Source organism: Photobacterium sp. WH77, from assembly GCF_022014395.1.
GTDB classification, from domain to species: Bacteria; Pseudomonadota; Gammaproteobacteria; order Enterobacterales; family Vibrionaceae; genus Photobacterium; species Photobacterium arenosum.
The window spans coordinates 1-57,671 of the sequence record NZ_JAKLTE010000018.1; the positions used below are offsets into that span (position 1 = coordinate 1).

Annotated in this window: 57 protein-coding genes, 1 pseudogene and 1 riboswitch (1 of these 59 running past the window's edge); of the genes and pseudogenes, 22 read left to right on the forward strand and 36 right to left on the reverse strand. The window is 48.3% G+C overall.

The window, feature by feature from the left end; translation table 11 throughout:
* Positions 1 to 113 precede the first annotated feature (113 nt).
* The 5 genes from L6J37_RS16220 to L6J37_RS16240 form a co-directional block, all read right to left on the reverse strand.
* A complete protein-coding gene (locus L6J37_RS16220; protein WP_237795896.1) occupies positions 114 to 434 on the reverse strand; it encodes a hypothetical protein in 321 nt (106 codons plus the stop codon).
* Between the two features lie 61 nt (positions 435 to 495).
* Positions 496 to 1,185: a helix-turn-helix transcriptional regulator gene (locus tag L6J37_RS16225; RefSeq protein WP_237795898.1), complete on the reverse strand. Its 690-nt coding sequence runs from the start codon at positions 1,183 to 1,185 to the stop codon at positions 496 to 498.
* A gap of 89 nt (positions 1,186 to 1,274) precedes the next feature.
* Positions 1,275 to 2,597 carry a hypothetical protein gene (locus tag L6J37_RS16230; protein ID WP_237795900.1) on the reverse strand — a complete coding sequence of 441 codons (1,323 nt, stop codon included), beginning with the start codon at positions 2,595 to 2,597 and terminating at the stop codon, positions 1,275 to 1,277.
* A gap of 962 nt (positions 2,598 to 3,559) precedes the next feature.
* Positions 3,560 to 3,841 carry a peptidylprolyl isomerase PpiC gene (ppiC, locus tag L6J37_RS16235; RefSeq protein ID WP_027251162.1) on the reverse strand — a complete coding sequence of 94 codons (282 nt, stop codon included), beginning with the start codon at positions 3,839 to 3,841 and terminating at the stop codon, positions 3,560 to 3,562.
* 104 nt (positions 3,842 to 3,945) lie between these two features.
* A complete protein-coding gene (locus L6J37_RS16240; protein ID WP_027251161.1) occupies positions 3,946 to 4,182 on the reverse strand; it encodes a hypothetical protein in 237 nt (78 codons plus the stop codon).
* Positions 4,183 to 4,370: 188 nt separating this feature from the next.
* Between L6J37_RS16240 and L6J37_RS16245 the strand changes: the two genes are divergently transcribed.
* The gene (locus tag L6J37_RS16245) at positions 4,371 to 6,017 is read left to right on the forward strand and encodes an ABC-ATPase domain-containing protein (RefSeq protein WP_237795901.1); all 1,647 of its coding nucleotides are present in this window, start codon (positions 4,371 to 4,373) and stop codon (positions 6,015 to 6,017) included.
* Positions 6,018 to 6,285: 268 nt separating this feature from the next.
* Positions 6,286 to 6,741, forward strand: a complete 456-nt coding sequence (locus tag L6J37_RS16250; RefSeq protein ID WP_192013839.1) for a hypothetical protein — start codon at positions 6,286 to 6,288, stop codon at positions 6,739 to 6,741.
* A 142-nt stretch (positions 6,742 to 6,883) separates the two neighbouring features.
* Here L6J37_RS16250 and gabT read toward each other — a convergent pair whose 3' ends face one another.
* The 8 genes from gabT to L6J37_RS16290 are packed head-to-tail and all read right to left on the reverse strand — an operon-like array spanning position 6,884 to position 15,767.
* Positions 6,884 to 8,155 carry a 4-aminobutyrate--2-oxoglutarate transaminase gene (gabT, locus tag L6J37_RS16255; protein ID WP_237795903.1) on the reverse strand — a complete coding sequence of 424 codons (1,272 nt, stop codon included), beginning with the start codon at positions 8,153 to 8,155 and terminating at the stop codon, positions 6,884 to 6,886.
* A 12-nt stretch (positions 8,156 to 8,167) separates the two neighbouring features.
* Positions 8,168 to 9,601 (reverse strand): NAD-dependent succinate-semialdehyde dehydrogenase, encoded by a 1,434-nt coding sequence (locus tag L6J37_RS16260; protein WP_237795904.1) that lies wholly within the window; start codon positions 9,599 to 9,601, stop codon positions 8,168 to 8,170.
* 29 nt (positions 9,602 to 9,630) lie between these two features.
* Positions 9,631 to 10,734 (reverse strand): agmatine deiminase, encoded by a 1,104-nt coding sequence (aguA, locus tag L6J37_RS16265; protein WP_237795905.1) that lies wholly within the window; start codon positions 10,732 to 10,734, stop codon positions 9,631 to 9,633.
* Positions 10,735 to 10,764: 30 nt separating this feature from the next.
* Entirely contained in the window at positions 10,765 to 11,634 is an 870-nt protein-coding gene (gene aguB, locus L6J37_RS16270) for an N-carbamoylputrescine amidase (protein WP_192013847.1), read from the reverse strand.
* 22 nt (positions 11,635 to 11,656) lie between these two features.
* Positions 11,657 to 12,934: an NAD(P)/FAD-dependent oxidoreductase gene (locus tag L6J37_RS16275; protein WP_192013849.1), complete on the reverse strand. Its 1,278-nt coding sequence runs from the start codon at positions 12,932 to 12,934 to the stop codon at positions 11,657 to 11,659.
* Positions 12,935 to 12,946: 12 nt separating this feature from the next.
* Positions 12,947 to 14,434, reverse strand: coding sequence for an aldehyde dehydrogenase (locus tag L6J37_RS16280; protein ID WP_218385451.1), 1,488 nt, complete (start codon positions 14,432 to 14,434; stop codon positions 12,947 to 12,949).
* Positions 14,435 to 14,458: 24 nt separating this feature from the next.
* On the reverse strand, positions 14,459 to 15,013 hold the full coding sequence (gene puuR / locus L6J37_RS16285; protein ID WP_027251152.1) for an HTH-type transcriptional regulator PuuR: 555 nt from the start codon (positions 15,011 to 15,013) through the stop codon (positions 14,459 to 14,461).
* Positions 15,003 to 15,767: a gamma-glutamyl-gamma-aminobutyrate hydrolase family protein gene (locus tag L6J37_RS16290; RefSeq protein ID WP_192013853.1), complete on the reverse strand. Its 765-nt coding sequence runs from the start codon at positions 15,765 to 15,767 to the stop codon at positions 15,003 to 15,005. Before L6J37_RS16290 ends, puuR begins: the two co-directional genes overlap by 11 nt.
* A gap of 201 nt (positions 15,768 to 15,968) precedes the next feature.
* On the opposite strand from L6J37_RS16290, the gene L6J37_RS16295 reads away from it, so the two are divergent.
* Both L6J37_RS16295 and L6J37_RS16300 read left to right on the forward strand, forming a co-directional pair.
* On the forward strand, positions 15,969 to 17,315 hold the full coding sequence (locus L6J37_RS16295; RefSeq protein WP_237795906.1) for a glutamine synthetase family protein: 1,347 nt from the start codon (positions 15,969 to 15,971) through the stop codon (positions 17,313 to 17,315).
* Positions 17,316 to 17,341: 26 nt separating this feature from the next.
* Complete coding sequence (locus L6J37_RS16300; RefSeq protein WP_192013856.1) at positions 17,342 to 18,817, forward strand: Na+/H+ antiporter NhaC family protein; 1,476 nt, start codon at positions 17,342 to 17,344, stop codon at positions 18,815 to 18,817.
* A gap of 110 nt (positions 18,818 to 18,927) precedes the next feature.
* Here L6J37_RS16300 and L6J37_RS16305 read toward each other — a convergent pair whose 3' ends face one another.
* Together L6J37_RS16305 and L6J37_RS16310 are read right to left on the reverse strand one after the other, a co-directional pair.
* A complete protein-coding gene (locus tag L6J37_RS16305; RefSeq protein ID WP_237795907.1) occupies positions 18,928 to 22,104 on the reverse strand; it encodes an efflux RND transporter permease subunit in 3,177 nt (1,058 codons plus the stop codon).
* Between the two features lie 2 nt (positions 22,105 to 22,106).
* Complete coding sequence (locus L6J37_RS16310; RefSeq protein WP_237795908.1) at positions 22,107 to 23,228, reverse strand: efflux RND transporter periplasmic adaptor subunit; 1,122 nt, start codon at positions 23,226 to 23,228, stop codon at positions 22,107 to 22,109.
* 545 nt (positions 23,229 to 23,773) lie between these two features.
* On the opposite strand from L6J37_RS16310, the gene L6J37_RS16315 reads away from it, so the two are divergent.
* The 4 genes from L6J37_RS16315 (at position 23,774) to L6J37_RS16330 (ending at position 27,227) form a co-directional block, all read left to right on the forward strand.
* Positions 23,774 to 24,454 carry a DUF4336 domain-containing protein gene (locus L6J37_RS16315; RefSeq protein WP_237795915.1) on the forward strand — a complete coding sequence of 227 codons (681 nt, stop codon included), beginning with the start codon at positions 23,774 to 23,776 and terminating at the stop codon, positions 24,452 to 24,454.
* 164 nt (positions 24,455 to 24,618) lie between these two features.
* Positions 24,619 to 25,671: a M14 family zinc carboxypeptidase gene (locus L6J37_RS16320; protein ID WP_237795916.1), complete on the forward strand. Its 1,053-nt coding sequence runs from the start codon at positions 24,619 to 24,621 to the stop codon at positions 25,669 to 25,671.
* Positions 25,668 to 26,456, forward strand: a complete 789-nt coding sequence (locus L6J37_RS16325) for an alpha/beta fold hydrolase (RefSeq protein WP_237795917.1) — start codon at positions 25,668 to 25,670, stop codon at positions 26,454 to 26,456. Before L6J37_RS16320 ends, L6J37_RS16325 begins: the two co-directional genes overlap by 4 nt.
* Positions 26,457 to 26,672: 216 nt before the next feature.
* On the forward strand, positions 26,673 to 27,227 hold the full coding sequence (locus L6J37_RS16330) for a hypothetical protein (RefSeq protein WP_237795918.1): 555 nt from the start codon (positions 26,673 to 26,675) through the stop codon (positions 27,225 to 27,227).
* A 67-nt stretch (positions 27,228 to 27,294) separates the two neighbouring features.
* On the opposite strand, the gene L6J37_RS16335 is transcribed toward L6J37_RS16330, so the two are convergent.
* The 6 genes from L6J37_RS16335 to L6J37_RS16360 all read right to left on the reverse strand — a co-directional run bounded on the left by L6J37_RS16335 (position 27,295) and on the right by L6J37_RS16360 (position 32,476).
* Positions 27,295 to 27,963 carry a CAP domain-containing protein gene (locus L6J37_RS16335; protein ID WP_237795919.1) on the reverse strand — a complete coding sequence of 223 codons (669 nt, stop codon included), beginning with the start codon at positions 27,961 to 27,963 and terminating at the stop codon, positions 27,295 to 27,297.
* 416 nt (positions 27,964 to 28,379) lie between these two features.
* Entirely contained in the window at positions 28,380 to 29,465 is a 1,086-nt protein-coding gene (gene modC / locus L6J37_RS16340; protein ID WP_192013870.1) for a molybdenum ABC transporter ATP-binding protein ModC, read from the reverse strand.
* Positions 29,465 to 30,163, reverse strand: coding sequence for a molybdate ABC transporter permease subunit (gene modB, locus L6J37_RS16345; protein ID WP_237795920.1), 699 nt, complete (start codon positions 30,161 to 30,163; stop codon positions 29,465 to 29,467). The genes modC and modB overlap by 1 nt, the downstream gene beginning before the upstream one ends.
* Positions 30,164 to 30,195: 32 nt before the next feature.
* Positions 30,196 to 30,957, reverse strand: a complete 762-nt coding sequence (modA, locus tag L6J37_RS16350; protein ID WP_237795922.1) for a molybdate ABC transporter substrate-binding protein — start codon at positions 30,955 to 30,957, stop codon at positions 30,196 to 30,198.
* Positions 30,958 to 31,087: 130 nt separating this feature from the next.
* The gene (locus L6J37_RS16355; RefSeq protein ID WP_192013876.1) at positions 31,088 to 31,303 is read right to left on the reverse strand and encodes an alternative ribosome-rescue factor A; all 216 of its coding nucleotides are present in this window, start codon (positions 31,301 to 31,303) and stop codon (positions 31,088 to 31,090) included.
* A gap of 120 nt (positions 31,304 to 31,423) precedes the next feature.
* Positions 31,424 to 32,476: a serine hydrolase domain-containing protein gene (locus L6J37_RS16360; protein WP_237795923.1), complete on the reverse strand. Its 1,053-nt coding sequence runs from the start codon at positions 32,474 to 32,476 to the stop codon at positions 31,424 to 31,426.
* A gap of 542 nt (positions 32,477 to 33,018) precedes the next feature.
* Between L6J37_RS16360 and L6J37_RS16365 the strand changes: the two genes are divergently transcribed.
* Entirely contained in the window at positions 33,019 to 33,687 is a 669-nt protein-coding gene (locus tag L6J37_RS16365; RefSeq protein ID WP_237795924.1) for a MaoC family dehydratase, read from the forward strand.
* Positions 33,688 to 34,003: 316 nt separating this feature from the next.
* A complete protein-coding gene (locus tag L6J37_RS16370; RefSeq protein WP_237795925.1) occupies positions 34,004 to 34,480 on the forward strand; it encodes a hypothetical protein in 477 nt (158 codons plus the stop codon).
* A gap of 46 nt (positions 34,481 to 34,526) precedes the next feature.
* Here the strand turns inward: L6J37_RS16370 and L6J37_RS16375 are convergent, their stop codons facing one another.
* From L6J37_RS16375 to L6J37_RS16405, 7 genes are all read right to left on the reverse strand, one after another.
* The gene (locus tag L6J37_RS16375) at positions 34,527 to 34,874 is read right to left on the reverse strand and encodes a hypothetical protein (RefSeq protein ID WP_192013883.1); all 348 of its coding nucleotides are present in this window, start codon (positions 34,872 to 34,874) and stop codon (positions 34,527 to 34,529) included.
* Between the two features lie 169 nt (positions 34,875 to 35,043).
* Positions 35,044 to 36,204, reverse strand: coding sequence for a tetratricopeptide repeat protein (locus L6J37_RS16380; protein ID WP_237795926.1), 1,161 nt, complete (start codon positions 36,202 to 36,204; stop codon positions 35,044 to 35,046).
* Positions 36,204 to 36,824: an energy transducer TonB gene (locus L6J37_RS16385; RefSeq protein ID WP_218385476.1), complete on the reverse strand. Its 621-nt coding sequence runs from the start codon at positions 36,822 to 36,824 to the stop codon at positions 36,204 to 36,206. The genes L6J37_RS16380 and L6J37_RS16385 overlap by 1 nt, the downstream gene beginning before the upstream one ends.
* Complete coding sequence (locus L6J37_RS16390) at positions 36,824 to 37,228, reverse strand: ExbD/TolR family protein (RefSeq protein ID WP_027251132.1); 405 nt, start codon at positions 37,226 to 37,228, stop codon at positions 36,824 to 36,826. The genes L6J37_RS16385 and L6J37_RS16390 overlap by 1 nt, the downstream gene beginning before the upstream one ends.
* Positions 37,225 to 37,773 (reverse strand): MotA/TolQ/ExbB proton channel family protein, encoded by a 549-nt coding sequence (locus L6J37_RS16395; RefSeq protein WP_192013889.1) that lies wholly within the window; start codon positions 37,771 to 37,773, stop codon positions 37,225 to 37,227. The genes L6J37_RS16390 and L6J37_RS16395 overlap by 4 nt, the downstream gene beginning before the upstream one ends.
* Positions 37,773 to 39,107 carry a MotA/TolQ/ExbB proton channel family protein gene (locus L6J37_RS16400; protein ID WP_192013891.1) on the reverse strand — a complete coding sequence of 445 codons (1,335 nt, stop codon included), beginning with the start codon at positions 39,105 to 39,107 and terminating at the stop codon, positions 37,773 to 37,775. Before L6J37_RS16400 ends, L6J37_RS16395 begins: the two co-directional genes overlap by 1 nt.
* A 1-nt stretch (position 39,108) precedes the next feature.
* The gene (locus tag L6J37_RS16405) at positions 39,109 to 39,873 is read right to left on the reverse strand and encodes a DUF3450 domain-containing protein (protein ID WP_192013893.1); all 765 of its coding nucleotides are present in this window, start codon (positions 39,871 to 39,873) and stop codon (positions 39,109 to 39,111) included.
* Between the two features lie 250 nt (positions 39,874 to 40,123).
* Between L6J37_RS16405 and L6J37_RS16410 the strand changes: the two genes are divergently transcribed.
* Complete coding sequence (locus L6J37_RS16410; RefSeq protein WP_225444991.1) at positions 40,124 to 40,585, forward strand: hypothetical protein; 462 nt, start codon at positions 40,124 to 40,126, stop codon at positions 40,583 to 40,585.
* A 230-nt stretch (positions 40,586 to 40,815) separates the two neighbouring features.
* Positions 40,816 to 41,457, forward strand: a complete 642-nt coding sequence (locus L6J37_RS16415) for a hypothetical protein (RefSeq protein ID WP_237795927.1) — start codon at positions 40,816 to 40,818, stop codon at positions 41,455 to 41,457.
* 306 nt (positions 41,458 to 41,763) lie between these two features.
* Here L6J37_RS16415 and L6J37_RS16420 read toward each other — a convergent pair whose 3' ends face one another.
* Positions 41,764 to 42,252, reverse strand: a complete 489-nt coding sequence (locus L6J37_RS16420; protein ID WP_192013897.1) for a hypothetical protein — start codon at positions 42,250 to 42,252, stop codon at positions 41,764 to 41,766.
* Positions 42,253 to 42,865: 613 nt separating this feature from the next.
* On the opposite strand from L6J37_RS16420, the gene L6J37_RS16425 reads away from it, so the two are divergent.
* Positions 42,866 to 45,454 (forward strand): family 20 glycosylhydrolase, encoded by a 2,589-nt coding sequence (locus tag L6J37_RS16425; RefSeq protein ID WP_192013899.1) that lies wholly within the window; start codon positions 42,866 to 42,868, stop codon positions 45,452 to 45,454.
* Between the two features lie 73 nt (positions 45,455 to 45,527).
* Here the strand turns inward: L6J37_RS16425 and L6J37_RS16430 are convergent, their stop codons facing one another.
* Positions 45,528 to 45,878 (reverse strand): VOC family protein, encoded by a 351-nt coding sequence (locus L6J37_RS16430; RefSeq protein ID WP_192013901.1) that lies wholly within the window; start codon positions 45,876 to 45,878, stop codon positions 45,528 to 45,530.
* Positions 45,879 to 46,071: 193 nt separating this feature from the next.
* Positions 46,072 to 46,169: riboswitch (TPP riboswitch) on the forward strand.
* 100 nt (positions 46,170 to 46,269) lie between these two features.
* Here L6J37_RS16430 and thiD point away from each other — a divergent pair.
* The 7 genes and pseudogenes from thiD to L6J37_RS16465 all read left to right on the forward strand — a co-directional run bounded on the left by thiD (position 46,270) and on the right by L6J37_RS16465 (position 52,628).
* Entirely contained in the window at positions 46,270 to 47,151 is an 882-nt protein-coding gene (thiD, locus tag L6J37_RS16435; RefSeq protein WP_218385487.1) for a bifunctional hydroxymethylpyrimidine kinase/phosphomethylpyrimidine kinase, read from the forward strand.
* Positions 47,151 to 47,942: an ABC transporter ATP-binding protein gene (locus L6J37_RS16440; RefSeq protein WP_192014530.1), complete on the forward strand. Its 792-nt coding sequence runs from the start codon at positions 47,151 to 47,153 to the stop codon at positions 47,940 to 47,942. Before thiD ends, L6J37_RS16440 begins: the two co-directional genes overlap by 1 nt.
* Before the next feature lie 61 nt (positions 47,943 to 48,003).
* Positions 48,004 to 48,750: pseudogene (locus L6J37_RS16445) on the forward strand (ABC transporter permease); the annotation flags it as partial.
* A 27-nt stretch (positions 48,751 to 48,777) separates the two neighbouring features.
* Complete coding sequence (locus L6J37_RS16450) at positions 48,778 to 49,719, forward strand: ABC transporter substrate-binding protein (protein WP_192013907.1); 942 nt, start codon at positions 48,778 to 48,780, stop codon at positions 49,717 to 49,719.
* Between the two features lie 42 nt (positions 49,720 to 49,761).
* Positions 49,762 to 50,424 carry a thiaminase II gene (gene tenA / locus L6J37_RS16455; protein WP_218385491.1) on the forward strand — a complete coding sequence of 221 codons (663 nt, stop codon included), beginning with the start codon at positions 49,762 to 49,764 and terminating at the stop codon, positions 50,422 to 50,424.
* Positions 50,425 to 50,601: 177 nt separating this feature from the next.
* Entirely contained in the window at positions 50,602 to 51,264 is a 663-nt protein-coding gene (locus L6J37_RS16460) for a potassium channel family protein (RefSeq protein WP_192013911.1), read from the forward strand.
* Complete coding sequence (locus L6J37_RS16465) at positions 51,261 to 52,628, forward strand: TrkH family potassium uptake protein (RefSeq protein ID WP_192013913.1); 1,368 nt, start codon at positions 51,261 to 51,263, stop codon at positions 52,626 to 52,628. Before L6J37_RS16460 ends, L6J37_RS16465 begins: the two co-directional genes overlap by 4 nt.
* Here L6J37_RS16465 and L6J37_RS16470 read toward each other — a convergent pair.
* On the reverse strand, positions 52,625 to 53,227 hold the full coding sequence (locus L6J37_RS16470; protein ID WP_237795929.1) for a TetR/AcrR family transcriptional regulator: 603 nt from the start codon (positions 53,225 to 53,227) through the stop codon (positions 52,625 to 52,627). The two genes, L6J37_RS16465 and L6J37_RS16470, sit on opposite strands and share 4 nt — an antisense overlap.
* 104 nt (positions 53,228 to 53,331) lie before the next feature.
* Here L6J37_RS16470 and L6J37_RS16475 point away from each other — a divergent pair, with 104 nt between their 5' ends.
* On the forward strand, positions 53,332 to 53,946 hold the full coding sequence (locus L6J37_RS16475) for a glutathione S-transferase family protein (protein WP_237795930.1): 615 nt from the start codon (positions 53,332 to 53,334) through the stop codon (positions 53,944 to 53,946).
* 150 nt (positions 53,947 to 54,096) lie between these two features.
* Here the strand turns inward: L6J37_RS16475 and L6J37_RS16480 are convergent, their stop codons facing one another.
* From L6J37_RS16480 to L6J37_RS16500, 5 genes are all read right to left on the reverse strand, one after another.
* A complete protein-coding gene (locus tag L6J37_RS16480; protein WP_218385499.1) occupies positions 54,097 to 54,642 on the reverse strand; it encodes a YaeQ family protein in 546 nt (181 codons plus the stop codon).
* 35 nt (positions 54,643 to 54,677) lie between these two features.
* Positions 54,678 to 55,142 (reverse strand): hypothetical protein, encoded by a 465-nt coding sequence (locus tag L6J37_RS16485; RefSeq protein ID WP_192013923.1) that lies wholly within the window; start codon positions 55,140 to 55,142, stop codon positions 54,678 to 54,680.
* Between the two features lie 51 nt (positions 55,143 to 55,193).
* Positions 55,194 to 55,508, reverse strand: a complete 315-nt coding sequence (locus tag L6J37_RS16490) for a GIY-YIG nuclease family protein (protein ID WP_218385502.1) — start codon at positions 55,506 to 55,508, stop codon at positions 55,194 to 55,196.
* Positions 55,501 to 56,178, reverse strand: coding sequence for a YceH family protein (locus L6J37_RS16495; RefSeq protein ID WP_237795932.1), 678 nt, complete (start codon positions 56,176 to 56,178; stop codon positions 55,501 to 55,503). The genes L6J37_RS16490 and L6J37_RS16495 overlap by 8 nt, the downstream gene beginning before the upstream one ends.
* A 150-nt stretch (positions 56,179 to 56,328) precedes the next feature.
* Positions 56,329 to 57,276 carry a GGDEF domain-containing response regulator gene (locus L6J37_RS16500; RefSeq protein WP_192013927.1) on the reverse strand — a complete coding sequence of 316 codons (948 nt, stop codon included), beginning with the start codon at positions 57,274 to 57,276 and terminating at the stop codon, positions 56,329 to 56,331.
* Between the two features lie 266 nt (positions 57,277 to 57,542).
* Here L6J37_RS16500 and L6J37_RS16505 point away from each other — a divergent pair, with 266 nt between their 5' ends.
* On the forward strand, positions 57,543 to 57,671 hold the 5' portion of the coding sequence (locus L6J37_RS16505; RefSeq protein WP_192013929.1) for a DUF3069 domain-containing protein. The gene runs 324 nt beyond the window's last position; only the first 129 of its 453 coding nucleotides appear in the window; it begins with the start codon at positions 57,543 to 57,545; the stop codon falls past the right edge of the window.

Here is a 57,671-nt window from a genome sequence, read left to right on the forward strand (position 1 = left end):
TCTAAAATATGGGGTTAGGGCTAAAGATCCTGTCTATGAGTAAGCCCTAACGCTAGGCTCACAGGAGACAAAAGCGAGGCTTTTGGCTTCCTGTGCAGCCTTTTGTTAGGCTGTTAGTTGATTCTCCTCCAGAACGTCATGTTCACAGATTCTTCGTCGATAAGCTCTAAGTATTCCAACGCCACTTTGTTATTCAACCACTGCTGGCAATACTCCTCGGCTTTTTCCTGAGAACTTGCGATCGCCACATCGGCATAAATGCCATCTGTGCCACGCACCAGAAAATGAAGAACTAGTTCCTCTTGCTGACTTAGAAACTCTATCTCGACTTGCTTAGACAGCTCTACTAATGTGGCTTCTGTCACACCCTCTTTCAGTTTGAAGGTCGCGAACTCCATACCGCCAATGCTGTCAATGTTACTATTTTTTATCATGTCAATGCCTCAGTTATTGGTTGAACACCAACTCTAAGACTTCACTACTGACAGCATTGTGTCAGTCGGCTTTTGCGCTTTTAAATTCAATATATGCCGGCAAAGAAACTCCCTCGGGCAAAGCACCTTCATGGTCACAAAGTTCTAATCTGCATATGCGGTCCACCCGAAAGTCTCTATAGTTGCCGCGTAGCTCACACCAACCGCCTAACGTCCATCTACCCCCCCAATAGAACAGCCCTAAAGGAAATATTGTTCTCGACGTCGCAACCTCTGAAAGAGAGTTATAGCCGATAGTGAGCCAACGCTTTGTCGCTATAGCTGAATGAACCGTTCCCCACACGTGATACGCCTCAGATCCACGATGGTTAGCGGGCACTCTAACCACTCTATCTTCACTGGAAATCAGCTTTGATTCATTCGGCAATACTGCTTCGATCTTTGATAATAGAGAATGTGCTGAAGTAGCAAAATCCTTTCCAGTCAAAGACGCAGTGAAACTCACCCCAGCAATCAGTGCTTCCAGCTCACACGGCGACAATTGTAATGGCGGCAACTCGAATCCTTCTGACAGCCGGTATCCAACACCTGGCTCACCATAAATTGGTATTCCAGACAACGACAAATCATCAATATAGCGATAGATCGTTCTTTCAGACACCATTAACTTTTCAGCCAACTGCTTAGCTGTAATTGGCTGGTGCCTGCGCAGAATATTGGTTAACTGAAAAAGCCGGTCTGATTTTCGCACACTCTATCCTTGCTTGTTCGGTGGCCTAACGCTCCACTCACCGGAATTTTGGGAGCGAAGCGAGTAAAATTTCCGAGTGCAGTGGCTTGTTAAATGCTTGATATCACGAGTTTGAGATCAAAACCATTGAACTTATGATTTGGCCAATGCTCTACAACCAAGGCAATTGTCTTACCCTCAACTTTTTCAAAATATGAATTACAACCTGAAATAGCACTTTTCATACCATCGGATAAAGGTAGGTTCAAGCTAGAGGCACTCAAAACTTCTGCCATAGTCTCTAATTTTTCACATGCCTGATGGGTTCTGGAAGCATCATTCACGTTCACTTTAAGCTTCAGTACTTTTGCAACGTCTTCAGAACCTTCAACATAATAAGCGATATTATCTGGGATAATACCATCGCTAAATTCTTTCATTGGGGATGATGCAAGCCATTCTTCTTCGAAAGATTTATTATAGAATCCTGTGCTCAACCCTTCGTTTACTAGAAACTCTTTAGCTTTGTAAGGGCTCCAACCTTGCTCTTTTGGCACTTCCTTTGGATTCTTCTCAGAATTTCTCACTTTAAATATATATTTAAAGGTATCAATCAGATCAGAGTGTGACTCTATGTTTGCTTTGGCGACTTGAAATGACCATCGCTCAAGCAGACTGAGCCGAACATTAAACAATATAAATGCATAGAGTTTAGCTGCATATCTATGGAACCGGCTTTGTATTGAAAACCTTAGACGAACAAAGACCTGCTCATATGTTGAATAAACCAACATAAAGAAAACGAATGGTAAGTAACAGAGAGTCAGCAATGGTGGAACAAAGAAGTCGTACGCAGTTTTTTCTTTCCCAAATTCACCAAAATTAGTTATTAACATGTACAAAGTATAAACGATTAAGACTACCCCGAAAGAAGATAGGCAATATTCTAGGAACACCTTTACCTGATTATGTTTTCTGTCGGTTTCAGCAATAGCAAGCATAGCTCCCAATAATGTTAAAACTGGAACTAGCAGAACCTCGACCCAAAGAGTGAAAGTATATACACCAACGACAAATTGAAGAATCGCTAGTAGTTTCAAGTTATCTAAAACTGAATGCTTGAAAAAATGCTTATCTTTTTTGATTTTTTCAAGCTTAAATAGCGAGATAAAACCAACAGAAACGCACCAAAAAACAGTATTTTTTAGCTGTTCAAAATCCCATAGCCCAAAATCAGAAAGCCAGTAAATGACAATTGCCATATAAGCAATCATTAAACAAAGGACGGACATTATTTGTCGAACAAACAAAGCTGCCATGACTCCTTTGAAGGCGTTTCTGACCTCTGCCATTTTCGAAGAAGAAAAAATGTAAATCGAAATTGCCAGAAGCCATAACGCAATTGAAATTTCTCTATTATTTAGAATATCCACGAGCTTCCCTGGGCATTTAACATTTTATTCAACGACACCATGTCGTATAACTCTGTCATATAACTCTGTCATATAACTCTCTCAATCAGAAATAACTTAAGACATTGATTATATTAAACTAAATTTTCTTAGCCAGATAAATCTATCAGTAAGATACACGACACCATGTCGCATATCCTACTCAATCCACTTCTGCTAACAAACTGATATTTCATACTTTTCTTGTATTTTATGACTTACCGCAAAAATCAGCGACATATACGCTTGTGAGAAAAGCGACATCGTTCACTTATCCAGTACCAAGAAACCATACTATCGCACTCGCTCTATGGATTCCCGCCTGCGCGGGAATGACAGTAAGGTATTGAATTATATTTAATTTTAATAGATTTTGGCGTGTACTATAAAAGTAGAAATGAAAAGTTCGAGGCTTGCCTCTCCCCCAGGGAAAAATTCAGGACGAATTTTTAGGTTGTCGGCGCCGGGAGCGACTACAACCGACCCGGACCACACCAAAGAACAACAAGGCATTTCTGGGTACTCTTTTTGCCTTAAAAGAGTACTTGGCGCGCATCAAACAATGTCAAATGAGACACAGAACCAAATGCGCGACATACCAGCTAAACTTCAGAAATTGCACTCGCCACATGGATTCCCGCCTACGCGGGAATGACGATAAGATATTGAATTATATTTAATTTAAATAGATTTTGGCGTGTGCTATAAAGCAGAAATGAGAAGACCTAGGCTTACCTCTCCCACAGGGAAAAATTCAGGACGAATTTTTAGGTTGTCGGTGCCGGGAGCGCCTACAACCGACCCGGACCACACCAAAGAACAAAAAGGCATTTCTGGGTACTCTTTTTGCCTTAAAAGAGTACCTGGCGCGCTGAGTGGGATATTAAGGGATACTTCAGACTCAAGCGCGACAAACAAACTCCCTCAAAAGAAGTCATAAAAACTCAAGTACGATACAACACCTTAATCACATGATACCCAAACTTGGTCTTCACCGGGCCAATCGGTTCCAGCACTTTGCCGGTGAATACGGCTTTATCGAAAGCCGGCACCATCATACCTTTGCGAAATTCGCCCAGATCGCCACCGCGCTTGCCGGATGGACAGGTTGAATATTTCTTTGCCAGGGTCTGAAATTTTGCGCCTTTTTTCAGCTGCTGCAAAATATCGTCAGCTTGTTCTTTATGCTTCACCAGAATGTGCAGTGCCGCTGCGGTAGAGGCCATAATACCCGCCTTTATTGTCAGAATCTTGATGGGCGGCAAGTGTGCGACAAATCACATCAACTGGCAAGTTTTCGCTTAATTCTGCGCTCTCAGCAGCACCACGATTATGGCCAGAAAATCAGGTTCACCATTCTGAGCACAATAGCCAATATCACGGCAGCCACACCTGAACGGTAAAACTTGAATTCGATAGCTGTCATGCTGACGCGCTTGTAGAACATCGTCATTACCCCGCCCCAGTTGCGGGTGCGGCGACCGTATTGCACCATACTGGTCAAGATCAGGATCACGCCGCTGAGCAGTAATAGCCATTCGGCCGACTTTGATGCCATTTCCAACATACTGACTCCTTGAATAGCGTGGAAAGTGTCTTTTCTCATCACAGTGACGAAAACCCGGTACGCTAACAATTAGACTAAGGTTTGAATGCCTGATAAGCGAGAGCTGGATCACCGAATAACATGCACATAACTGTGCTTTGGTGTACACTCCTGCCCCCAATGTTTATTGCCAGTGATATCGAGTGACCATGGACTTACTAGAAGCCAGACTCAAAAAAATTGACCGTCGTAATTATCGCAGCTATTCCAGCCTGCGGGGTCAGTATAACTTTGTTGATTACGATTTCTTTATCGATATCCCTCAGTCGGATCCTTTCGCGCCTGCGACACGCGTTCGCGCCCGGCGCCAGTGGTCACTCACGGATCTGGCCTGGCTGAAAAACCAGTCGGCAGACTATCAGCGCGCAGCGCGTGATTTTATCGCCCGTCAGTTTGCGGAACTGGCCAGAGAAGTGAACGAGATTCAGATTGACCGTCCGGGTCAGGCCGTTTTGGACCGCACTGCTGTCGTTTTCGACGACGATGCCATTGAACTGCGTTTTCGTGTCGATCTCCCTGCTGACGGCCGTACCATCATTGCCAAGAAAGCGCTCAACCTGCTGACCTTCACGCTGCCGAAAATCATTCGTCGCGCGACGATTGCACGTGAACTGCCGATGGACGATCTGCGCCGCCATTGTGAAACCGTTGAAGATCAGGTGGCACTGCGTTCACAGCTCAAAGAAAAAAACCTGATTGCCTTCGTGGCCGATCACAGTGTGTTACCACGCCTTGCCGGTAACAGCGAGCAGCCAATGCCTGACGCTGTGCCATTCATCAGCCCGGACAGCCTGGCTGTTGAATTAGACTCACCTCACGCGGGTAAACTGCGCGGTATGGGTATCCCTACCGGCATTACCATGATTGTCGGTGGTGGTTTTCACGGCAAATCGACCCTGCTGAATGCGGTCGAGAATGCTGTGTATGATCATGTCCCGGGTGATGGCCGCGAATATGTGGTTGCCGATGAAACTGCCAGCAAAATTCGTGCAGAAGATGGCCGCTGTGTCCACAGCGTCGATTTGTCGCCTTACATCAATAATCTGCCTATGGGTAAAGACACCACCTGCTTTAGCACACAAAATGCCTCAGGCTCGACGTCGCAGGCAGCCTGGTTGCAAGAGTCGCTGGAAGCCGGTGCCCAAACCCTGTTGATCGATGAAGATACCTCAGCGTCGAACTTTATGATCCGTGACGAGCGCATGCAGGCACTGATTGCGAAAGAAGATGAACCTATCACCCCATTGGTCGATCGTATTGCTTTGCTGCGCAATCACCTGAACGTCTCTGTCATGCTGGTGATGGGCGGTTCCGGTGACTATCTGGATGTTGCTGATACAGTGATTCAGATGCACAACTATGAAGCTGTTGATGTCACCGCTAAAGCAAAAACTGTCGTGCAGTCGCATCCAACTCAGCGCCAGCCGGAAGGCAGCGATACCATTGAGCAACCGCGTGTTCGCCAGCTGAACCGCTCCGGGCTTCAGGCACAACTGGAAGAAGGTAAATTCCGTATCCAGGTCAAAAACAAACAAAGTCTGCGTTTTGGTCGTGAGTTCGTGGATCTGCAGGCCTTAGAGCAAATTGCCGATGCCAGCCAGCTTCATACTATTGGTTGGTTATGGTGTCAGCTGGCGCAGCTCAAAGGCTGGGAAAAGCAACCCGTCACCGCCTTCCAGAAAATGCTGCAGGATGAATGGTTCCGCACCATGCCAAACTATGGTGATTTAGCCAAACCTCGTGTTGTCGATGTCATGGCCGTCTTGAACCGGATGCGCAAATCCGAGTTTAAATAAATCACGCTTGTTCAACCGCAACACACTGTTTTCATCAGGCATACTCAGGTATGCCTGTTTTTTTATTCAACGCTGACAACCCTTTCAGTCCATTCTGGTGAGCTGTTCTTGCTCCCCTTTTTATTCAATGATTCTGAGAAAGTTTTCTGTGAGCCTATAAAAGGCGGCTTTTAGGAGAAAGCATATTCTTACCCTGTGCGTGTTCATAGCACTGAACCAATAAGTCAGAATGAACCGCTTTCCATTCAATTATCAGGAAGGGTAAATCATGAATAACCAAAATTTAGCTTATATGATTCTCAATGATTCAGCACGAATCACAGAAGCCATTACAACCGGTGCTGCCTGGGAAATATGGATGCAAGTCGAACTGATTCTTCTTTTCCGTCAGGCAGGGATACAAGCCACTCGTGAAGTGCCTTATCCGCCGCCGAATGGAAACTGGCGCTTAGATGCACTGGCTCAGGATAATGATGGGAGGTATGCGATTGAACTTAAAGTTGAAAGTGCAACGAACGCAGGTGCCGTCCTCCTTGCCTCGGCTCAGCAGGACATGAATAAAATCGTACATTATCCGGCGCCGAACCCCGGCTCAAGATGGGTTGTCGCGATCGGATATAGCGCGACGGCAAGACATGCCCTTCAGGACTATGCTAATGACCCGGCTCACCACTCGATTTATCACGAACAAAACGCCATTGGTGTATTGGTGACCGCAGTCTAACGTATTCAGCCATGTGTCTGAATCATCAAAAATAAACAATGGAATACGACAGATTCAATTTAAAAAATAAAGGGCATCACATCGTATGCCCTTTTATTTTTTGTGCAGCTGGCATCCATGAAACCAGTACTGAACCTCGTTTTTAAACCAAGGCTGCCAGTGCTTTTTTCACTTTCTCGATGCCTTCGGCAAGGATCTCATCTTCAATCGTCAGGGCAGGCAGGAAACGGATAACGTTCCCTTTCACACCACAAGACAACAGAATAACACCTTCTTCCCGCGCCTGAGCCACCAGCAATTTGGTCAGATCCGCCATGGGTGCCCCAGTTTGAGGATCGACAAACTCGACGGCGATCATCGCGCCCAGATTTCGTACCTCACCAATCACAGGGAAATCAGATTGCAGCGAGCGGAAATGGCTGGTCATCACCTCACCGATTTTCAGGGCTTTCTCGCACAGCTGCTCTTCATCAATGATCTTGAGCACTTCCAGACCTGCGGCACAACCCAGAGGCGAACCGGCATAAGTCCCGCCCAAACCACCGGGGCCAGCAGCGTCCATGATATTGGCTTTACCCACCAGGGCTGAGATTGGGAAACCACCGGCAATCCCTTTCGCCATGGTCATCATGTCCGGTTCAATACCCAAGTACTCAGTAGCGAACATTTTGCCGGTACGGGCAAAACCGGTTTGAATTTCATCGGCAATCAGCAGGATACCGTGTTTGTCACACAGTTCACGCAGCGCCTGAGCAAACGCAGGCGGCGCCTGATAAAAGCCCCCTTCACCCTGAACCGGCTCAAAAATAATGGCGGCAACACGTGACGGTTCAATGTCACAGGCGAACAGATCGTCAATCGCCTGCAGACTGTCTTCAATACTGATGCCGTGGAACGCATTCGGATAAGGGGCATGATAGATTTCGCCCGGGAAGGGACCGAAACCCGCTTTGTAAGGTGCCACTTTACCGGTCAGCCCCATGGTCATATTGGTCCGGCCGTGGAATCCGCCTTTAAACGCAATCACGCCACTGCGTTTGGTGTGCGCACGGGCAACTTTGATGGCGTTTTCGACCGCTTCTGCACCTGTGGTCAGAAAGACGGCTTTTTTCGCTGTGTTACCAGGGGCGCGTGCTGTCAGTTGTTCCGCCAGTTCCACGAAGGACGTATACGGCGTCACCATGGCACAGGTATGGGAAAAATTATCCAGCTGCGCTTTCACCGCTTCGACAATACGCGGGTGCAAATGGCCTGTGTTGTTCACCGCGATACCCGAACCAAAATCAATATAGCGATTACCTTCGATATCCCAGATTTCGGCATTCTTTGCAGTTTCTACATACAGCGGATTCAGGTTGCCCATTCCCTGTGCGATAACTTGTTGCTTACGTGCTTGCCATACTTGATTGCTCATCACTTCCCTTCCTTATGCTTGAATGCCGCCAAAACAGAGGTATTTAATGTCCATGTATTCGTCGATGCCTTGCTTGGCACCTTCACGTCCGATACCGGATTGTTTCACCCCGCCAAACGGGGCCACTTCGGTTGAAATCATGCCTTCATTGATCCCCACCATGCCGTATTCCAGTGCTTCTGCCACTTTCCAGATCCGGTTGATGTTCTGGCTGTAGAAGTAAGAAGCGAGGCCATAAATGGTGTCGTTTGCCATGTTGATCAGCTCGTCATCAGTGCTGAACCGGATGACAGGTGCAATCGGGCCAAAGATTTCCTCCTGCACGATATCCATGTCGTGCGTGACATCCGCCAGAATCGTCGGCTGGACAAACAGGCCGTCAAGCTGCTGTCCACCCGTCACCAGTCTTGCGCCCTGAGCAACGGTGTGATCCGTTAAGTGCATGATCTTCTCTTTGGCCGACGCATCAATCACAGGGCCGATAGTCACGCCTTCGTCCAGCCCGTTGCCCACTTTCAGCTTTTCAACTTCCGCTTTGAATTTGGCAACGAAGGCATCGTAAACACCGTCTTGCACGTAGAAGCGGTTGGCACACACGCAGGTTTGGCCGGCATTACGGAATTTAGAGGCCAGCGCGCCTTTCACTGTCAGATCGATATCGGCATCATCAAACACGATGAATGGCGCGTTGCCGCCCAGCTCCATCGAAGTCCGCTTAATGCTGTCGGCGCATTGCGCCATCAGCAGCCGTCCTACACCGGTAGAACCGGTAAAAGACAACTTACGGATCAGCGAACTGCCGGTGAACACCTTGCCCACCATGCTGGACGAGGCATTCACGACCAATTGAAGCGCGTCGCGCGGGATACCGGCCTGATAACCTAATTCAGCCACCGCGTAGGCTGACAAAGGCGTCTGATTGGCGGGTTTGCAGATAAAGGTACAGCCCGCCGCCAGTGCAGGCGCAGCTTTACGGGTGATCATCGCAATCGGGAAGTTCCAGGGAGTGATGGCACAGGCCACACCGATGGGCTGCTTGATCGTCACGATACGTTTATCTGTCGTCGGGCCAGGAATGGAATCGCCATAGGTGCGTTTCGCTTCTTCCGAGAACCACTCAATAAAGCTGGCACCGTAGGCCACTTCGCCTTTGGCTTCGGCCAGCGGCTTGCCCTGTTCCAGGGTCATCAGACGGCCGAGATCGTCCTGGTTTTGCATAATCAGATCAAACCAGCGACGCAGGATCACCGCACGCTCTTTGGCGCTGGTTTTCGCCCAGGCTTTTTGCGCGGTATTGGCGCGTTCAATGGCAGAAGCAATTTCCGCTTCATTCTGAGTCGGAATATGACACAACACTTCACCGTCAGCCGGATTGGTCACAGCCAGAGAGGTGTCGGATGGCTCGCACACAAAGGCGAGCAAAGTGCGGTTCTTAATTTGCTGCATAATAAAACCTTTTCATTTGACCAGACCTGTCAGCCCTGTTTGCAGGCAAGTGCGTCAGGGATCTGCTGAGTAATACAATGGATATTGCCGCCGCCAAGCAGCACTTCCCGGGTCGGTATACCGATAATCTGATAGTCCGGCAGCGCCGCTTGCAGAATATCCATGGCTTGCTGATCACTGGCTGAGTCCAGCAAGGGTAAAAACACGTTTTTGTTACACATCAGGAAGTTGGCATATGAGCCGCCCAAACGTTCGCCCGCTTCGCGTTTCATTCCACCTGATGGCTCAATACCGGCCGCTTCCTCTTGTGTTAAATATAGCGGACCCGGGATCGGCAGCTTGTGCACCCTGATACGCCGGCCTTTCGCATCGGTGCTGTTCTTCAGCACATCCAGTGCCCGGCGGGAAATCGCATACTGCGGATCGTCAGGATCATCACACCAGCTTAAGACCACTTCACCTGGCGCAATCACGTGCAGCAGGTTATCGACATGACCATTGGTCTCGTCGTTAAACAAACCATCCTGCAGCCAGATCACCTTGCTGACTGACAGGTAATCGGCCAGATACGCTTCGATCTCTGCTTTGCTGAGATGCGGATTACGCCCGGCAGACAGCAGGCATTCTTCCGTGGTATACAGGGTGCCTTCACCGTCAGTGTGAATCGCTCCCCCTTCCAGTACAAAAGGTGCGCGATAGTAATCCAGCCCGAGGTGTTCGCAAATTGTCGCCGCCACCTGATCGTCGTCATTCCAGGGGGCATACAAGCCATCAACTTCTCCGCCCCATGCATTGAACTGCCAGCTGATGCCACGACGATCACCGCTATCGTTCACCACGACTGTCGGGCCGATGTCTCTCATCCAGGCGTCATTGAGCGGCATTTCAACGATCTCAATCTCTTCTGGCAACATGAGCGTTGCCGTCAGGTACTGATTGGGGCTGACAGCCACACAGACCTTAATATGTTGGCTGATGGCCGTCGCAACCTGAGTAAAAGCGTGCTGCGCTGGCTTCGCAGTCTCACGCCAGTTATCAGGCCGCTCCGGCCATGCCAGCCAAACCTGTTCCTGCGGAGCAAACTCCGCAGGGAAATAATAGCCGTGCTCTGAAGGGGTGCCCTGTCGTTCCATGGCAGTCTTCCTTTCTATGTTCCGAGTGTATTACTTACCCGTCAGGGAGTTGATGCGTGTGTACAAATCAGGACGTCGGTCACGGAACAGACCCCAGCTGTAACGCGCTTTGGCTGTTGCTTCCAAATCTATAGCAGCATAAATGATGGTTTCTTCATCACGGCCCGCTTCAGCCAGTTTCTTGCCGGTATGATCGGTAATAAACGACGAGCCATAGAAGGTGGTTTCAATGCCATCGTCGGTTTCTACACCGGTGCGGTTGGCGGCGATCACAGGGATCAGGTTGGCAGCAGAATGCCCCTGCATAGTGCGCTGCCAGTGATCGCGTGAGTCCAGCGTTGGATCCTGAGGCTCAGAGCCAATAGCAGTCGGATAGAAAATCGCTTCTGCGCCCGCCAGCGCCAGACAGCGTGCCAGCTCCGGGAACCACTGATCCCAGCAGATCCCAACCCCAAACTTGCCAAACCGGGTTTGCCAGACTTTGAAGCCGGTATCACCAGGGCTGAAGTAGAATTTCTCGCTATAACCCGGACCATCAGGAATGTGTGACTTACGGTAGTTGTCCATCACAGTGCCGTCAGCGTCGATCATCACCAGAGAGTTAAAAAAGCTGTTGCCTGAACGCTCAAAGTAACTCACCGGTATCACAACATTGAATTCACGCGCCAGCTGGCTCATGTGATCAATCAACGGGCTGTTGTCGGTTTCTTCAGCCAGATCGAAATACTTGGCTACCTGTTCTTTACAGAAGTAAGGAGCAGCAAAGAGTTCTTGCAGCACCACAACGTTCGCGCCATTGTCAGCGGCTTCTTTCACCGCCTGGCTGATCTTTTTCAGGTTATTATCGATATCCCACGACATCGAAAGCTGCACTGAAGCAAAAGTCACTGTCTTTGACATTGTTCTCTTCCTTTTCCGATCCTTAGATAGCGAGCTTGTCGCGTAAGTTGTAGTAAGCGGCCCCAAGCGCCGTAAACGGCACCTGGAAATGGCGCCCGCCCGGGAAGGCGTAATGACGCAGAGACGCAAATGCATCAAAACGCTCAGCATGTCCGGTCAGCGCTTCAGCCAGCAGTTTGCCGGCAAGATGCGTACAGGTAATGCCATGGCCGCTGTATCCTTGCAGGTAGTAAATGTTGTCAGCAAAACTGCCAAATTGCGGCATACGTGAATAGGTCAGCAAGAAGTTACCGGTCCAGGCAAAGTCCAGCTTCACGCCTTTTAGCTGAGGGAAGACTTTCTCCATCTTCGGACGGATCAGTTTCTCTACGTTGGCCGGATCACGTGCGCCGTATACCACACCGCCGCCAAACAGCATCCGGTTGTCGCCGGTAATACGGAAGTAATCCAGCAGGTAATTACAGTCTTCTACGCAGTAACGTTGCGGCAGCAGCTCATCGCACAGTGCATCTGACAATTGTTCTGTCGTCACCACCTGTGTGCCGCATGGAATGGCTTTATTGCTGATATTCGGCGCCAGACCACCCAGATAAGCATTGCCGGCCAGTACCATATATTGCGCTTTGACTGAGCCCTGGCTGGTGTGAGCAACAGGTTTGGCGCCTTTTTCAATCCGGGTAACGGCTGACTGTTCAAAAATCTGTCCGCCCATCTGAATAATGGCTTCGGCTTCGCCCAGCGCCAGGTTCAGTGAATGAATATGGCCGCCACGCATGTCCAGCAAACCGCCTTCGTAGACGTCAGTGCCCACCATAGTTTGCAGCTCAGCTTTATCGAGCAGTGTCATCTCTTTATTGCCGTAGCGCTCCCAGTTGGCTTTATGGTGCTTCAGTCCTTCTAACTGCTTGTTGTTCACCGCAGTAAACAGGCCGCCCTGACGATGATCACAGTCAATGTTAAATTCTTCTATCAGGCCGCGAATAATATCGCCACCTTCAAAAATCATGCTGCACAGCGCATCTGAGGTCTTTTTATCGTAACGTTTCTCGATGACATCGACATCGCGGCTGTAGCTGTTGACAATTTGTCCGCCGTTACGGCCCGTCGCGCCAAAGCCCACTTTGGCACTTTCGAGGACCACAACCTTAAAGCCTTTTTTCGCCAGGTGCAGCGCCGATGACAGACCGCTGAAACCCGCACCCACGATACACACATCGCACTCGATGTTATCGGTCAGGGTGCGAAACTCTCGCGTATAGTTCGCCGTAGCGGCGTAGAAAGAACCGGTATGATTAATCACAGTAAACTCCTTTTAGTACGACTCAAGACGAAGCCAAGTGGTTTTCACCTCTGTGAACTTCTCCAGGGCATGCAGTGATTTATCCCGACCATTGCCGCTTTGTTTAAAGCCGCCAAACGGAACTGTCATGTCACCTTCGTTGTAGTTATTAATCCAGACCGAACCCGCCTGAAGCTGACGGGCAACCCGGTGTGCACGGTCCAGATCGGACGTCCATAACGCGGCACCCAGCCCATAGGGGGAATCGTTGGCGATCGCAATCGCTTCTTCTTCTGTGCTGAACGGGATCACGCACAACACAGGACCAAAAATTTCTTCACGGGCAACAGCCATGTCATTACTGACATCACCTAACACCACCGGGGCAACAAAGGCACCTTGCCCTGCGACATCACCGCCGCACAGCACTTTGGCACCGGCCGCTTCCCCTTTGGCGACATAATCCAGCACTTTGGCTTTGTGATCCTGATCGATCAGTGCGCCCATTGACGAAGCAGGATCGAGCGGATCTTTCGGAGTAAAGGTGTGTGATGCCGCGATGACTTTGGCGACAAACGCATCTTTGATGCTTTCATGTACCAGCAAGCGGGTGGCTGCCACGCACACTTCGCCCTGGTTATAGAAACAGCCCGCTGCGGTTTCCGCCGCTGCCTTGTCCAGATTCTTGTAATCCGCGAACACGATATTGGCATTTTTACCGCCCGCTTCGGCCCAGACACGTTTCATATTGGATTCGCCCGAACACACCATCAGTTGACGGGCTACCCGGGTTGAGCCGGTGAAGGTGATGCAATCCACATCATCATGACGGGCGAGCGCATCCCCCACTTCATGCCCGAATCCAGGCAATACCTGAAACACACCGTCCGGGATACCGGCCTGTTTGGCCAGTTTGCCAAGATGGATCGCGGTTAACGGTGACTTTTCAGAGGGTTTGAGAATCACACTGTTTCCGGCCGCCAGCGCTGGTCCTAATTTCCAACACGCGAGCCATAGTGGAAAGTTCCAGGGCACTATGGCCGCAACGACACCAATGGGCTGATGCGTGATATAGGCATGCACATTGACTTCAGTGGGCGCTACTTCGCCATAGGTTTTATCAATCGCTTCGGCGTACCAGCGAATGGCCGCGGCAGCGCCGGGAATATCAGTACTGAAACTGTGACTGATAGGTTTACCGGTATCCAGGGTTTCCAGCAGGGCCAGGGTTTCCCGCTCCTGATCGATCAGGTCGGCAAACGCCAGTAACACAGCTTTTCTCTGTGCCGGACTCTGATCCTGCCAGTCTCCGCGATTAAAGGCACTTCTGGCCATCTCAACAGCAATTGCTGCATCCTTTGCGTCACAGCGGGCAACATCAACAAGATGCTCGTCTGTCGCAGGGTTGATCACAGCAAAGGTGTTACCACTCTGGGCATGCTGGTATTCACCGTGAATGAATGCCCTGGCTTCAATTTCTATCTGCTGTTTTAGTGCTGTCCATTGCTGTTGAGTGTTCATACGCCTTCCTTTTGGGTGTGGACGTCAGAAACTAGCCGGGGTATGTGCGCTGACAATCCGGCAAAGTTTGTCCGTTCTGTTGGTAAACTTGTGAGGAATACTGGTATCAAACAGGTAACTTTCCCCTTCGCCGATAACATAGGTTTTGTCACCCAGCGCCAGTTCTATTTCACCTTCCAGTACCGTTCCGCTTTCCTCACCTTCGTGTTTAATGCTTATCAGTCCTGTGCTTGAATGAGGCTGGTATACCTCAATCAAAAAGCCCATTTGTCTGTCTTTACGGCCGTCGCAGACCAGTTTCATTGAAACTTGTTCGTTGCCCATTTCAATGAGCTGATCAGGCTTAATCACCACCGGACGCTCATCAAATGCCTGATCTTGTGTAAAAAACTCAGACAAGGACATATCGAACACTTTCACTATCTTGTGTAATGAACTGACCGACGGACTCACCTTGCTGTTCTCGATTGATGAGATAGCGCTGTGGGTGATATCGGCTTTTTCTGCCAGTTCACGCTGAGACAATTTGTATTCTTTTCTAAGCTGTGCGATTTTTTTACCAATTGAGTCAGTTTCCATCATGGAGGCTCCTTCGTTTTGAAGCCGATATCATAAACTGATCAAACAAAATTCGTGAAAAATGGTTTTCAGTCGCTTGCCATTCTGGGTGCCACTGCACACCAATAAAGAATGGATGCGCCTGTAAACTAAAGGCTTCAATCAAACCATCCGGTGCAACGGCTTCCACGGTAAGACCTGGTGCTAATTGATTAACACCCTGGCCGTGCAGAGAATTCACTTCAATGTTGTCCAGCGGCGCCAGCCAGTCGGCAAAGATGCCATTGTCAGAAATATTTACCGGATGAGCCGGTGAATACTTGAGGACCATGTCATTAAGCGGGCTTTCCCTGTGATCGTTAAAGCCTTCAACTTCATGCACTTTCGGGTGCAGTGATCCACCAAGCGCAACATTCATTTCCTGAAATCCGCGGCAGATACCGAGAATAGGCACGTTCTCTTTGATACAGGTATCTATCAGTGCAAATGACAGAGCATCACGGCCTTCATCTTTTTTCGGTTCATCATGTTCTGCACCGTAACGGGCAGGCGCAACATTCGAATGGCTGCCGGTCAGCAGCACGCCGTCGACCAATCCAATCAGTTGCTTAATTTCTTCAGCCGTAGAGCCCGACGGGAACAGAACCGGGTTGGCACCAAACTGCTTTATCGCATGGAGATAGAACTCATTAACACTTTGAATGCCATAGCCTTCCAGTGATTTTTTACAGCATACAACGCCAATTACCGGTCCAGCTTTTGTTGAGTTCATCATGGTCTCTCCTGCCATCAGTGTTCGATTTATTGAACAAACCTAGCTTAGAGCAGTAAGGGAAATCAACCTGCAATTTACAATGATGTTACTAAAATTTGATCAACGTTCGATATTTCGAACATTTTGAACACAATTATTGCCATTTGGCGTTCTTCTGTTAAATATAAGTTACAGGATGTATCCACACGAGGTGTTTCGTGAATGAACGGATTTAAAGAAGAAGTTAAAAATTTTAAACAAAAGTGGCCAGAGATCAGGTTCGTTGATTTGCTCTTTACCGACATCAACGCAACCCCGAGAGGCAAACGTATTCCAGTCGAAGCGGTTGAAAAAATAGAGAAAGGCGTTTACTTACCTCTCTCTACTATCTCGCTGAGCATTGAAGGGAATGTGGTTGAAGAAGCGGGACTCGGCGAGGCACTGGGTGAACCAGATCATATCTGTTACCCGGTTCCAGGCACATTGACCACCACCTTTAATCCTGAAGTCGGCCAGGTCATGCTGACCATGATGGATGAGTCAGGCAGCCAGCCGACAGACCTTTGTATCCGCTCTGTTCTGGTGAGCCTGCTTGAGCAGCTTCACCAACGCGAGCAGTTTCCGGTTGTCGCGATTGAGCTTGAGTTTTATCTGCTGGATAAAAACCGCGGGGTTAAGGGCGCTATCCAACCGCCTCTCAATCCCATCCACCATGACAGAGAGTACCGTTCAGATGTGTACAACGTAGAGAATCTTGATGATTATTCCGCGTTTTTACGCGATCTGAATGACGCTGCCGTTGCTCAGGGACTGAATACGTCAGGCGCGCTGTCTGAATCGGCGCCTGGTCAGTTCGAGATCAACTTTAACCACCAGCAAGATGTTGTTAATGCTTGCGATCAGGTCATTCTGGCTAAACGGTTAATTCGCCAGGTTGCTCAGGCCCATGATTTCGATGTCACTTTCATGGCTAAACCCTATGCTGACGAAGCCGGTAACGGCAAACACATGCATCTGAGCGTGGTAGATAAAGACGGCAAGAACCTGTTTTCCGATAAGGAAGGCGAAGCCAGCCCCTTCTATTACCAGACGCTGGCTGCCATGCTGGCCATGATGCCGGATTCCATGGCACTGCTTTGCCCTAACGTGAATTCATACCGCCGCTTCTCGGCTTCTATGTACACGCCCACCCATGCCAACTGGGGAGAAAACCACCGCGGGGTTGCACTCAGAATACCAATGAGTGACAGCCATAACCGCCGTATTGAACATCGTATCGCTGGAGCAGATGTCAACCCGTATGTGCTTGCTTCAGTGCTCTTGGCTGGCTTGCTTGCCAGCGAACGTTTTACTTTTGAGCAATGCCCACCACAACTGGCCGACAATGCGGTAGAGTTACCTCTTCGCATGCCGGACGCACTAATAAAGCTTGCATCAAGCGAGCTAATGTCGATGTACCTACCGCAATCATTTATCTCGCTTTATCTAGCATGCAAGCAACGTGAACTGGCGGACTTTGAAAAAGCCGTCACGCCACTGGAAATTGAGTGGATGCTTCATTCAGCGTAACTGAAAGATAGGAAAGGAATTCTTGTATGACAGTGAAAACACCTGCATTAGATGCGCCGCAGAAGCCAAATGCGAAGAGCATGTCGGTTATTCTGGCAATTGCCGGGATCATCGGGACTTTTGCCATTATTGGTAACACCCATGAATCAGGAACGCCCTATGGCTGGTACAGTTTGTTACCGACCATTTTCGTTCTGGCCGTGGCGTTGTTAACTCACCGAACCGTCGAGGCCCTGTTCAGTGGCGCTATCGTCGGCCTGATTATGATAGATCCTCAGCAGATCGTCGGGAATGTCGTCGATGTGTCGATGACAGTCATGATGGATGAAACCATTGCCTGGCTGATTCTGGTCTGCGGCTTAATGGGCGGATTGATCACCATACTGGAAAAAGGCGGCAGTATCCTGAGTTTTAGTGAAGCTTTGGTCACTAAAGTCAAAAGCAAACGCCAGTCAATGGTACTGACTTTCGTGCTGGGTATTCTGGTCTTCATTGATGACTACCTGAATGCGATTGCGATTTCGTCATCGATGAAGCGCATTACAGACAGCTACAAAATCTCTCGTGAGAAACTGGCTTATCTGGTCGATTCCACCGCCGCACCGGTTTGTATCCTGCTGCCTATTTCCACCTGGGCTATATTCTTCAGCTCGCTGCTGGAAGATAACGACATTGCCGCATCCGGCAAAGGGATCAGTGCCTATATAGATGCGATTCCCTATATGGCATACGGCTGGGTAACACTGCTGGTTGTGTTCCTGGTAGCCACTGGAAAAATCCCTGACCTGGGTGCGATGAAAGCGGCAGAGAAACGTGCACAGAATGGTCAGGTGCAGCCTGACGGTGGCGTTGACATTGCACTAGGTGAAGATGTGAAAGCGCATCCAAACTCAACCATTGGTGTACTGAACTTTGCCCTGCCTATGATAGTGCTGGTTGCCGCAAGCTGGTATTTCGATATTGATTTGCTGGCTGGCGTCTTCGTTGCCATGATTTTCACCATGTTCCTTTACGGCGTACAGCGTCTGATGCCGGTGAACACCATGTTTGAGGCTGTCTATGACGGTATCAAAATCATGATGTTACCTCTGGCAACCGTCATCGCCGGTTTCATGCTGAAAAACGTCAATGATCAGTTGGGTCTGACACAGTATGTTATCGAAACTGTTTCGCCTTACCTGTCGGCACAAATGTTCCCTGCAATCATCTTCCTTGTGATGGCCGCGCTGGTCTTTGCGACCGCCTCATCCTGGGGATTGTTTGCGGTAGCCATGCCGATTGTATTCCCGCTGGGTGCGCACCTGGGTGTACCTGTCTCTATCACTATCGGCGCGCTGTTGTCAGCGTCTGCGGCCGGCAGTCACTCATGCTTCTTCAGTGACTCCACGGTTCTGTCTGCACAAGGCAGTGGCTGTACCGCTATGCAGCACGCCCTGACTCAAATCCCTTATGCACTGATTGGTATTGTTGCAACCGCAGTGTTCTTTCTGGTTATCGCCTGATAACAACGCAACACCTAACTCAAGAAAAACCTAGCCCAAGAAAAACCGCCACCTTGAAAAAGGTGGCGGTTCTTTTTATGGTTCAGCTCGGTACAGAACAAGCCAGATCGTTAACTGACTTTTTCCAGCGATTTCACCTCTTCATCATCAAGCATTGCTTCATCGATCAGATGCGGTGAATGCGTGCTTTTTGCTTTCTGTTTCTTACGCTGCTGACGATGCACGCCCAGCGCCAGCATACAAGGGGTTATCACCAGCGTCAGAACCGTTGCAAAGGCCAGCCCGCCCGCCACGGCTGTGGCAAGTTGTGCCCACATTTGCGTAGACGGGGCGCCAAATTCCACTTTGCGCTGTATCAGATCCACATTCACCATCAGTACCATTGGCATCAAGCCTAAAATGGTGGTGACTGTGGTCATCATTACAGGACGTAAGCGCTGGGCGCCGGTGCGAAGAATCGCCTCAATCGGCTCCATGCCCTGGTTTCTGAGCACGTTATAGGTATCAATCAGAACGATATTGTTATTCACGACTATCCCGGCCAGCGAGATGATACCAATCCCTGACATCACTATGCCAAACGGCTGATTGAACACCAGCATCCCAAGCAGTACACCGACCGTTGAGAACAGAACAGCTGTCAGGATCAGAAAAGCCTGATAGAAAGAATTAAACTGGGTGACCAGAATAATCGCCATCACAGCCATCGCAACCAGGAAGGCTTTACTCAGGAAAGCCGACGCTTTCTCCTGCTCTTCGTTTTCCCCTCGGAGCGTAATCTGGACCCTGGGATCCAGCCCCAGTTCGGGTAAACGCGCCATGACTTCAGGAATGACTTTACTCAGATTATAACCGGGCGCCATGTCAGCCGTTACCGACAGCGCCTGACGTCCATCCACTTTTTTGATGGTATCCAGCTTGTTGGCGGCTTCTAAAGTACTGAAGTTACTGAGCGGAATCTGCCCCTGCGCCGTTTTCAGCCGTAGCTCTTCAAGGCGGGTAATATGCCGGTACTGTTCCGGGAACCGCACACGGATATCCATTTCATCATCAACGTCATCAGCCCGGTATTCGCCGAGCGTTAACCCTGTTGTGACAAACTGGACATTATTTCCGACCAAAGTGGCATCTGCGCCAAACCGCGCGGCATCGGCCCGATCAACTTTTATCTGCCATTCGATACCCGGTTTAGGGCCGGTATCATCAATGTTGGTGAAGGCAGGGTTAGATTCCAGTTCCTTACGGACTTTCGCAACTGAGTCTTTCAGCAGTGCAGGAAAGCGTGAACTGATTTGCAGGTTGACATCTTTATCGCCCGTTGGTGGCCCAGCCTGATCCTGCCGCACTTCAATTTCCAGCCCGGCAAGCCCGGCGGTGCGCAGCTTAATCTCTTCAATCGTTTCCGCCGCCGGACGTCTGTCTTGCCAGTCAATCAGGTTAACCCTAAGCATACCAATTCGGTCATCGCCTCCCGAGCGCGCATACAGGGTTTCTACCTCAGGTAGGTTCAATAGTTGGCGTTCCACCTCTTTGATCAGACGATCTTTCTCTTCAATAGATAAATCGCCCTGAGATCGAACAACGATATTAAACCCTTCCGGCTCCACCTCAGGGAAAAATTCCGTCCCGTTACCGGCTTTGCCGTACAGCAGGATAACCGCCAGCGAAAACAACAACGCGCCGAATAACACCTTCCACGGCCGTTTGACCGCCGCTTTCAGTACCCGGACATAATTGCCGGTGAAACCTGGCAGGTGCTCAATATCTCCCTCTTCAGCTTCAATCAGTTGCTGACGTTTTTCAGCAGAGATGGGCCGCGGCTTACCAAACAAGCCACCTAATGTCGGCACAAAAATCAATGCCATCGCCAAAGAGGCAACTAAGGTCATGATCAGCGTCAATGGCAGGAATTTCATGAACTCGCCCATGATACCCGGCCAGAAGAGTAACGGGCCAAAAGCTGCCAGCGTCGTTGCTGTGGAGGCAATAATCGGCCAGGCCATACGCTTTGAGGCTTTTTTGTAGGCTTCATAGCGCGGCGTGCCTTCACTCATTTCGCGGTCGGCGTATTCAGTGACCACAATGGCACCGTCTACCAGCATACCAACGGCCATGATCAGAGCAAATAGCACTACCATGTTGACCGTATAACCCAGCACGGCCAATGCCAGAATCCCGGTGAGAAACGAGCCTGGAATGGCAATTCCCACCAGCAATGCCGTACGCGCACCAAGAATAGCGATAATCACAATGACCACCAGCAAAATGGCAGACAGCACGTTATTTTGCAGGTCGTTCAACATGGTTTTGACATGTTTTGACTGATCACCGGTGTAATCCACCGCGATGGTTGGCGGCCAGAATTCGCGCTCTTTTTCAATCAGTGCTTTCACACCTTCGACCGTCTGGATGATATTTTCACCAGGCCGCTTTTTGACTTCCAGCGATACCGCAGGCTTACCATTCACGCGCGCATAAGACTCGGCATCCTGAAACGTCCTGCGAACAGTAGCGACATCACCAAAGGTAATCACTTTATCGCCAGACACCTTAACCGGCATTTCCATGACATCTTTAATATTGTCGAAGACAGAAGGCAGCTTGATCGGAAAACGCCCCTGCCCGCTGTCGAGTGTACCTGCCGCTACAAGCCGGTTATTACGGGATATCAGGTTATAAATATCTTGCTGATCCAGGTCGTAGCTTTCCATCAGCAGCGGATCAACCAGAATCTCAATCATGTCTTCCCGATCCCCACCGATATCCACTTCCAGCACTTCCCGCATGCTTTCCAGCTTATCTTTAAGATCACGAGCGATGGTAATCAGTGCTCTTTCTGGCGCAGTGCCCGACAACATAACTGTGATGGCCGGATTTTCAGAGGCCATAGTGACTTCATTAACCGTCGGCTCGTCTGTGCCATCCGGCAATTTCGCCTTTGCCAGACTCACTTTCTCGCGCACATCCGCTAAGGCACTGTTGGTATCGGCCCCGGCCACAAATTCCAGTAACACCGAACCATGCCCTTCACTGGCGGTTGATGTCATTTCTTTCACGCCATCTAAGCCGCGCAATTCCTTCTCCATGGGTCGCAGCAACAAGCGTTCAGCATCTTCCGGTGAAATACCGCTATGGGAAATCGAGACGTAAATAAAGGGAATGGTAATATCCGGTTCCGCTTCTTTAGGAATACTCTGGTAACTCATATACCCGGCAACCAAAAGAAGCAGCAGAATAAGGACAACGGTACGGGTACGATGCAATGCGGCATCTATCATCCCAAGCATTCTCAGTTCTCCATCCTGATAGCTTCAACACGATCACCCGGCCGGACGAAACCCTGACCAACGGTGATCACATCCACCACGCCTGAAAATCCGCCCAGCCAGGTACCGTCACCATCACTTTTCACGACACGCACCGGAGTAAAGACCACATGATCTTCCTCTACTGTTTTAACACCAAGATTCCCGGCCTCATCCAGAGCCAGTACGGCAGGCGTGACTTTAATGGCTTCCGTTTCTTCAATCGGTACCACCAGCTCAGCACTGGTCCCTGCCAGCAAGTGCAGCTCATCATTGTCGAAAGCGACCTCGATACGGAAAGTATTTGTGGTTTCATTTGCCACTTTCGAAAGGTAGCGAACCTTGCCTGTGGCAGCATGGTTTCCTGTCAATCTTGCCTCCGCTTCCTGGCCCAAACGAATATGCTGAATATCCGTTTCGGTGACATCAGCCCGGACAATCAGCGGATTGATATCCGCAATATTGCCGACCGGATCGCCCACCTGAACATAATCGCCTACTTCTACCATTCGCTCATTCAAGATACCGCTCAATGGAGCCCGGATGGTGGTTTTTTCCAGCTTCAGCGTCAAGGTTGCTATGGTCGTTTGCGCATCAACAAGGTCAGCTTCGGTTTGAGCTAACAGAACACGCCCCTGAAAGCCTTTTTCATTCAGTCGCTTCGCACCGTCGTATTCAATCTGCCGCTGTTTGAGCACGGCTTTCGCCCGCTTTAACTGCTCCGGCCAGTCATCCTGAGCCAGACGGGCAATGATTTGTCCTTCCTTCACTAACGAGCCACGCTGCGCAATCACATCAACGACTCGTCCAGCCACTTCGGCTTTGATTGTCGCCTGCCGGCTGGGTTCTGTTTTACCGTATAAGGTCAGACTACGAAATACCGGCTCGGCGGCGAAGGTGGTGATTCTGACTTTAGGTACCGGCGCATTATCCTGAGACTGAACAGGCACACTGTTTTCATTACCCGGCGCCTGCATTGCTGTGCTGTCTTCCTGAGACTGACCACCAGACAGCATCCAGCCAAGAATCAGAACGGTAATACCAATGGCATATATATAAGGCCTGGCCGCCAACCACCGTAACACGGTGTGTAGTCCTCTCATCATATTCTCCTTTTTTATGACGAAACGTCACTAAACGCTACCACTCAAGTCTAATGCAATTTTTCTGGATTCATTTTGTTATTGGCCCATAAAATGAAACTGCAACTGTGAGCTTTAACATTTAAAAGTAACGAATAAATCAAGTTGAATTCTACTTATGTGTCTGTGAGATAAAAAGCAGAGCTTACTTGTTTCAACTGTATTGTTCTGAATATGTTAACCCTGATGAAAAACGGGATTATTAACGTGTCCGTACTTTATAAATTAACCCATTTGCAATATACCCTATTCATAGTCGGTACACGTCTGTAGCAAGTCACATACCAAAAAATATTTATACTATAATTCAATAAGCTACAGAAAACCCAAACTCAGAGCATGGCGAGAACAACCAAAATCTGGCGAATTGTTTACTTTTTTATTCATGCTGTTATGCAATTCGCCACATCAGCTGGGGTTAATTTATCTGTTGTTAACTCTATATATAAGCAGACTTTTCTCTGATACACTCCGCCGAAAATACAGGTGGTGCTTTAAGGAATAAAGCGATGATCGAATGGAGTAAAGATCGAATCTGGTATCAGGATATGCCGTGGAAACGTTATGGCGTGCCTGTTGGCTGCCGCATGACAGTGATACGGCTCAAAAATGATAATCTTCTTGTCCATTCCCCGGTTCAGCTCACTACTGATATTCAGCTCCGGTTAGCTAAACTTGGCCATGTCTCAGCCATAGTGACGCCTAACCTGAATCATCATCTCTTTTTGTCCGAATGGTGGCTCGCCTACTCTCAGGCGACTTTTTTTGCCCCTCCAGGGCTTCAGTTCAAGCGCACAGATCTGGTTTTTGATGATGCACTGGGTGCTGAAACGCCTGCGATGTGGCGAGGACAATTATTGCAGACGCTGTTAAGAGGCAGCGATCATGTTGAAGAAGTGGTGTTTTGCGATCCCGAATCACAAACACTGATCCTTGGCGATGCCATGGCCTGGCTGCGAAACAGCCACAACCCGGCCACCGTGGCCTTAGCCATAGCCAATGGCTGCTATTTTCATCCGGCAATGCCACTCTACTGGCGTCATAGCTTCCACAACAAAACCCGGTTACGCCAGTCTTTACAGGAAATTCTGACCTGGCCATTTGACAGAATCCTGTTTGCCCATGGGCAAGTGATACCCGAGAACGGCAAACATATCTTTTCTCAAGCTTTTCGCTGGGCACTGGCCTAGAAAAATAACGCGCTCAGTTGCAATAAAGCTGTCAGCTTTTCACTCCACTATGAACCATGATAAGTGTATACCTAAACTACTTGATGATGCAGGTAGGCGGCAAGCCAACACCGCTGCAGCTTCAAGTAGGACAGGTATAGTGATGATGAAAACAGGGATTCAATGTGACTATTACCGAGCGTTTGCCTGAACTGATACAACTTGAAGCACTGATTGAAAGCGAAGCGAAAATCAAGAACCGGATTAGCCTGCAAGCCAGTGAGTTAATCCGGTTACCTTTCCATGAGCAGCATCTCCCCATTTATGAGTGCCGTTTAGGCAATCCCGCTCCCGGCCTGCCCTGCCTGTTTCTGGTTGGCGGAGTGCATGGCCTTGAGCGCATTGGGACTCAGGTTTTGCTCTCTCTGCTGACCAGCCTGTGTCAGCGTCTGGCTTGGGATAATAACCTGCAACGCACGCTTGAGAACATGCAGATAGTGGCGATTCCGCTGCTTAATCCGGTAGGTATGGCCATGCAGCGCCGCTCGAACGCCAGACATGTTGATCTGATGCGCAATGCCCCTGTCGAAAGTCAGGAGCGCACAGCATGGCTGGTCGGTGGCCATAGAATCAGCCCCCGTCTGCCGTGGTACCGCGGTCCGGCAGGGCGTCCAATGGAAGCTGAAGCACAGCTGCTGGTTGATCAGGTGCTAAAGCATACCCGGCAAAGCCCGTTTACCATGGCGCTGGATTGCCATTCTGGCTTCGGGCTCAGAGACAGAATCTGGTTCCCTTATGCCAAAAGTACCCGGCAGCCAGTCTCGCGACTCGGCAGTCTGTTTCGGGTGCGGGAAATGTTTTTTCAGGCTTACCCTCATCAAAACTATGTGTTCGAGCCACAGACAAAACACTACACCTGCCACGGCGACTTGTGGGACTTTTTGTATGATGAAGCTGAAGCTCAGGGAAATCCGCTGCTACCTCTCACGCTGGAAATGGGCTCCTGGCTTTGGGTGAGAAAAAACCCGTTGCAACTCTGGCATCCACTGGGCTTATTCCATCCCATTAAAAAGCACAGAGTACAACGGACACTCCGCAAGCATCTCGTTCTGTTAGACTTTCTGATAAATGCAACCGAAGCTTATACCAACTGGTTCAGTCACAACCAAGAGATGGCCGACTGGCACCAGGCAATGTTGCTCTGGTATTCATCAAACCATCAGGATAACTGCTCATGACTCACTGCCAACGACCTATTATCCTTTTGCGAGGATTACTTCGCGAGCAAAGGCACTGGGGCAATTTCACCCAACAGCTAAGGTCGCATTTTCCTTTCCGAAAGGTGATCGCTTTGGATCTCGCCGGTAACGGTCAACGGTTTCTGGAGACATCACCCTCCACCGTCAGTGCCATGGTTGATGACCTCCATCAGCAGTTACATTTTTTGCATGCCCGCGAACTCGACACGGAAAATCAAATAGAAGCAGGTACCTATGATCTGCTGGCGATTTCTATGGGAGGGATGATTGCGCTTGAGTGGGCAAGATTGTACCCGGAGGAAGTGAAGTCGCTGGTACTGCTCAATACCAGTGATGGCAAACAATCCCCCTTTTATAAACGATTACGGTGGCGGCAGTATCCCAATATCATCAGGTTGCTGATGAGCAAACCCAAAGAGCAGGAAAAATTCATTCTTCATATGACCTCAAACATGTACCCCGGAGATCCTGACATACTGAAAACATGGATTCGATGGCGCAAAGAGTGTCCTATCCAAAGGAGTAATCTGTTCCGGCAACTGAACGCCGCAATGACTTTCAGATATAAAGATGTTCCGGATAAACCCGTATTACTGCTTGCTTCGCAACATGACGAGCTGGTCGATGTTTCTTGCAGCCGAACGCTTGCCCACTACTGGCAGTGCCCTATACACATTCACCCCAGTGCCGGCCATGACTTACCACTTGATGACCCCGACTGGGTTTGCCGTTACTCACTGGCATTCTGGCAGAATGCAAAATGAAACCAGATTGAATAAAGCCAGCTTGATTGCGAAGTTTACTCAGCAGCCAGTTTGTTCAGCTCATTGTAAAGCCACACACTTCTTGGTTGTAACAAGAAGAAGTCCGTGACGTCTCAGTGTTGATACGTCACAAAAGAAGCGTTACCGATATTCTCAAAGATGACATTGCATACGTTGAGATTTATGCAGGTGCATAATCATCGTAGGAGAATTTTCATGTCTTACAATCGCAGTATTTTCATCACATCTGTTACCGCTCTGAGCCTGCTATTACTGCAGGGCTGCAGTTCCGGTGACGACGAAACCAGCACACAAGCCCCCACCGCCTCGCCCATCGATAAAACGATGAACATCTATTTACCGGCAAGAACGGATAAAAAACCCAACACTAAAAATCCGGTTTTCCAGTTCACCAATGTGGCCTATTTCCGCGAAAATTTAGAGTATGACAACCCGGCTCAGTTTACGATTTTTGATGATGGCACTTGGGAATATTATGCCGAGCGTATTATCAACAACAAAGTGACAGGCGGCGAAGACAATTCTGGTGGCGCATGGATCCAGACTTTTTATGTGAAATACTACAGTGACTGGGATCAGTATAAAAAAACCTGTGCCGGTTCTATTCTTCATTCCAACAACTATGATTTAGCCACAGCCAAATACAATGTTGAGCTAAGAAATTATAAACAAAGCGGCTTGGATAATGTGCTAAAACAAAAACTTCCTCAGATTCGCTGTATTGATGCTTATCAGCAATGGCATCAATAACATCCTCTGATAGCGCTAAACTTTGCCCGGTAACCCACCAGGCAAAGTTTGGCTTAATCTCTGACGTTTACTTAGGCGAGGCAAACACCTGGGTCCAGTAAATGCCGTAGGTACTGCCTGAGTTGGTATCAGAAGCTGCGCCCATCTGCGTGAAACTGCCGTTCATGATATTTCTGCAATGCCCAGGACTTTCTAACCAGCCTTGCATCACAGCAGATACCGTCTTCTGGCCTGCCGCAATATTCTCACCTACGGTTTTCCAGCTGTAACCCTGTGCTGTTACACGCGAACTTGGCGACGAGCCATCCAACCCGGTATGACTGAAATAGTCATAATTGGCCATATCGCTCGAGTGCAGGAATGCCGTTTGTTCTAAAGTGGCATCCCATGTCAGAGGAGCAACTGCCGGCATCCAGGTTCCGCCACAGTCCTGGCCCTGTGCCCGTGCAGCATTCACCGCTGCCAGCATTTCATCAGCCATAGATTGATTTGAGCTGCCAGAGCCGGTTTGATCTGAGCCGCCTGTATTTGAGCCAGTGCCGGTTCCGTCTGAGCCAGAGCCTGTGCTTCCGCCTGTCGTTTGATCACCACCGCCGGTCGTTGGTCGCTCAGAAGAACCACCATTAGATACTGAAGAGCCGTTATGAGAAGTAGAGCTGTCACCTGAACCGCCGTCTGAACCGCCACACCCGACAAGGGCAAACATAGATAAAATCAATACTGTAAGAATTCGCATGGGTACATCCACTTAATAATAATAAGATCCTGATTTATAACGCAGAGGCCAGAACAATCAGTAGCCAGGGATAAGTCTCTGCAATGTGCAACCTTTACAGCTGCAAAGATAAAATCAGCCAACAACGGGAGAGGAATATACTGACTGCAAACATCTGCTAGCAATAGCTGACGTTTAAAAAATACGCATCCTGACAATCATTTGACACAAAAATTTGCCAGTTTTTGAGCACAAGGCAGAACTTAATCTCAACGAAACAAGCAGATAAACCACCCGTACATTGTTCAAAATTCACACAGAAGGATTAGGTTGTTTTTTGTTCGATCTTAACAAAAATCACACACAGTGACATTGATGCAAGCAAGATATCAACAAGGAGAATGAGAAGAAGGTTAGGACACCAAGGATCTGGCCACTCAGGCCAAATCCTGCTGGCTGAGGCTTACGCCTTTGATTTGCGCATACAGGTTATCGCCGACATGGAGGTGCAGCTCATCTGCCGCCCAGGGCGTGATATTGGCCGTCAGGATTGACGTGCCAACAGCTAAACGGAGTACCACGATATCAGAGTGATATTTATGCTGCTCTATGCCTTCGACGGTCGCGGGCAACACATTCCGTATACTGGTCTGCGCGGGTTTGATTCGGGTGACGGAAATGTCATTCGCGTGAATTCTCACCCTGACCATTTCCCCGACTGGCCGGCGCACTCTGCTGACCCACAACGGCAGGTCTGGCCCGATACAAAGCTGGGTCAACGGATAGGAAGGATGGTGTTCAGTTACTTTTAGCTGCAACACTGAGCTTTGTTCTCTGGCGCTGAGCCAGGGACGCATCACAGAGGAGGCCCACACATCTGTCAGTGCACCATTTCCAATCACTTTCCCCTGATCCAGCACCACCATGTGATCTGCCAGGCGAAGTATCTCATCCAGGCTGTGACTGACATAAAGCACAGGAATACTGACACTTTTAGCTAACGATTCCAGATAAGGCATCAGCTCTTGCTTGCGCGGTAAATCCAGCGAGGCTAAGGGCTCATCCATCAACAACATATCGGGTTTACTCAGTAACGCGCGGCCAATGGCAACACGCTGCTTCTCTCCGCCAGATAAACTGGCAGGATAACGACCTAATAAATGCGATATATCCAGAAGTTGAACGACTTCACTGAACAGTTCCGGGTCTGGTTTGCTGTGGTTTCCGTAAAGCAGATTACCTCTCACCTTATAATGCGGAAACAATCTGGCATCCTGAAAAACATACCCAATACGGCGCTTTTCCGGTGGTAAATCAATGCCCTGCCAAGTATCACAAAGCACATGCTTGCCAAATGCGATGTGGCCTTCATCCGGCTTACTTAACCCACTGACGATATTAATAAAAGAGGTTTTTCCTGCACCAGAACGGCCAAAAATGGCAATGATACCCGATTCGGGTAAGCGCAAGTCGACATCCAGTCGCATTTGTCCAAGTTGCTTGACAAAATTCAGCTCTAACATCAGTTACCCAGCCTGTTTCGCGCTATACGAGCCAGCCACTCTGCGATTACCAGAGACAGCAAAGCAATAATAATGGCAATCACGCACAAGCGGGCAGCTTCCACTTCGGCCCCCGGTGTCTCTATGAATGAAAACATAGCCAGAGGGATAGTTTGCGTTTCGCCCGGTATATTCGAGACAAAGGTGATGGTTGCGCCGAATTCGCCCAACGCCCGGGCGAAGGCAAGTACGGTACCGGTAAGTATACCGGGTAACATAAGCGGTAATGTGATGGTAAAAAAAACTTTAACCGGACTGGCCCCGAGCGTGCGGGCCGCCTGCTCCAGTTTAGGATCAACATTTTCCAGCGCAAGCCGTATTGCTCTTACCATTAACGGAAAAGCCACCACAGCGACAGCCAGAACAGCACCACGCCAGCTAAACCCAAACGTGATGCCAAACCAATCGTACAGATAAGCGCCAATCATACCCTGGCGCCCCATCATGACCAACAGCAAGTAGCCGACCACGACAGGAGGAAGAACCAGCGGCAAATGTACCAGGCCATCTAACAGGGATTTCCCCCAAAACTGCCCTCTTGCCAGCAACCAGGCACAGCCAATTCCTGCCGGAAGACTGACAATCACTGCAGTGAGTGCGACTTTCAAACTCAGCTGCAGTGCGGTGACTTCGTAGTCGGTTAAGGTAAAGGTATCCATGGGAAAATTCAGAATGACACACTTCCCGTTGGTTAATTGACTGAAAAGCCGTAGCGTTCGAACACTTCGGTTGCATCAAACAACTGCAGGTACTCATAAAATCCCTGGGCCGCTTTCGATGGGGCCTGCTGAGTTAAAGCAACCGGATAGGTAATGGGCTGATGGCTTTGCTCAGGGAACTGGGCAACAATTTTGACGTCTTGTGCTACCTGAGCATCTGTCTGGTAAACAATACCAAACTTCGCTTCTTGCCTTTCCACCAGCAAGAGCGCAGCACGAACATTGTTTGCTCTCGCCAGCAAAGGTTCTGCCCGCTGCCAGAGTCCCAGAGACTCCAGGGCTTCTTTGGCATAAATGCCTGCCGGTACATGATTCGGATCGCCAACAACCAGTCGGCTGCCATTTAATGTCTTCGTGATGTCCCACGAGGCATTTAGCGGTACTGAATTCACCGATTCAGATTTATGCGTAACCAAGACTAATCGATTATGTAGTAAATCTTTGCGTGATTCGCTATTGATCACTTTCTGCTCTGCCGCATAATCCATCCATTTTGTATTTGCTGATAAATACAAATCTGCTGGTGCACCTTGAGCTAACTGGCGGGCAAGCGTTGACGACGAGGCAAACGAGAGTACAACCTCATTGCCACTGGCATGCTCATAACTTTCCGCCAATTCATTCAACGCATTGGTGAGCGAAGACGCAGCAAAAACCAGCACTTTTTCCTGTGCAGTAGCCTGAGGCAGGTTAAACAGACACAGAGAAAATAACACGAACCAAAGCTTTTTCATTACCAGACTCCATTCCAATCAATGAGTCAGAGATAGTAAATTGCAAGACTATACCTGACAATTATTTTCCGACCTTTAAGTCAGAAAATAAAAATTACCAAAAAAAGAGCCCTGGGCAATCATGCTTACATTAAGCAGCGATTGGCCAGGACTCTCGCCCGCCGTGTTTTGCTTTGCGCTGAAAACTGCCTTTGCCTTTTCGGGCTTTTTCAACTCTGCTGCGGAAAACTTTACTGGTGACGACGGCTTTAAGGGCATTGTCCATGATTGTTCCGCGACCATGATCAGTTTCAAAACCAGTATTTGTGGCCTGCTCTGTGTGCTGGCAGCACTTTTTCTTTGCCATTATATGCTCCTTGGTTAATCAGTAATTACCGGCAAATTTCAAGCGAAGTGTACGCCTGACAGTTAAAAACACAAGAGATTGCCAAGATAAATTTTAGTCATCAGATTTCAAAAAAGCGCTTTAATTTCCTGACGTTGCTACTTCACCGCCAGAAACACCGGGGTCAATATACTGTTTATACAAATCCAGGAATTCTAATACGACTTCTCTTGCCACGTCTGTTTCGCAATTGGTCAAAAAAACCATACCTGTCTGAGTGATCGGGTTAAAAACCATTTCTGTTCTTATCCCTTTGACCCAGCCACCGTGATGAACAAAGCCGGTAATCCCCTGATAGTCAAATGTTCGCCACCCTAAACCGTAATACACATTACTCAGCTTCGCCCGGTACCGATACTGATTAGCCCTTATCAATGGCTTATGTAACAAAGTGAGGTTGTCTTCACTGAGGACTTCAGGATATTGGCCAAACTGAGCCAGCATCCACTGCGCAAGATCCTGTGCGCTGGCATTGACACCAGCCGCCGCTGGTACGCCATAATAGTAAGGAGCAGGTTTAACTGCCGCATAGCCTGACTTGGTTCTGACATGCGGGACAACCCTGTCATCGGCATTCAGAAAGCGCTCCAGGCCAAAGGTTGCACTGTGCATATGAAGCGGAATAAAAATATGCTCTGTCACAAACTGGCTGTATTCCATGCCAGATGCCAGTGAAATCATGTCAGCACTCAGGTTATAAACAATGTTCTGGTAGCCGTAACATTCACCGGGATCGCAAACAAACTTTACCCGGTTTAATATCGAAAGAATCCGCTGATAACTCACATCATTTTCAAGCAGATCAGAGTACGCCTGAGGCACCAGACCTGTGGTATGCGACAAGACATTTCGCAACGTGACGACTTTACCTAAATCCGGATCGCTGAATTTAACATCTTCAAGATACGGGATAACATGTGTATCCCATTCAATCAAACCACGGTCAACCAGCAGCGCCGTTGCGGCTGAAGCAAAAGTTTTAGAAATGGATGCCAGAGGAAACACAGTGGCAGAATCTATTTTTTTAGCGCCCCCCACCTTCGTGACACCGTAACCACGTAATAAGCGGATCTCACCATTGACGAGTACAGCCAGTGACGCGCCAGGGATTGAGCTTGTCACGGCTTGATTCACAAATTTATCCAGCGCAAAAACAATTTCATCACCAGGGGCTGCACATGCACCCCGAATGCCTAAGATGAAAATACAGCACCACAACCAGGTTCGACAGCACACAACCCCACCTGACACCCTCTCCCCTGCACAAGCAGGTAATAGGGTAGGTATAATCTAAGAAGTTAAAAACAGGTATCAATCGCACACTATTCACTTCTTTTTCCTGCGACAATCTATAATCACAGGTATGACGAAAGGGCTGTTACCATCAGCCAGATTAACTGTCACTGAGCAATCGACACCAGAAGCTGTAGCCATGAAGTTAGCTGTACTCAAGACGTATCTTCACATCGCAACAAGGTGATCAATATCACACTTTGATGGTAAAGTATGATTTGACGCACACTTTACAGTGACGGCATCAATTTGATTTATAATAATGAACACTCATCCGATGAGTTATTTGAGATCAAGGGCACATTTTAATCCTGCTGCTGCTAAGCCAGGATTCAATATGCCGCCTCAATCATACTAAGAAAAAACGATAAAGGTTGGTAAGCATGAAAGTGGTCGACTTTCTCAAACAGAAAAGTGAAATCTTGGCCAAGCACCCATTTGAGCTGAAAGACTGGCTGTCGCCGTCAATTCGTGACTATTGGATTGAATTCCTGAACAAGGCACATGTCACAGGTTGGGCTAAAGCTGAGAATATTGCCTCAAATGGCGAATCTGTACAGAAAACGGCAGCTATCGAGATCCATCCTGAAGCCGCCAAACTAATGGAAGAACTGCTCGCATCGCTGGGTGAAGAGATTCACGTGGGTAACTGGCTGACTGTCGATCAGGATCGTATTAACCGATTTGCCGATGTCACGGATGATCATCAGTGGATCCACACGGATCCGGAACGCGCTGAGCTTGAGTCACCTTTTAAAATAACAATTGCGCACGGATTTCTTACGCTGTCGCTGCTCTCTGTACTGACAGATAGTGTCGATCCCAACAACCAGAAATTTCCTACCGCAAAAATGACCGTTAATTACGGTTTAAATCAGGTACGTTTCCCCTACCCGGTTAAAGAAGGTAGCCGGGTGCGAGCCCGTACAAAAATCCAGTCTGTCACGCCTATAAAACGTGGATTGGAAATTGTGCAGGAAATTTCCGTAGAAATCGAAGGATGCCGCCGCCCTGGCTGCGTAGCAGAATCAGTCGTTCGGCTGTATTTCTGATCGATATCTCTTGCCTTACCGCTCAAACTTTCACTCAGTTTGAGCGGTAAGGCACAAGACCGCCGTTTTGCCTTTCAGTTGCCAACGCCAGACAGTGACAAGGCCGCAATGCGGACAGTAACCCCCTGCTTACATTGACACATGCCTATTTCGTATATTCCCTTAATATCAGGGGCTTTTTGTTGTCCAAGATCCCAACCTTAAACTCTATCAGTTTAATTCACGTGCTATTTCCAGTTTGATGTTCGTCAGTTTGTTTGGCTATTCACGTATGAATGGCATCCCATATTGGGACTGATTTTTAGGGAGAGTCACTATGATTAAATCCAACCCGTTTACTGATACTGACAGAGATCGCGCTGCTATCTGGGATATGCTTGTCACGCGTGACATCAAAGCTTACTGCGAGGCAGACTGGTCACAAGTGGCCGAAGACTTCACTGAAGATGAGTTTTATGCCATCAATGCCAACAAGTCAGATAACCCGGCAGCGTGGACTTTCGCTTTTTCCTCTCTGGCAGACTACCAGGAAGAGTGGCTGCGTCAGGCAAGGCTCGCGCAGGAAACTGTGTACAGCGAACCGTTAGAGCTGGCGGTTCATGCTGCAACCAGCTTGAATGAAATTACCATAGAGAATGGACGAGCGATTGCCCGTAAACAATTTTGCGGCAGCATCCAGCGTGCTGATGGCGGTGCTGATGAACTGCTATGGCAGTCACTCTACTACCTTAAACGCACAGATACAGGCTGGAAAATCTGTGGCTTTACCGGTTACCTGCCGTATTCCGCATAATTTATTCCCCAGCGCTTTAGCTGCCCGCTGCGAAGCGGGTAGCTTCTCAGTTAAATACCGATAATAAAATGCAGGCAAATAAAGGAAATAGTCCCGATAAAAAGAAGGTAAAGCCAAAATGGTAGTTTGCTTTAATGTCTCTTTGCTTACCTGCTTCTATCTCATGATCCGACAACATTGATGCCGCTTTGATAGCAGCTCGATCACCATCAAAAGATTGGCTCTCTTTGCCACCATTCCAGACAATGCCAGCCAGTGCCCATTGAAGTGCGAACATATAAAACAGAACATCACCACTAACACTGAATGGCTGCTCGAAAAATTTATGGCCAACCCATACCGCACCAGCTGCCAGTAAATTACTCAGCAATACGTATTTCAGAAAATTCAGCATCTTCTCATTAAATTATGCGACATAAAAAACGGTTTATTTCGTGCGAGCCCACTTTAATGACTTTGTATTAATATGCAAGTACACACATTTGAGTTGGACTGAATTTCAGATGCTCAGCAACAAAAAACGACGCAATGCGCCGTTTCATCTCTGCGGTCATTGCTTGAACTTAACTTTCCATATCACGCAATTGATTCAGATACTTAATCCAGCTTTGTGAAGCCTTTGACGATTGTAAATTATCTGCTTTCTTCGCATGCACAATCGCCTGTTCAAGGTTTTGTAATTTGTAATAGGCGCGCACTTTAGCCAGCTCAATATCCGCTTGCTTACCTTTGATCTGTAATTTATCCAGTTCATTGAGCGCAAGTTGATAGTGGCCTTCCTGTAATAAAAGCGTCGAAAGCTGCCAGCGATACTGCGCATCTAACTCAACGGCTTTTCGCCACGTTTCTATCGCCTGCTCCCACTCTTTCGCCATTTGCCAGTAGGTTGCCTGAGAAATCAATAAATCAAGATTACTGTCACTGTTATCCAGTGATGCAAAAATGCGAGCAGCTTTCTCAGGAATCCCCTCCTGGGCGTAAAGCTGGCCCAGAGTTTTCAGATCCTGCTGAGATAAGGCGACTCCCTGGCGCTTTGCCAACGCTAACGTTTCAATCGCCTGTTTTCTTCTCTCCAACCGCATTTCAATGCCCGCCAGTTGTCGCCACCACACGACTTTTTGCGGCTCCAGTGTAATAAGGCTATTTAAGGTTGGGAGCGCTGACTTATACTGCTGGAGCTGTAACTGAGCACCCAACTTTAGTGATAAAGGTTGCACTTCTTTTTGTTTATGAACACGCTCATACTGCTGAATAGCTGACAGCACCGAACGCCATTCTTCAAGCTGATAATTGGCCTGGGCGATTCTCAGCCAGAGATCATCGGCTTTTTCAGTTGCGGGAATCGACTTACTGAGTTGATAGTAATAGTTGAGTGCTTTTTGATATTGCGCCTGGGATAACAATATATCGGCCAGCATACGTTGTGTGGATCTCAGATACTCGTCATCAAGCTGCCCGCTTTCAATGGCCTGATCCAACCGCTGAATAGATAAAGCCGGCTTGCCGTCCTGCCAGTAATACACACCCAGCATACGGTTAACAAACGCTTTATCATAGGCACGGGAAATATCCATCTCCCTGAGCAAGACAATGGCTGCACTGACCTTGTCTTCCAATTGAAGCTTCTGTGCCTGCTGCACTTTGCCGGCGGTATACTGAGACAGTTGTGCCGACAGCGCGACAGGCGCAAACAAGATCGCCACTATAAAAGCTAATGTTTTCATCACTTACTCAGATTAAATTCCACTTTTACTTGCTGACCATGCTGGGATAGCGCTTTACCACCTTCAATCTTTGGTTGGTATTTCCAATTCTTTAAAGCACGTATCGCTTCACGGTCAAATACACGATTAGGCTGCGCGTCAACAATCTTGATATCTGTTGGCCTGCCTTGCGGGTCAATCGTAAACGACAGCACCACATACCCTTCAATGCTTCTTTTTAAAGCCCGGGCAGGATATTTGGGCTCAACGCGATAGAGCGGCATGGCCTGCTGATCCCGTCCCACATCTGAAACGGCCGGCAAGCTGATTGCCAGGCCTTTCACGGAAGCATCCATAGCAATTGATGGCATAGTAGGTGAAACCAAAGGCGTCACGGCGCTTGCCTGGGCACTTTTCGGTATGGCCTGCGGTGGCGGCTCAGGTGTTTCCGGTTTCTCAGGTACTGTGCGTTGCCGACGCTGCGCTTCACGCTCCTGCTCAACCATCACCATGTTAAACGCCAGCGATTCTTTTGCTTCCGGCAACTGACGGTTACCGTCATCAACCATCCAGGCCATAAAAGTAAACAAGCCACCCGTAATCAGCAGTGCTAACGGAGCAGCTACTATGAGCCTGAACATCAGCGCTTCTCCGCCGCCAAGGCAATATTTTTGACTCCGGCGCCTTTGGCTGCATCCATGACTTTTACCACAGTACCACTGTAGGCGTGCTCATCAGCCTGAATAACCAGAGAGGCATCAGGCTGATCGAGCAGCAAGGTTTCCAGTGTTGCCTGTACGCGTTCAACATCCACAACACGCTTATCGATATACACATCGTTTGCCGAAGTAATCGCCACAAAGATGCCGGCATCTTTCTGACTGACCACATTGCTGGCTTGGGGACGATTCACTTCAACGCCGGACTCACGAACAAAAGAGCTGGTCACGATGAAAAAAATCAACATGATAAACACGATATCCAACATAGAAGTCAGATCAATCTGGGCTTCTTCCCGAGCGACGGATGGGCGACTTAACCTCATCGTTGACTCCTCATCAATTTTTCTAGTTTTTGCTCTCGCATCTTGCACGCTTTTGCAAGACGGGCATGAATAAACATGCCTGCCAGTGCGGCAACCATACCCGCCATTGTTGGCAATGTAGCGAGCGATATACCCGAAGCCATCAGTTTTGGCTGGCTGCTGCCTTGGTTGGCCATGACATCAAAGACTGAGATCATTCCGGTCACTGTTCCCAGCAGTCCCAGCATCGGACAAATAGCCACCAGGACTTTAATCACATTCAGATTCTGAGATAAGGCAAGATGCGCTTCACTGAGCCAGCCGGATCGTATGGCATGAGCATACCAGGAGGTTTGATCTTCTCTGGCGTACCACATTGCCAGCCACCGCTGCTTTTGCTTGGGATAAGTGAACACCAGATACAGCAGACGCTCAGCGACCAGCAACCAGGAGAACAACACCACAACGGCAAGCCACCACAGTATTTGTCCTCCCTGTTGCATGAACTGCTGCAGGGAGATCCACCAGGTTTCGGCAAATTCGCTACTGAACAGTGTCACATCCATTACGCAGTGCTTCCTGTTTTCTCAGCTTCTGCTGCGACAAGACTGATCCCCTGCTTCTCAAGAATGCTTCGGATCGCATCTGCCTGCGCACTCAGCAGATTATGTGCAAGCAGTAAAGGCATTGCTGATACCAGGCCCAATACGGTTGTCACCAGTGCCATGGATATCCCTCCCGCCATCACTTTAGGATCGCCATTACCAAACTGAGTAATCACCTGGAAGGTTTCAATCATACCGGTGACTGTTCCCAGCAGGCCCAGCATAGGTGCCAGCGCCGCGAGAAGTTTCAGCATGGATAAACCACGTTCCAGCCCCTGCTGTTCATCGACAATGGTTTCCAGTAGTCGCAATTCCAAGGCTTCAACAGAGCGTTTTTGATCGGTGTCGTAAACACTCAGAACACGACCAAGTGGATTGTTGCCCGGGTTTTCTGGTTTCTTCAGCTGGGCATTAATTTGCTGGCGGATCCAGATCAACTTGCAGCCACGGTACAGAGCGATGATGATGCCGATCGCCAACAGTCCAAGAATAATTTTACCCACCACCCCGCCCTGGGAGAGGCGTTCTGTCAGGGAGGGGGCATGCGCCAACTGCTCCAGCATTTTGCCGCGAGACGGGTCAACAACAGCCATTTGCAAACCTGCTTGCTGTAACGACGCTATCTGACTAGCTACCGGGCCATTTTCTGGCTGCTTCAAATACGGTGTCGCCACTTGGCGAATGCCATTCCAGGCCAGATAACCCTGTTCACCAATCAAACCAATGCTGCCAAGACGGTAAGCATCCACAGTGGATTGATACCCTTCTCCATTGATATAAGAGACAGAGACTTTGCGCATTTCCGAGCTGGCCAAGATTTGCTCGTTCATTCCCTGCCACAGCCCGTTCAGCTGCTTAAGCGAAGGCAGTGCCTTAGCGTCAACGATATCGTTTACAACAGCGGTATACTGATGACGATCAGCGCTGGTGACTGACGTTTCCAGCTCCGCTTGCAAGTCTTTGGCCGTCTGGCGAACCACGCCAAACAATTCGCCCAAACTGCCAGACTCAAGCCTTAACTCTTCTTCCAGTTGAGCCAGCGATTTTTCATTTGTACTAAAAGTGCTGCTCAGGTTATCAATCTCTGTATTCAGCGATTCACGCGTTGCCAACAGCGCATCTTTTTGTGCACGTATTTCTGCTTCTGTTTGCTTAAACCCAGCTTCGCGGGTTTGATTGTGGGCTTGCTCGGATTTTTGTTCCTGCCGGGTCTTTTCCACCAGGCCATCAACAGCCAGTACGGAAGTCGACACTGAAAACAGGGTAAGCGCGAGTGCTAACGTTTTAAGTTTCATATCAGTTAGCCTCCAGATTGACAGATACAGGAAGAGAGATCAGACCGGGAGCGATTTGTTTCGACGCCATTGCAAAGGCTTTATCCAACTCAGTACCAGCCTGAGGCTCTAATGATTGCCATTGATGAGCACCGTCATTCCAGGCCCAGTAGCGCTGACCGTCGAGGCTACGCGCCACAAAAGCCACACGCCCGAGATACAGCAGATCGGCTTCAATATTTTCCGTGGTACTCAGGGCCAATTTACCCTGATAGACACCGAGTTTAGTACCGTAGTCCATTTCAATCTGGTAAGCCTCCAAAATACGACGATACTTTTCGGCATCACTGATATCGGCCTGAGCCATCATGAACTCCAGTTTGGCAATCCGTGCCAACCGTTGATCACGTTTGATAGGTTTGTCATCTTCAACCACAGATTTCAGACCATCTATCATCTTATACATCAATGGCACTACACCCTGGCGAGTTTCTTTAATGCCTGAAATCTGTTCACTTAAGCTGCTTTTTTCTGATTCCTGACTATCAACCAAGCGAGCCAGATGATCCCGATAGACAAGGAGGTTTTTCACTTCTTCCTGAAGGGCTTCAATTTCAGCCTTCATTGAAAGCGTTGCATCTGCACTTTTATCAATCTTATTCTGGCTTTGTTCGGCAGACTGATTGATTTTGCTCTCAATATTGCGGGCCGCATCGAGTGTACTGGCCCCCGCATTTATGCTCAGGCCGAGTGCAATCACGGCCAGACTGGATTTCATCATGTTCATCTTGGAGCAGTTACCTTAAGTATCTGTTCAAAAAGCAAGCCATTGAGCCAACTTCCCATAACTAGTCAATTACGCATTAAGCTGAGTGACTGGTCACACATCTTAGTTGAAAACAAATCTCATTTAAACTATAAAATCCGGAAATTTTGCTTCCGCTAAGCCCATAGCAGCACGGATCAGATCAAGCCGAATCATGCATTAAAGACAATCCGAATCGAAGACAGTGACCTGAAGAAACGAGGAAGATATAATGCGCCGGATTATCAGTTATTCGGAAAGTAAAGTGTCCAATCTCTCCATTGAATCGATTCAACAACAACTGTCTGACTTAGGCTTCCGCCCGGAAGGGATCAGAATCGTGACGGTTTCAGCAATGACCTCAGAGTTATTAGAAACTTGCACAACCCAAGAAAACGAATGTTTTTATAACTCTTACATGAATGTCATTTATGGTAAGGGAGAGCGCTACGTGCTTGGATTTCGCTGTGAAGATCCAATCGTTGATCATGCGATCATTCGCTCAGGGGATCTGTATTTCGACCCAACGTTACAGGCAAACGGCAACTTCACTTCCTATCAGTTTGCGATACTCACTGAGTTCACTGTCTTCGACATGATGAACCATGCAAAGTCTAATAAAGACTTTCCGCCAGATGTTGACTATCTCTTCAGTAAAGCAAGCAAGTTCAAAAACGTTATCGCTGCCAAATAGTATAACGGGTTGGCCTGCTCTGGTGCCTTTCCCTCTTCAGTGAATATTCAGTAAAACTTTGAGCTAATGCTCAAAGTTTTATTATTCACCTGACTTTTTAACGTTAATCCATGAGATTTTGTGCGTTGTGTGGCATAAATGTGCTTTGTGGCTCAGTTTATCTGCATCTGCGTATAGGCTAGTTTTTAGATATTTATCAACTGTTAACGATTAATAGGAAGGAATAAAGCATGAAGCCTTTGGTTTACAGTCTGATCGGTTTGTCCCTGGCTGGATGTAGCAAGGGCGTACTGGTATCTATTCCTGAAAACTTACAATCTAGCGAATTGCCGGATACCGGTTTCTTAGTGGGTAGCATTGGCGCATCAACTATCTGGCCGTCTACAGGTGAAAACTTAAAAACAACACTGTATTTTAGTCGAGCCGACACAGAGCAAGATATCACTGTTTCTAACAACAATGATTCCAGTGATTTTCGCAGCCCCACGACGACAAGCTCTTTATTTTCTATCCCCCTGCCGTCAGGAAACTATCTGCTACATACAATTACCTTTATTGGCACTGACGGCCGAAAAACTATCCATACCCAAACCGATAAACGACTGGACTTAACGTTTTCTATCCAGCCAGGTGAAGTCACTTACCTGGGTGAGTTTATTGCCAGCAGTAAAGTGTCCAGAAGTTCACTCTGGAACACTGATTATCCCAACGGAAGGGGTTATCTTACGCATAGCTATGCAATAGAAAGAGACCGTCACTTTTTCTACGAGCGTCACCCTGAACTCTCCGGAAAGCATTTCAACACTGTGACTTTAAAAGTAAGCCATTCTCAACTCTTAAAATTTCAGCCGCAGTCCGGGCCAGAAAGCTAAACCTTACTTGTAACCTCTTTCCTTTTTAAACAATTATTACCTTTAAATACAATAGGTTACTTGCAGCCCTTTACTCATATTCAGGACAAAAAATTACCACAAAAAAACCACATTGAATGCTTGACATTGTCCAAGACGATACAGGTTCTGGGGTCCGGCCATTTCCCACAGAGTTATGCACAGCTTTTGTGGATAACGATTCGAGATTTAAACATCAAGCGTTTACAGTGTGTACTTTCAAAGCAAACTGGTACAAAAAGGCCAGACGTCGTGTCTGGCCTTCGTGTTCATTATCCGCAATTGGGTTTATTCAATTGCTGAGCATTCTGCATCTTCAATGCTCAAATTCGAGTTCAGACCAAATTGATCAAGATACTGCACTGCTGTTGGGTAGAAACCGGCATTGATTGCATCTTCAATACTGCTTAAATCAATTTTATATGTTTTCAGGCCAATCTCTGTAAGCTCAGTGGGAAGGCAACTGGATGTATCGCCTTCTTTAAAGCAAACTCCCGATGTTTCCGGAATTTTTGCGCAGCCTGAATCAGTCACAGATCCAACAGCATTGACCAGATCATCACGAGTGCCAAAAGGTGCATTCGCAGGTAAATCTACATTGAGATCTTGCAGTTCTGCCCATGTGTGGTAACCATCAGGTACACCGGTCAGGTTGGTCGTGCTGGCACTATGAATCGTAAAGACTTCGACCTTGCCCTCTACCAAATTTTCAATTGTTTCTTCATCACAGCCAGCCAGGGCCAGTAATGAGCATAAAAGTACTGCTGCTCTTGTCATTTTATTATCCTTTGTCGTATCAGGTTGTTGCCGGGAGAGTATCTTCTACAGATGAGCGGAAATCCACTTCTAATCGCGAAACTGATAGCTGGCTGCCATTTTTACAAGGCGATTGATTTGTTACCTGAATGGATTTAAATGTTACCTGTAAGTTGTCGCTTTTATTAACCGCATCTTGCTAGTACCATAGTGAAATGGCTGTGTAATACATTTCGCCAAACGTCAGAGTCGTTATATATCTCCGAATATCATGATGATTTTGCCGAAAGTTTGTACCATTTTATGTGCCAGCATGATTACTCTGTTGAATGAATCTCTTATCAGTTTGATACAAGCGAGTAATATTTTATGGCGCGCAATAACCACTCATCACACTGATATTTCAACTGCCAGAAATGCCCTGCCGAAACAGTCAATAGCTCCCGCTCCGCTTGAAATAAAATCTCCATCACGAATGGCTGTTTAATTTATGTACAAAAAGTATGCTTTATTAGGCATTGCTGCCAGTTTTACTATCTTTTTTTGAATTAACCACTATTGATATTTTTATCTGTCAGATCTTATGGTTAGGCTAGAAATTGTTTATTTCGCTCATCAAAAAAAGGAACCTAAGATGATAAAAACGTCAGTATTAGCACTTGCATTGTCAGCTGTATTTGCTGCACCTGCGATGGCTATTCCTGCTGCAGACCTGGACCAGCTTGGCCAGGGATTGGATGTGACTTACACCGTTTTGGATAACACTCAGGATGACTGGGTCACTTTCCGCGCTAAAATCGATTTCACAAACCAGAGCAGTAAAACATTACCAGCGACAGGTTGGTCAATTTACTTCAGCCATATCCGTATGGTTGAAAGTGTCTTAACCGACCAGGTGAAAATCAGCCATGTCAATGGTGATATGTTTAAGATCGAGCCAACCGCAAACTTTGTGCCTCTGGCGCCTGGACAATCGCTTGCCATTGAGTTTGACGCTGCAAACTGGCAGGTAGCAAAAACTGACGTTATGCCGAACTGGTATTTTGTGTCTGAAGATCAGGGACAGAACATCACATCACTGATCACCAGCACCAGTAACCGTGTTAATGGTCTGGTACCCACCAAGCCATCAGAAGAACTCCCATTCGTGGCTGATTTTTCAACGCCACAGCAATGGAAACGTTATGGAAGTGCTGCCATAACCGACTTTTACGATCCTTTTACCGCACAAGACAGATACCAGCGTAATGCTGATCTCAATGTCATCAACAATGCCAGCGGCGTTATTCCTACTCCAGCCGAACTGACGCTTGGCATCGGTGATGTCACACTGGATTCGACCTGGGTTATCGTCTACGGCAATGGATATGAAGATCAGGCCATGTTCCTGGCCAGTCAGTTAGGTGTAACTGCAGTACCCTGGTCGCCCACGACGCAAAAACGTATCAATATGGGCTGGAGCCAGATCAACATCAATGGCGTGCAAAAATGGGAAGAGGCTTACAGCCTTAACGTCGACGCCGCGAACGAGATCATCACCATAGGGGCGGCGGATACAGCAGGTGCATTGTATGCTTCCCAGTCTTTATTGCAGTTAGTCGACGGTAATAAAGTCCCTGAGGTGCAGATTACTGATGCGCCTCGTTTTGCTTACCGTGGTTTTTCCGTTGATGCCGTCCGAAATTTCCGTACTAAAGATGCGATTATCCAGTTGCTCGATCAAATGGCCGCATTCAAACTGAACAAACTCCATCTGCGTCTGGCTGACGACGAAGGCTGGCGCATAGAAATTGCTGGCCTGCCTGAACTGACAGATGTTGGCGCAACACGCTGCCATGATCCGGAAGAGAAAGCCTGTATTTTACCTTTCCTGGGTGCCGGTCCGGATGGTTCACCTGAATCCAACGGCTATTACACTGCCACGGACTATCAGGACATTCTTAGCCATGCCGCAGCCCTGAATATTGAAGTCGTGCCTGAGATCGACATTCCCGGCCATGCACACGCCGCAATCAAGGCGATGGAAGCCCGCTATGATCACTACGCGGCTCAGGGGAACATGGCAGAAGCGAACAAATACCTCCTGACCGACTTTAACGATACCACTCAGTATCTGTCGGTTCAGATGTTCACAGACAACGCCATCAATGTGTGTATGGAATCGTCTTATAACTTTGTTGATGCAGTGGTTAGCGGCCTCGTCAGCCTGCATCAGGGAGTTCAGCCACTCAAAACGTTCCACTTCGGCGGTGACGAGATTGCAGGAGCATGGATTAACTCCCCGGCCTGTCAGGATTTCATTGCCAATAATACTGATGGAGTCAACAGCGTATCGGATCTGAGCCGTTACTTTGTCGAACGTATTTCTGTGATAACTGCCAACTATGGTCTGGATATGGCTGGCTGGGAAGACGGGCTGATGCACGATGGTCAGGTTTACCCTCGCTCACAAATGGCAAACAACCAGCTTTGGGGTAACGCATGGCAGAATATCTGGGAATGGGGTGTCGCGGATCGCGCATATAATCTGGCCAATAACGACTATAAGGTCGTCTATAACCATGCAACACACCTGTACTTTGACCACCCGTATGAGCCCGATCCAAACGAGCGCGGCTACTACTGGGCACCACGTTTTACCGACACTCGTAAAACCTTTGGTTTCATGCCTGACGACGTCTTCGCCAATGCTGACTTCACTCGCGCCGGTGCACCAATCACCAAAGCAGAAGTGGTTGCTTCTGCGGGTGTGAAAAAGCTGCTCAAGCCTGAGAATGTTCTGGGCCTTCAGGGATCGCTCTGGGCCGAAACAGTCCGTACCGAAGACCAGTTTGAAGGAATGATCTTCCCTCGCGTGCTGGGTTTGGCTGAACGCGCATGGCACACTGCGACATGGGAAGCTAATGACAACGCAGGCATTGCACTGGATGAAACCGGACGCAACGCCGATTACAACCATTTCGCCAACCTGCTGGGTCAGAAAGTGCTGCCTAAACTGGAGCAAGCTGGTATCGCGTTTAACCTGCCGGTTCCAGGCGGTGTTATTGAGAATGGTGTACTTCAAGCTAATTCGACTTTCCCGGGTCTGACTATTGAGTACTCTACAGATCAAGGCACGAGCTGGCAGTCGTACGACCATCTCAACCCACCCGCTGTCGCGGCAGGTGTCCAGCTGAGAACCGTTTCAGGTCAGCGAACCAGCCGGGTAACAACGGTTAACTAAGGCCATACAACCGACACACAGAGCTCCTTCGGGAGCTCTGTTTCATTTTAATGCTGACGATCTGGCTCTAATCTTATTCTGACCATACCGCCAGTTCATTACCGCTTGGTTCAGTGAAGTGAAAACGCCTGCCGCCCGGAAAAGAAAAAACAGGTTTCACAATCACCCCACCCGCAGCGATCACAGCCTGTTCGGTGGCTTCTAAATTATCGCTGTAAATAACAATCAGCGCGGCACCTTTCTCAACCTGAGAAGACAATGGCGCGGCATAAAATCCCCCATCCAGCCCCTGTTCTGAAAATGCGGCGTATTCATCACCATAATCCATGAATGACCAGCCAAAAACGCGCTCAAAAAATGCCTTTGTATTGGGTATATGACTGGCTGGAAATTCAACATAGTTGATTTGATGGTGCTTTTTCACTGGCTTTGCTCCTTTATAGCTGATTTCAATATACATAATCTACAACGAAATCTTAGCTGAGTTTGCATCGGTCAACTCGCTTGTCATCAAATTGGTGTAATTCTTTTGCTTTCTGAGAAACAACAAGGTTAGAATGACCAGCGCGAAAAAGTGCTTAAATGTATAGCTTCAGCACATCGCATCAGATTTAGAGATACGTTAGTCGGGGAGCCGTAAGGCTGAGACCACACTGTGGGACCCGTTGAACCTGATCCAGTTAATACTGGCGTAGGGAACTAGCAGAATTGCCTGTCACCTTCTCATCCTGACCAGGATGCTCGCGAAGTGAAATCCGGCGACTGTTCGTCACCCCTGCGTAATCAAGCGAAGATTTTGATAGCAAGGGATGCCGATGAACACGTCCACAATAACCAAACTTTCTCAGTCAGATAATCCTGCACGTACTCCAATTACACTGACCATTGCCGGTTCAGACAGCGGTGGCGGAGCGGGCATTCAGGCAGACATTAAAGCGATTTCAGCAACAGGTGGCTATGCCTGTTCCGTCATTACTGCGCTGACGGCGCAAAATACACTGGGTGTATCCGGCATCTTTCCTGTCAGTCCAGCGTTCGTTGAACAGCAATTGGATGCCGTTTTCAGTGATCTCGACATCCGGGCCGTCAAAATAGGTATGCTGAGCGATGCTGGCATCATTCGGGCAGTCGCAAACAAACTTCGCCAGTACCAGCCTGAATTTATCGTTCTGGATCCTGTCATGGTGGCCACCAGCGGGGATCTTTTACTGGAAGAAGACGCTATCAGCACACTGAAAAATGAACTGATACCTTTAGCCACTCTGATAACCCCCAACCTCCCAGAAGCCGTCACACTCACCCGATCGACAGGCCGGCATATCAACACATCAGCCCTGCAGCATACCGATAAAGAACTGCTTATCGAGCAGCTCAAAACCATCAGCAGCAATGCTGTATTGCTGAAAGGCGGACACTGGGAACAGGACTCATTCAGTACCGATTATTTGATCACAACCAGTGACACCGTCACTATCTCAGCCAAGCGCATCGCGACCCGAAACACCCATGGAACAGGGTGCACTTTATCCGCCGCTATCGCCTCCTACCTCGCACAAGGCTGCCCCCTCTCTGAAGCCGTCCATAAAGGTAAAGAGTACCTAACCCAAGCACTGTGCCATGCCGATCAGCTCAGCATTGGTCAGGGACATGGGCCAGTCCATCACTTCTACGCACTTCATCCGTCAAGGAATAAATGATGAATACAGCGAAGCCCTCACCTGACACTCAGCCTCATTGCCTGGGTGTCAGGGTAAAACAGCTGACATTGTCTTTTTCAGGTCAAACTGCCCCTTTATTCAGTCAGCTGGATTTAACACTTCAGGCCGGAGAATGGCATTGTATTCTTGGGCGGAGTGGCTGCGGTAAAACCACACTACTGCGGCTTCTCGCCGATCTGTTACCTCAAGATGTGGCATGGCAGGGCGAACTCTTCACATCGGATGCCCGGAGTATGAGTGATCGCGTCGCCTATATGGCGCAACAGGATCTGCTGCTGCCCTGGTTAAATGTACTCGATAATGTCTGCTTCAGTTTCAGGCTTAAACAAGGTAAAGCCAGTGAAGCCGTGCAGGAGCGTGCAATCCAGCTTCTCCAGCAGGTCGGGTTAGGTGAAAAGCTGCACGCCCGTCCATCACAACTGTCAGGGGGAATGCGACAACGCGTCGCGCTTGTACGCACCTTAATTCAGGACAAGCCACTGGTTCTAATGGATGAGCCGTTTTCCGCCCTGGACGCCGTGACAAGATATAAACTCCAGGATCTCGCCGCTGAGTTGCTGGCTCAGCGTACTGTGCTGCTTATTACCCATGACCCTCAGGAAGCACTAAGGCTGGGTCATCACCTCTTTTTAATGCAAGGCAAACCGGGCCGGTTAACGCGCTTGTCCGTTCCCGAAGGCACACCGCCGAGAGCAATCAATGCAGAGTTGGCTGTAAAACAACAGGCCATTATCGAGCAACTTTCCGGTCTGGGTGAGCGCTATGTCTAAAGAACTCGCAGAGAAACCTGCTGTAGCAATGATGAATATCCGCCCCTTTTTTCATCATTCCCTGAGCCGTCTGGCAATCAGCTCTGTGTTTCTGATCGGTTTCTGGCAAGGTATTGTCAGCCTGTTTCAGCTTCCCGGCTTTATTCTTCCTGAACCGCTCGCCGTATTTCGCAAATTAATTCAGCGCCATGATGTTCTGCTCAGCCATGCCAGTGTCACTATCAGCGAAATTATCCTGGGGTTAGCTTTCGGGCTTGGCATTGGTCTTGTCTGCGCGCTATTGATGCTTCTTTTTAATCCGGTTAAACGCTGGCTGTTACCTCTGCTGATCGCCAGTCAGGCCATTCCCGTTTTTGCTATCGCCCCTATTCTTATGCTCTGGCTGGGCTATGGCATTGCATCCAAAGTGGTGATGGCGGCCATTATTATTTTCTTTCCGGTTACAACTTGTTGTTACGACGGCTTGCGACACACACCTCAGGGCTACTTAGATCTCGCGAAAACAATGAATGCCACAACATGGCAAATGTTGTGGCATATCAGGCTGCCGGCGGCTCTGCCTGCCCTGGCATCGGGTATACGGGTTGCCGTGGTGGTTGCCCCCATTGGCGCTGTTGTCGGTGAATGGGTTGGCACCAGCGAAGGACTCGGCTACCTGATGCTGCAAGCCAACGCCCGCATGATGATTGATGAAATGTTTGCCGCCTTGCTGATTTTAGCCGGGCTCTCTGTGTCGCTGTATTTTGCGACAGATTACCTGCTTAAACGCGCTATCCCCTGGCTGCCAGAGAATGGCCAGTCACAATAAATTTCGCATTAGATAAGGAAAAAATTAATGACCAACTTACCTGCCCGAAGTGCAATTGCGCTCGCCATTGCCAGTTTTGCCAGCCAGGCTCAGGCAAAAGAAATGACCTTAATGCTGGACTGGTTTGTCAACCCGAATCACGGCCCTATCATTATTGCGCAAAAAAACGGTTTGTTTGAAGAGCAAGGTTTAAACATTAAGATTCAGGAACCCGCAGACCCTTCCATGCCGGCCAAACTGGTCGCAGCAGGAAAAGTGGATTTGGCGATATCTTACCAAACCAGCCTGACGATTGATGTGGCTGCAGGGCTGCCGCTAATCAGAGCGTCAACGTTAATCGCAACGCCGCTGAACACTTTGATGGTACTTGATAATAACAAGATCAATACCATGGCTGATTTGAAAGGGAAAACGATTGGTATCGCCATTGCCGGTAATGAAGAGGCAACCGTCGGCACTATGCTGAAAACAGCAGGCGTCAACTTCACTGACGTTAAAATCGTTAACGTCGGATGGGCACTTTCCTCATCGCTCGCCTCCGGTAAAGTTGACGCTATATGGGGCGGATTACGCAATTTTGAATCTAACCAGCTGGCACTGGAAGGATATAAAGCCAAATCTTTCTTCCCGGAAGAACATGGTGTACCTCCCTACGACGAACTGGTGGTGGTTGCCAATAAAAACCAGTACAACGCAGAAGATCTGAAAAAGTTTAATCTCGCCATAGAGAAAGCCACACAATATCTCATCAACCACCCTGATAAAGCCTGGAAAACTTTCATTTCCTATTCTCCTGACACACTGAATAACGAGTTAAACAAACTGGCCTGGCGCGATACGTTACCTCGCTTTGCTCTCCGCCCTGCTGCCGTGGATCAGGAGCGCTACAACCAGTTCTCCGCGTTTATGTATAAACACAAAATTATCGACAATGCACCGGCAGCAAAAGACTTTGTGCCCGCCTTTTGATTCAGCCTTTACCCGGACTTATTGACAGGGATGGAATAACAGATGAAATATCAAGATTTAATTCAAGCCTGCCAGGATGACTGGCAAGCATACACTCACCACCACTTCGTGGCACAACTGGCACAAGGGTCGTTAGATTCGGCGGCCTATTTACATTATTTGAAACAGGACTTCCTGTTCCTGAAACATTATGCCCGTGCTTATGCCCTTGCCATTTATAAAGCAACGACACTGGAAGAAATGCGCCGTCCTCTGCCCAGTTTACAGGCGCTTATCGGCAGTGAAATGCATCACCATGTGACCTATTGCCAGCAGTGGGGGTTAACTGAGTCTGACATGGAAGCCGAGGCTGAAGATGTAGGAACAGTGGCCTACACACGGTATGTATTAGACACAGGTATGGCCGGTGATCTTACTGATTTATTTACTGCGCTGGCCCCGTGCGCGATCGGCTATGCCATGATTGGCGAAAGGCTGATACAAGATCCAGACACCCGTATTCAGGACAACCCATATGCCAGCTGGATTCAGTTATATGGTGGCGATAGCTTCCAGCAAGATGTGCAAACCAGTATCCGGCACCTGAACAACCTGCTTGAGCCAGTACCACTGTCAAGTCCTCGAGGCCAACAACTCATCAACATTTTCCGAACGGCCACCCGGATGGAAATTGCTTTCTGGCAACAAGGTCTGGACGCCGTCTAACTCAGTTTGTGGAAGGGATTGGTATCGATCCCTTTTTCATGCACTCGTGTGAAGGATATTCGGTTTCACGACAATTTCTCTTTTAAATTCAGATTACAAGACGGCTGGATTCACAGATCTGGCCTATCTTGTATACATGCTTTGTTTCCGTGAACACACTATTTGCAGGGCAGCAGCATGGCAGCAGAAAGTAAGCAAGTCGCAGTCATCGGACTAGGCCGGTTTGGTATGGCGCTTTGCTATGAACTCAATCAGCAAGGTGCTGAAGTTCTGGCTATCGACATTAATGAAGATCTCGTGCGTAAAGCCGCTGATCATGTCACTCAAGCTATCGTCGCCGATTGCTCTAATGAAGATACAGTTTCTGAGCTCAAACTGGATGATTACGATATCGCTATGGTGGCGATTGGAGATAACGTTAACGCCAGTATTCTGACGACTCTGATTTTGAAAGAATCTGGCGTTAAGCTGGTTTGGGTCAAAGCGAAAGACAGGTATCACGCAAAAATTCTGCATAAGATTGGCGCAGACCGTGTCGTTATGCCGGAAACAGAAATGGGGCAACGCATTGCCCGTATAATGCTTGATACCCGTATTTTCCATTACCTCGAACTGGGCAGCGGACTGGCCATTGCCGAAGTTGTGGTGCTAACCACTATGATGGGGCATCCGCTTTCTTCCCACCCCTGCTGCCAGGGACAACACACTCACCTTTTGGCATTAAAACGAGGACCAGAACTTCGCCCTCAGCCTGAGAAAGACACCAGAATGGAAATCGGCGATATTCTGATCATCGCTGGTCCTGAATCAGAACTCAGCGAATTGTTTAAGCGCATATGAAGGGCTTTGCTGGCAAAGGCGGGATATTTCACCTTAAAACACCGCATAAGCAATCACCCTGGTCTGAACCTAGAATAATTATTGTCAGCTTTCTTTCAATCCTGCTGCCTGCCTCGGTATTGCTGACATTACCCCTCTTTTCTCAGACAGGATTAAGTTTTGTCGATGCGCTGTTTACCGCAACGTCAGCCATCAGTGTCACAGGGTTAGGCGTTGTCGATACCGGTACGCATTTCACGCACAGTGGAAAAGTGCTGCTGATGATTCTGATGCAGATCGGGGGACTGGGACAGATGACCTTGTCAGCCGTGTTGCTTTACCTGTTCGGCGCGCGACTCAGTCTCAAACAGCAAGCTGTCACTAAAGGCGCTTTAGGACAAGAAAGCTCGATCAATATTCGTCGTCTGGTCATCCTCATCATACTTTTTACGTTAGTTGCTGAAACGGTAGGAACCCTCATTCTGGCTATCAGATGGGTGCCTGAATTTGGTTGGTCCGAAGGGCTTTTTACTGCTGTATTTCATGCCATTTCTGCGTTTAACAATGCCGGCTTTTCACTGTTTCCTGACAGCATGACAAGGTATCAGAACGATACCCTGCTTCTGATGACTGTCTCTCTGCTGTTTATCTGTGGTGGCCTGGGTTTCACTGTGGTTGCTGACTTGTTCAGGTGGTCAAAAACACGACATCACAAACTGCGTTTGCATTCTAAACTCATGCTGGTTGCGACCCCGACTCTGCTTTTGTCCGGTACAATGTTGTTCTGGCTACTTGAAAAGAATAATCCCGCCACACTGGGTCACTTACCAACCGGTTTGCAGTGGATGAATGCATTCTTCCAGTCAGCAACCGCCAGAACAGCCGGATTTAACTCTGTGGACATCTCGCACTTTTCGCAACCAGCACTTTTGGTCATGATGGCCTTGATGTTGATTGGCGCCGGGTCGACATCAACAGGCGGGGGGATCAAAGTATCCACTTTCGTTGTGGCTATAGTGGCGACAATCACCTTTCTGCGTCAGCAGAACAATGTTGTGCTATTTAAACGAACAATTGCCTGGAGCACAGTACTCAAATGCCTGGCAATTATTGTTGTCAGCGGCTTAATACTCATACTTGCCATGTTTTTACTAATGCTGACTGAGAAGGCTTCCTTTGATCGGGTAATGTTTGAAACAATTTCTGCTTTCTCAACCGCGGGGTTAAGCGCAGGATTAAGCGGATCACTGTCGGAACCGGGAAAGGTCATTATGGTTGTTGTGATGATAACTGGCCGTATCGGTCCGCTTACGCTGGCTTATCTGCTTGCAAGACCGACGACAACACAACTGAAATACCCGGAAGATAACGTCTATGCGGGTTAATGGTATTTGTTACCTGCCTGATTCTGCAATGTCAGCAGACCAAGCAGCACACTGACGCCGTTATCAACCAGCTCATACTGACGGGCTTTCCCCAATACACGGATACCCTGCATTTGCATCACCAGAAAATGGCTGAATTGCTTCGCATCTGTGTTCATGCTCCATTCGCCCTGTTCCTGCGCGTTTTGAATGGCAGTCTGAAACCGCCCGGCTAGTGTGTTAAACAAGACTCCGCCCGTTGCCAGTACAGTCTCATCGCAGTGCGCGCGTTCCAGTAAAGCATTTTGCAGAAAGCAACCGCAAGTCTGCTCGCGCTGCAATGACGCAAATCGCTTCAGATAAGCCACAATATCCTCATACCCTGCATTTTCATGCAGCAGTTTATGAAGTGGAGGAAATGACACTTTCTTCAGGTAATATTCTAATGCTTCACTGAATAAACTCGCTTTATCTGTATAAGTGTTGTAGAGACTGAACCGGTTAATTCCCAGACACTCAACCAGATCCGATACGGATGTATCCGCATAGCCTTTCAGCCAAAAAAGCTCCATGGCCTGAATAAGCTTCTCTTCTCTATCAAAATTTTTGGTCCTAGCCATCTTCTTATCTCTCAGGGTGCTATTTTTGTACTGTCACACTTGACGTAAAGCACTTCAATAACTTAGATTCTATTCTAACTGATCATTCCGTTAAAGGAAAAACCATGAAAATCTATGAACTAGCCCCATCCCCAAGTGCTCGCCGTGTCAGTATTTTCCTTGCGGAAATGGGCATTGACGTTGAACGGATTTCAATTGATATTCGCGGCGGTGAAAACTTATCGGACGCTTTTCAGGCTAAGAGCCAGAATGGACTGATACCTGTTCTTGAACTCGATGACGGCACCACGATTAGCGAGTCTATCGCCATTTGCCGGTACTTCGATGAGACTCATCCCAGCGAACGCTCCTTGTTTGGCAATACCCCGCTGGAAAAAGCGCAAGTGGAAATGTGGCAAAGAATCGTGGAATTGAAGGGCTTGTTTGTTGCCCTGCAAGCTTTCAGAAATATTACCGGCGTCTACAAGGACAGAGAGAGCTGTGTGGAATCATGGGGAGAGGTATCACGTCAGCGGTTAATCGCATTTCTGCCTGTACTGGATAAACGGCTGTCTGAGTCGGCGTTTGTTGCCGGAGAGAGATTTTCCATTGCCGACATTACGGCATTCGTTATGTGTCACTTCATGGAAAAATTACATATTACCGTGGATGGTTCCCTACCGCACATACAGGCCTGGTTGCAGGCAGTGAGCCAGCGGCCTTCTGTGAGCCAGCAATAAGAGACGGTTATCATTGGGCTTTCTGCCGCCAGCACAACTAACGTACAAGTCAGCATCACTTGGAAAGAGTTGAAATCGACGTATGAGAACGTACCTGTTCTTATGCCGAGCAATGAGTGGCGAAGTGCCACTCATTGCTCGTCAGCAGGTTCATTCCCCGCGCTGCCACCACTGCGGTACTATTGTACAGTTGGCTGTTTCACTCGACAGCCAGCAGAGCTCACCTTCGATGGTTAGCTGGAGCTGCATGGTTCGTTCTACCATGCCTTCCAGGCATTCGAGTACGTCATCTTCAATGAAAACCACGGATACATTTTTTAATTGGGCCGCCTTGGATTTCATCGACTGCCACCAGACAGGGGCAGCGTTATCACCATAAGCGTAAATCACAACCTGATCTGCTTTCTGCGAGGCACGGCGAAGCCTTTTTTCATCAGGCAACCCGAGTTCGAGCCAAAGCTCAATGCCGTCATGCAGGTTTTTTACCCATAGATCGGGTTCATCTGTGTCACATAAGCCTTTTGTAAAAACCAACGCCTCATCGGCATGTAAACCCCACGCCACTAAACGCAGCATTAAGCGTTGCAACGTTTCTGAAGGATGGCAGGCCAGCGTATGCGAACCGTCGAGATAACGACCCCGATCGAGATCGGCGACATTGATATGTGCTTTGTAAATGGTGGCTTTCAGAGCCATATTTGGGCTTCTCAGTAAAAATCAAAATGAAATATTCAGTATCGCAATGCTGCAAAGCGTTGATTCATCGCTTCAAGGGCATTGGCAACCTGTTGACATTCCAATGTTACACGTTCATCAGAGAATTCACTAAACCCATTTACATAATATTCTTGCGAATTGGCCAGTTTCGATTGCCAGGCAATCAAATCGACTTTAGGTAGTTGCTTTTTCACTACTAATCGCCCGGCCTGAATATATTCTAAGGCAAGGCGGGAATATTCAATGTATTGATGATTAACCTGCGTTCGCGTTTGTTCCATGCTCCGAGTGCATGCTTGCAACACTGCGTCTTTTAACATAAAAGTCGTGTACAAATTGATTAAACGTTGTGCATTTTCGCTCAGTGGCTGGCCAGGTACCGGATGTGCGGTAATGCCCGCCGCATAGGAAGGAACAGTAATGGTTGCCGTCAGCAGGCTGACGCCCAGCAATCTATGATAAATCCATGATGATTTCACGAAAATCCCCTACTTCTACGCAATGACAATAATCTCGGCACGCTCTTTTAATCAGAGCGCACCAACAAAGTAGTCGGGGAATAGCTCAGCAATGGCGATTTTTTCAGCAGCCAGCGCCTCTTTCGTCGATTTAGGCAATTGCTTTATTTTATATTCAAGCTGCATCGCATTACGTTTATCCCCAACCCGTGAGTACCAGGCAAGTGTCAAGGGGCCTTTTCCTTTAAGGAAACGCGCCCCTTTCTTACCGGATTGGTGTTCGGAGTAACGACGGAAAACATCCGTCGTTACTCCACAATATAGGCGATTACAGCGTGTACGTATTAAATAGACAGACCAGATTGGTGCAGGATCACGCTTATTCACATAACTCTCTGATTTTATCTTTCAGTGCTGATACTTCTTCTCTCAATGCGACAACTTCGCTCTCCAGCAGCGCTAGCCTGTCTTCTACAACATCACTGCATGAACTGTCCGACACATGATCAACGCTGTCTGCGACATCGGAAGAGACACCCACAAAGTCATCACCACTAAACAGGTGCATGTATCGGCTATCGCGCTTCCCGGCTTCACGTGGCAACCTGTGTACAAAAGGCCCTTTACCACCTTCAGCCAGCGCAGTAAGCACATTCTCAGCTTCCTTCACATCAGCAAAGTGGCATAAGCGATTAGTGCGGGTGCGAATTTCTCCTGCCGTCTGCGGACCTCTCAACAGCAACACACAGATAATGCCCTTTTCTTGTTCAGAGAACTGCAGTGTGCTGAATTCAGTATTGCAAAATCGGTGCTGGTATTTAGCCACACGGCTGCCAAACCCTGTTATTTCCTGAATTAAACGCTTTGATTTCAGACTCTCAAGCGTGTCCATGACCACTGCTTCATCAAGCGACATGACAGGGTCACGATTGCTTTTTTGATTGCAGGCAGTCGTAAGCGCATTCAGGGTTAATGGATACTGATCCGGTGTTGTGACTTCTTTTTCCAGCAGACAGCCAATCACTCGGGCTTCAATGTGGGTAAGAGACATATCCATACTTTTTATCCTTTCTTCTTATCAATATCTGGCAACTATGCCGACAGGCATGATGTGAAGAGAGATTAGCATGGTCAAATAATCCGACAAGCGGAAACGTCGCCATCAGGTCAGATGGTGACCAGAGTCAATGTGTTAGCCGTTGCATGATCAGGTAAATTCAGCGGCAATGTAACAATTTCGGCCTTGCTCTTTTGCCTGATAAAGAACTTTATCAACAATTTGATAAACATATTCAGGTGACTCCAGCCCGGTTGGCGTCCAGGAAGCCATACCCTGGCTGACTGTGATTATCTTTGCTGTCGGGGAATACTGATGCGGAATTTCCAAACTTTCTATACATTGTTTCAGCCGTTCGCATTCTTTCACTGCCCGAGACTGCTCACAATGACTCAATAAAACAACAAACTCTTCACCGCCATAACGGGCAACCAGCTCACCTGCCCGGCTAAAGTTGTCTTTAAGCTCTTTCGCAACTAACTGCAGACAGCGATCGCCTTCTAAATGCCCATAGTGGTCGTTATAAGATTTGAAGTGATCGACATCGATCATAATCATGGTCAGCGCTTGATTATTTCGGCCATGCAGCGCAATAAATTCGGCCAGTTTCTGATCGAGGTACCGGCGATTAGCAATCTTAGTCAGCCCGTCTTCATTAACTTGTTCAGACAGTTTTTCATTTGCCAGCCTGAGTTGTTCAGACGCTGATTTCAACTGATGCCGCATATTCGCAATACGTTGCATCGCTTTGAGTTTCGAGACCAGTACGGTTTTATCGACTGGCTTCACCAAGTAATCATCTCCCCCCATGTCAATGGCTTTTGCAATCATTTCAGGTTCTTCATGACCACTCAAAAAAATAATCGGCACCCATTCGGTATGCTGAATACGAAGCTGCCTGACAACCTCCACCCCATCCATATCGGGCATGCTGATATCCATCAGTACCAGATCAGGTTCAAAAGCAGGATAGCGCGCAATCGCTTCGACACCAGACCCAACGGCTTCCACGCTATGGCCAAGTCGTTGCAAACGTATTGCCAATTGCAGGCGCTCAACCTGAACATCATCCACCAGCAATATCCGCATTGCGTCCATCAGGTTATCCTATTGAATTTATTTAGCATTGGCTTTATCCATTTATAGCACACAGAGTTGGCTGCGTGATTTATCATTACTCAACACCGGTCACAACCTCTCAATTTACTTCCGCATCTGTGCTTGCCAGTTTTGGCCTTAACATCACATTGTAAATACCTTGGTCAGTATCTCTACATCCAACAGGAAAAAGTCATCTATATTGACTTTTGGTGCCATGTCATTAGGATTCGCTTCCTTTACTTTTTACATGCTTAGGAATTTGTATGTCTGAGATTGAAAAACAAGACCTGGATCAGGTTGAAAACACAGAATATACACTGGACGATTGTTCACCTGAACTGCGCCAGGTTGTTGAATTCGAAAAAGTGCCTGACGAACTGCTCAACATGCTG

Bases quoted from the DNA above. Each gene is read 5' to 3' on its own strand.
- L6J37_RS16220 (WP_237795896.1), bottom strand. From the start codon at position 434: ATGATAAAAAATAGTAACATTGACAGCATTGGCGGTATGGAGTTCGCG.
- ppiC (WP_027251162.1), bottom strand. From the start codon at position 3,841: ATGGCCTCTACCGCAGCGGCACTGCACATTCTGGTGAAGCATAAAGAA.
- L6J37_RS16240 (WP_027251161.1), bottom strand. From the start codon at position 4,182: ATGTTGGAAATGGCATCAAAGTCGGCCGAATGGCTATTACTGCTCAGC.
- L6J37_RS16245 (WP_237795901.1), top strand. From the start codon at position 4,371: ATGGACTTACTAGAAGCCAGACTCAAAAAAATTGACCGTCGTAATTAT.
- L6J37_RS16250 (WP_192013839.1), top strand. From the start codon at position 6,286: ATGAATAACCAAAATTTAGCTTATATGATTCTCAATGATTCAGCACGA.
- gabT (WP_237795903.1), bottom strand. From the start codon at position 8,155: ATGAGCAATCAAGTATGGCAAGCACGTAAGCAACAAGTTATCGCACAG.
- L6J37_RS16260 (WP_237795904.1), bottom strand. From the start codon at position 9,601: ATGCAGCAAATTAAGAACCGCACTTTGCTCGCCTTTGTGTGCGAGCCA.
- aguA (WP_237795905.1), bottom strand. From the start codon at position 10,734: ATGGAACGACAGGGCACCCCTTCAGAGCACGGCTATTATTTCCCTGCG.
- aguB (WP_192013847.1), bottom strand. From the start codon at position 11,634: ATGTCAAAGACAGTGACTTTTGCTTCAGTGCAGCTTTCGATGTCGTGG.
- L6J37_RS16280 (WP_218385451.1), bottom strand. From the start codon at position 14,434: ATGAACACTCAACAGCAATGGACAGCACTAAAACAGCAGATAGAAATT.
- puuR (WP_027251152.1), bottom strand. From the start codon at position 15,013: ATGGAAACTGACTCAATTGGTAAAAAAATCGCACAGCTTAGAAAAGAA.
- L6J37_RS16290 (WP_192013853.1), bottom strand. From the start codon at position 15,767: ATGATGAACTCAACAAAAGCTGGACCGGTAATTGGCGTTGTATGCTGT.
- L6J37_RS16295 (WP_237795906.1), top strand. From the start codon at position 15,969: ATGAACGGATTTAAAGAAGAAGTTAAAAATTTTAAACAAAAGTGGCCA.
- L6J37_RS16300 (WP_192013856.1), top strand. From the start codon at position 17,342: ATGACAGTGAAAACACCTGCATTAGATGCGCCGCAGAAGCCAAATGCG.
- L6J37_RS16305 (WP_237795907.1), bottom strand. From the start codon at position 22,104: ATGCTTGGGATGATAGATGCCGCATTGCATCGTACCCGTACCGTTGTC.
- L6J37_RS16310 (WP_237795908.1), bottom strand. From the start codon at position 23,228: ATGATGAGAGGACTACACACCGTGTTACGGTGGTTGGCGGCCAGGCCT.
- L6J37_RS16315 (WP_237795915.1), top strand. From the start codon at position 23,774: ATGATCGAATGGAGTAAAGATCGAATCTGGTATCAGGATATGCCGTGG.
- L6J37_RS16325 (WP_237795917.1), top strand. From the start codon at position 25,668: ATGACTCACTGCCAACGACCTATTATCCTTTTGCGAGGATTACTTCGC.
- L6J37_RS16330 (WP_237795918.1), top strand. From the start codon at position 26,673: ATGTCTTACAATCGCAGTATTTTCATCACATCTGTTACCGCTCTGAGC.
- L6J37_RS16335 (WP_237795919.1), bottom strand. From the start codon at position 27,963: ATGCGAATTCTTACAGTATTGATTTTATCTATGTTTGCCCTTGTCGGG.
- modC (WP_192013870.1), bottom strand. From the start codon at position 29,465: ATGTTAGAGCTGAATTTTGTCAAGCAACTTGGACAAATGCGACTGGAT.
- modB (WP_237795920.1), bottom strand. From the start codon at position 30,163: ATGGATACCTTTACCTTAACCGACTACGAAGTCACCGCACTGCAGCTG.
- modA (WP_237795922.1), bottom strand. From the start codon at position 30,957: ATGAAAAAGCTTTGGTTCGTGTTATTTTCTCTGTGTCTGTTTAACCTG.
- L6J37_RS16355 (WP_192013876.1), bottom strand. From the start codon at position 31,303: ATGGCAAAGAAAAAGTGCTGCCAGCACACAGAGCAGGCCACAAATACT.
- L6J37_RS16365 (WP_237795924.1), top strand. From the start codon at position 33,019: ATGAAAGTGGTCGACTTTCTCAAACAGAAAAGTGAAATCTTGGCCAAG.
- L6J37_RS16370 (WP_237795925.1), top strand. From the start codon at position 34,004: ATGATTAAATCCAACCCGTTTACTGATACTGACAGAGATCGCGCTGCT.
- L6J37_RS16375 (WP_192013883.1), bottom strand. From the start codon at position 34,874: ATGCTGAATTTTCTGAAATACGTATTGCTGAGTAATTTACTGGCAGCT.
- L6J37_RS16380 (WP_237795926.1), bottom strand. From the start codon at position 36,204: ATGAAAACATTAGCTTTTATAGTGGCGATCTTGTTTGCGCCTGTCGCG.
- L6J37_RS16385 (WP_218385476.1), bottom strand. From the start codon at position 36,824: ATGTTCAGGCTCATAGTAGCTGCTCCGTTAGCACTGCTGATTACGGGT.
- L6J37_RS16390 (WP_027251132.1), bottom strand. From the start codon at position 37,228: ATGAGGTTAAGTCGCCCATCCGTCGCTCGGGAAGAAGCCCAGATTGAT.
- L6J37_RS16395 (WP_192013889.1), bottom strand. From the start codon at position 37,773: ATGGATGTGACACTGTTCAGTAGCGAATTTGCCGAAACCTGGTGGATC.
- L6J37_RS16400 (WP_192013891.1), bottom strand. From the start codon at position 39,107: ATGAAACTTAAAACGTTAGCACTCGCGCTTACCCTGTTTTCAGTGTCG.
- L6J37_RS16405 (WP_192013893.1), bottom strand. From the start codon at position 39,873: ATGAACATGATGAAATCCAGTCTGGCCGTGATTGCACTCGGCCTGAGC.
- L6J37_RS16410 (WP_225444991.1), top strand. From the start codon at position 40,124: ATGCGCCGGATTATCAGTTATTCGGAAAGTAAAGTGTCCAATCTCTCC.
- L6J37_RS16415 (WP_237795927.1), top strand. From the start codon at position 40,816: ATGAAGCCTTTGGTTTACAGTCTGATCGGTTTGTCCCTGGCTGGATGT.
- L6J37_RS16420 (WP_192013897.1), bottom strand. From the start codon at position 42,252: ATGACAAGAGCAGCAGTACTTTTATGCTCATTACTGGCCCTGGCTGGC.
- L6J37_RS16425 (WP_192013899.1), top strand. From the start codon at position 42,866: ATGATAAAAACGTCAGTATTAGCACTTGCATTGTCAGCTGTATTTGCT.
- thiD (WP_218385487.1), top strand. From the start codon at position 46,270: ATGAACACGTCCACAATAACCAAACTTTCTCAGTCAGATAATCCTGCA.
- L6J37_RS16440 (WP_192014530.1), top strand. From the start codon at position 47,151: ATGAATACAGCGAAGCCCTCACCTGACACTCAGCCTCATTGCCTGGGT.
- L6J37_RS16450 (WP_192013907.1), top strand. From the start codon at position 48,778: ATGACCAACTTACCTGCCCGAAGTGCAATTGCGCTCGCCATTGCCAGT.
- tenA (WP_218385491.1), top strand. From the start codon at position 49,762: ATGAAATATCAAGATTTAATTCAAGCCTGCCAGGATGACTGGCAAGCA.
- L6J37_RS16460 (WP_192013911.1), top strand. From the start codon at position 50,602: ATGGCAGCAGAAAGTAAGCAAGTCGCAGTCATCGGACTAGGCCGGTTT.
- L6J37_RS16465 (WP_192013913.1), top strand. From the start codon at position 51,261: ATGAAGGGCTTTGCTGGCAAAGGCGGGATATTTCACCTTAAAACACCG.
- L6J37_RS16470 (WP_237795929.1), bottom strand. From the start codon at position 53,227: ATGGCTAGGACCAAAAATTTTGATAGAGAAGAGAAGCTTATTCAGGCC.
- L6J37_RS16475 (WP_237795930.1), top strand. From the start codon at position 53,332: ATGAAAATCTATGAACTAGCCCCATCCCCAAGTGCTCGCCGTGTCAGT.
- L6J37_RS16480 (WP_218385499.1), bottom strand. From the start codon at position 54,642: ATGGCTCTGAAAGCCACCATTTACAAAGCACATATCAATGTCGCCGAT.
- L6J37_RS16495 (WP_237795932.1), bottom strand. From the start codon at position 56,178: ATGGATATGTCTCTTACCCACATTGAAGCCCGAGTGATTGGCTGTCTG.
- L6J37_RS16500 (WP_192013927.1), bottom strand. From the start codon at position 57,276: ATGGACGCAATGCGGATATTGCTGGTGGATGATGTTCAGGTTGAGCGC.